At 73.3% G+C, this 55,617-nt stretch carries 53 protein-coding genes (2 of these 53 only partly in view); 25 read left to right on the forward strand and 28 right to left on the reverse strand.

Going from position 1 to position 55,617, the window contains the following annotated elements:
• On the forward strand, positions 1-1,874 hold the 3' portion of the coding sequence (gene yicI, locus RWE79_RS06770; protein ID WP_475939098.1) for an alpha-xylosidase. Its footprint begins 460 nt before the window's first position; 1,874 of the gene's 2,334 nt are visible here — the last part of the coding sequence; its start codon lies beyond the left edge, outside the window; its stop codon occupies positions 1,872-1,874.
• Positions 1,875-1,921: 47 nt separating this feature from the next.
• Here yicI and RWE79_RS06775 read toward each other — a convergent pair whose 3' ends face one another.
• Positions 1,922-2,449 (reverse strand): hypothetical protein, encoded by a 528-nt coding sequence (locus RWE79_RS06775; RefSeq protein ID WP_475939099.1) that lies wholly within the window; start codon positions 2,447-2,449, stop codon positions 1,922-1,924.
• Between the two features lie 38 nt (positions 2,450-2,487).
• Positions 2,488-3,267, reverse strand: coding sequence for a glutamate racemase (locus tag RWE79_RS06780; RefSeq protein WP_475939100.1), 780 nt, complete (start codon positions 3,265-3,267; stop codon positions 2,488-2,490).
• 61 nt (positions 3,268-3,328) lie between these two features.
• Between RWE79_RS06780 and RWE79_RS06785 the strand changes: the two genes are divergently transcribed.
• Positions 3,329-4,507 (forward strand): glycosyltransferase, encoded by a 1,179-nt coding sequence (locus RWE79_RS06785; protein WP_475939101.1) that lies wholly within the window; start codon positions 3,329-3,331, stop codon positions 4,505-4,507.
• On the opposite strand, the gene RWE79_RS06790 is transcribed toward RWE79_RS06785, so the two are convergent.
• Positions 4,474-5,400 carry a hypothetical protein gene (locus RWE79_RS06790; RefSeq protein ID WP_475939102.1) on the reverse strand — a complete coding sequence of 309 codons (927 nt, stop codon included), beginning with the start codon at positions 5,398-5,400 and terminating at the stop codon, positions 4,474-4,476. The two genes, RWE79_RS06785 and RWE79_RS06790, sit on opposite strands and share 34 nt — an antisense overlap.
• Positions 5,401-5,661: 261 nt before the next feature.
• On the opposite strand from RWE79_RS06790, the gene RWE79_RS06795 reads away from it, so the two are divergent.
• From RWE79_RS06795 to RWE79_RS06810, 4 genes are all read left to right on the forward strand, one after another.
• Positions 5,662-6,210, forward strand: coding sequence for a DUF6643 family protein (locus tag RWE79_RS06795; protein ID WP_475939103.1), 549 nt, complete (start codon positions 5,662-5,664; stop codon positions 6,208-6,210).
• Between the two features lie 25 nt (positions 6,211-6,235).
• Entirely contained in the window at positions 6,236-7,114 is an 879-nt protein-coding gene (locus tag RWE79_RS06800; protein WP_475939104.1) for an MOSC domain-containing protein, read from the forward strand.
• A gap of 194 nt (positions 7,115-7,308) precedes the next feature.
• Complete coding sequence (locus RWE79_RS06805; protein WP_475939105.1) at positions 7,309-7,917, forward strand: Rv1733c family protein; 609 nt, start codon at positions 7,309-7,311, stop codon at positions 7,915-7,917.
• A gap of 207 nt (positions 7,918-8,124) precedes the next feature.
• Positions 8,125-10,554 carry a right-handed parallel beta-helix repeat-containing protein gene (locus RWE79_RS06810; RefSeq protein ID WP_475939106.1) on the forward strand — a complete coding sequence of 810 codons (2,430 nt, stop codon included), beginning with the start codon at positions 8,125-8,127 and terminating at the stop codon, positions 10,552-10,554.
• On the opposite strand, the gene RWE79_RS06815 is transcribed toward RWE79_RS06810, so the two are convergent.
• Entirely contained in the window at positions 10,490-12,904 is a 2,415-nt protein-coding gene (locus RWE79_RS06815; protein WP_475939107.1) for an alpha/beta hydrolase family protein, read from the reverse strand. The two genes, RWE79_RS06810 and RWE79_RS06815, sit on opposite strands and share 65 nt — an antisense overlap.
• Positions 12,905-13,082: 178 nt before the next feature.
• Between RWE79_RS06815 and RWE79_RS06820 the strand changes: the two genes are divergently transcribed.
• Together RWE79_RS06820 and RWE79_RS06825 are read left to right on the forward strand one after the other, a co-directional pair.
• Positions 13,083-13,907: a DeoR/GlpR family DNA-binding transcription regulator gene (locus RWE79_RS06820; protein WP_475939108.1), complete on the forward strand. Its 825-nt coding sequence runs from the start codon at positions 13,083-13,085 to the stop codon at positions 13,905-13,907.
• A 168-nt stretch (positions 13,908-14,075) separates the two neighbouring features.
• Positions 14,076-14,564, forward strand: coding sequence for an SRPBCC family protein (locus RWE79_RS06825; protein ID WP_475939109.1), 489 nt, complete (start codon positions 14,076-14,078; stop codon positions 14,562-14,564).
• A 48-nt stretch (positions 14,565-14,612) separates the two neighbouring features.
• Here the strand turns inward: RWE79_RS06825 and RWE79_RS06830 are convergent, their stop codons facing one another.
• Entirely contained in the window at positions 14,613-16,001 is a 1,389-nt protein-coding gene (locus tag RWE79_RS06830) for a hypothetical protein (RefSeq protein ID WP_475939110.1), read from the reverse strand.
• Positions 16,002-16,102: 101 nt separating this feature from the next.
• Positions 16,103-17,221, reverse strand: a complete 1,119-nt coding sequence (locus RWE79_RS06835) for a PLP-dependent cysteine synthase family protein (RefSeq protein WP_475939111.1) — start codon at positions 17,219-17,221, stop codon at positions 16,103-16,105.
• A 75-nt stretch (positions 17,222-17,296) separates the two neighbouring features.
• Here RWE79_RS06835 and RWE79_RS06840 point away from each other — a divergent pair, with 75 nt between their 5' ends.
• Both RWE79_RS06840 and RWE79_RS06845 read left to right on the forward strand, forming a co-directional pair.
• Positions 17,297-17,611, forward strand: a complete 315-nt coding sequence (locus RWE79_RS06840; RefSeq protein WP_475939112.1) for a hypothetical protein — start codon at positions 17,297-17,299, stop codon at positions 17,609-17,611.
• Between the two features lie 179 nt (positions 17,612-17,790).
• A complete protein-coding gene (locus RWE79_RS06845; protein WP_475939113.1) occupies positions 17,791-18,333 on the forward strand; it encodes an ATP-binding protein in 543 nt (180 codons plus the stop codon).
• A gap of 145 nt (positions 18,334-18,478) precedes the next feature.
• Here the strand turns inward: RWE79_RS06845 and RWE79_RS06850 are convergent, their stop codons facing one another.
• Positions 18,479-18,784, reverse strand: a complete 306-nt coding sequence (locus tag RWE79_RS06850) for an SHOCT domain-containing protein (protein ID WP_475945644.1) — start codon at positions 18,782-18,784, stop codon at positions 18,479-18,481.
• Between the two features lie 172 nt (positions 18,785-18,956).
• Between RWE79_RS06850 and RWE79_RS06855 the strand changes: the two genes are divergently transcribed.
• Positions 18,957-19,844 (forward strand): DUF2797 domain-containing protein, encoded by an 888-nt coding sequence (locus RWE79_RS06855; RefSeq protein WP_475939114.1) that lies wholly within the window; start codon positions 18,957-18,959, stop codon positions 19,842-19,844.
• A gap of 47 nt (positions 19,845-19,891) precedes the next feature.
• On the opposite strand, the gene RWE79_RS06860 is transcribed toward RWE79_RS06855, so the two are convergent.
• On the reverse strand, positions 19,892-21,163 hold the full coding sequence (locus RWE79_RS06860; protein WP_475939115.1) for an ROK family protein: 1,272 nt from the start codon (positions 21,161-21,163) through the stop codon (positions 19,892-19,894).
• On the opposite strand from RWE79_RS06860, the gene RWE79_RS06865 reads away from it, so the two are divergent.
• The 3 genes from RWE79_RS06865 to RWE79_RS06875 are packed head-to-tail and all read left to right on the forward strand — an operon-like array spanning position 21,133 to position 23,635.
• Entirely contained in the window at positions 21,133-22,371 is a 1,239-nt protein-coding gene (locus RWE79_RS06865) for an MFS transporter (protein WP_475939116.1), read from the forward strand. The genes RWE79_RS06860 and RWE79_RS06865 overlap by 31 nt on opposite strands.
• Before the next feature lie 45 nt (positions 22,372-22,416).
• On the forward strand, positions 22,417-23,160 hold the full coding sequence (locus RWE79_RS06870) for a maleylpyruvate isomerase family mycothiol-dependent enzyme (protein WP_475939117.1): 744 nt from the start codon (positions 22,417-22,419) through the stop codon (positions 23,158-23,160).
• A gap of 10 nt (positions 23,161-23,170) precedes the next feature.
• Positions 23,171-23,635 carry a DUF4442 domain-containing protein gene (locus tag RWE79_RS06875; protein WP_475939118.1) on the forward strand — a complete coding sequence of 155 codons (465 nt, stop codon included), beginning with the start codon at positions 23,171-23,173 and terminating at the stop codon, positions 23,633-23,635.
• Between the two features lie 57 nt (positions 23,636-23,692).
• Here the strand turns inward: RWE79_RS06875 and RWE79_RS06880 are convergent, their stop codons facing one another.
• Entirely contained in the window at positions 23,693-24,088 is a 396-nt protein-coding gene (locus RWE79_RS06880) for a MarR family winged helix-turn-helix transcriptional regulator (protein ID WP_475939119.1), read from the reverse strand.
• 87 nt (positions 24,089-24,175) lie between these two features.
• Between RWE79_RS06880 and RWE79_RS06885 the strand changes: the two genes are divergently transcribed.
• Positions 24,176-25,714 (forward strand): MFS transporter, encoded by a 1,539-nt coding sequence (locus RWE79_RS06885; protein WP_475939120.1) that lies wholly within the window; start codon positions 24,176-24,178, stop codon positions 25,712-25,714.
• Between the two features lie 89 nt (positions 25,715-25,803).
• The gene (locus RWE79_RS06890; RefSeq protein ID WP_475939121.1) at positions 25,804-26,130 is read left to right on the forward strand and encodes a DUF6332 family protein; all 327 of its coding nucleotides are present in this window, start codon (positions 25,804-25,806) and stop codon (positions 26,128-26,130) included.
• On the opposite strand, the gene RWE79_RS06895 is transcribed toward RWE79_RS06890, so the two are convergent.
• The 3 genes from RWE79_RS06895 to RWE79_RS06905 all read right to left on the reverse strand — a co-directional run bounded on the left by RWE79_RS06895 (position 26,091) and on the right by RWE79_RS06905 (position 28,806).
• Positions 26,091-26,756 carry a response regulator transcription factor gene (locus tag RWE79_RS06895; RefSeq protein WP_475939122.1) on the reverse strand — a complete coding sequence of 222 codons (666 nt, stop codon included), beginning with the start codon at positions 26,754-26,756 and terminating at the stop codon, positions 26,091-26,093. The two genes, RWE79_RS06890 and RWE79_RS06895, sit on opposite strands and share 40 nt — an antisense overlap.
• On the reverse strand, positions 26,753-27,436 hold the full coding sequence (locus tag RWE79_RS06900) for a sensor histidine kinase (RefSeq protein WP_475939123.1): 684 nt from the start codon (positions 27,434-27,436) through the stop codon (positions 26,753-26,755). The genes RWE79_RS06895 and RWE79_RS06900 overlap by 4 nt, the downstream gene beginning before the upstream one ends.
• 644 nt (positions 27,437-28,080) lie before the next feature.
• Complete coding sequence (locus RWE79_RS06905; protein WP_475939124.1) at positions 28,081-28,806, reverse strand: TetR/AcrR family transcriptional regulator; 726 nt, start codon at positions 28,804-28,806, stop codon at positions 28,081-28,083.
• Positions 28,807-28,931: 125 nt separating this feature from the next.
• Here RWE79_RS06905 and RWE79_RS06910 point away from each other — a divergent pair, with 125 nt between their 5' ends.
• Positions 28,932-29,387 carry a nitroreductase family deazaflavin-dependent oxidoreductase gene (locus RWE79_RS06910; protein ID WP_475939125.1) on the forward strand — a complete coding sequence of 152 codons (456 nt, stop codon included), beginning with the start codon at positions 28,932-28,934 and terminating at the stop codon, positions 29,385-29,387.
• On the opposite strand, the gene RWE79_RS06915 is transcribed toward RWE79_RS06910, so the two are convergent.
• Both RWE79_RS06915 and RWE79_RS06920 read right to left on the reverse strand, forming a co-directional pair.
• Positions 29,380-30,033: a DUF4230 domain-containing protein gene (locus RWE79_RS06915; RefSeq protein WP_475939126.1), complete on the reverse strand. Its 654-nt coding sequence runs from the start codon at positions 30,031-30,033 to the stop codon at positions 29,380-29,382. The genes RWE79_RS06910 and RWE79_RS06915 overlap by 8 nt on opposite strands.
• Positions 30,034-30,159: 126 nt before the next feature.
• On the reverse strand, positions 30,160-31,317 hold the full coding sequence (locus tag RWE79_RS06920) for a geranylgeranyl reductase family protein (protein ID WP_475945646.1): 1,158 nt from the start codon (positions 31,315-31,317) through the stop codon (positions 30,160-30,162).
• A 238-nt stretch (positions 31,318-31,555) separates the two neighbouring features.
• On the opposite strand from RWE79_RS06920, the gene RWE79_RS06925 reads away from it, so the two are divergent.
• Positions 31,556-32,932, forward strand: coding sequence for a M20/M25/M40 family metallo-hydrolase (locus RWE79_RS06925; protein WP_475939127.1), 1,377 nt, complete (start codon positions 31,556-31,558; stop codon positions 32,930-32,932).
• 197 nt (positions 32,933-33,129) lie between these two features.
• Positions 33,130-34,308, forward strand: a complete 1,179-nt coding sequence (locus tag RWE79_RS06930) for an IS4 family transposase (RefSeq protein ID WP_475938055.1) — start codon at positions 33,130-33,132, stop codon at positions 34,306-34,308.
• Between the two features lie 224 nt (positions 34,309-34,532).
• Here RWE79_RS06930 and RWE79_RS06935 read toward each other — a convergent pair whose 3' ends face one another.
• Together RWE79_RS06935 and RWE79_RS06940 are read right to left on the reverse strand one after the other, a co-directional pair.
• On the reverse strand, positions 34,533-35,585 hold the full coding sequence (locus tag RWE79_RS06935; protein WP_475939128.1) for an NUDIX hydrolase: 1,053 nt from the start codon (positions 35,583-35,585) through the stop codon (positions 34,533-34,535).
• Between the two features lie 206 nt (positions 35,586-35,791).
• Positions 35,792-36,796, reverse strand: coding sequence for an ROK family protein (locus RWE79_RS06940; protein ID WP_475939129.1), 1,005 nt, complete (start codon positions 36,794-36,796; stop codon positions 35,792-35,794).
• 95 nt (positions 36,797-36,891) lie between these two features.
• Between RWE79_RS06940 and RWE79_RS06945 the strand changes: the two genes are divergently transcribed.
• On the forward strand, positions 36,892-37,878 hold the full coding sequence (locus RWE79_RS06945; RefSeq protein ID WP_475945648.1) for a LacI family DNA-binding transcriptional regulator: 987 nt from the start codon (positions 36,892-36,894) through the stop codon (positions 37,876-37,878).
• A 248-nt stretch (positions 37,879-38,126) separates the two neighbouring features.
• Here RWE79_RS06945 and RWE79_RS06950 read toward each other — a convergent pair whose 3' ends face one another.
• Complete coding sequence (locus RWE79_RS06950) at positions 38,127-39,134, reverse strand: LacI family DNA-binding transcriptional regulator (protein WP_475939130.1); 1,008 nt, start codon at positions 39,132-39,134, stop codon at positions 38,127-38,129.
• A 234-nt stretch (positions 39,135-39,368) separates the two neighbouring features.
• On the opposite strand from RWE79_RS06950, the gene RWE79_RS06955 reads away from it, so the two are divergent.
• Positions 39,369-40,346 carry an acetylxylan esterase gene (locus tag RWE79_RS06955; protein WP_475939131.1) on the forward strand — a complete coding sequence of 326 codons (978 nt, stop codon included), beginning with the start codon at positions 39,369-39,371 and terminating at the stop codon, positions 40,344-40,346.
• 54 nt (positions 40,347-40,400) lie between these two features.
• Here RWE79_RS06955 and RWE79_RS06960 read toward each other — a convergent pair whose 3' ends face one another.
• From RWE79_RS06960 to RWE79_RS06990, 7 genes are all read right to left on the reverse strand, one after another.
• Positions 40,401-42,038: a serine/threonine-protein kinase gene (locus RWE79_RS06960; RefSeq protein ID WP_475939132.1), complete on the reverse strand. Its 1,638-nt coding sequence runs from the start codon at positions 42,036-42,038 to the stop codon at positions 40,401-40,403.
• A 169-nt stretch (positions 42,039-42,207) separates the two neighbouring features.
• Complete coding sequence (locus RWE79_RS06965; protein WP_475939133.1) at positions 42,208-43,473, reverse strand: DUF6986 family protein; 1,266 nt, start codon at positions 43,471-43,473, stop codon at positions 42,208-42,210.
• A gap of 61 nt (positions 43,474-43,534) precedes the next feature.
• Positions 43,535-44,863 (reverse strand): hypothetical protein, encoded by a 1,329-nt coding sequence (locus RWE79_RS06970; RefSeq protein ID WP_475939134.1) that lies wholly within the window; start codon positions 44,861-44,863, stop codon positions 43,535-43,537.
• Positions 44,864-44,941: 78 nt separating this feature from the next.
• The gene (locus RWE79_RS06975) at positions 44,942-45,904 is read right to left on the reverse strand and encodes an electron transfer flavoprotein subunit alpha/FixB family protein (protein WP_475939135.1); all 963 of its coding nucleotides are present in this window, start codon (positions 45,902-45,904) and stop codon (positions 44,942-44,944) included.
• A 57-nt stretch (positions 45,905-45,961) separates the two neighbouring features.
• Positions 45,962-46,747: an electron transfer flavoprotein subunit beta/FixA family protein gene (locus RWE79_RS06980; protein ID WP_475939136.1), complete on the reverse strand. Its 786-nt coding sequence runs from the start codon at positions 46,745-46,747 to the stop codon at positions 45,962-45,964.
• Positions 46,748-46,941: 194 nt separating this feature from the next.
• Entirely contained in the window at positions 46,942-47,448 is a 507-nt protein-coding gene (locus RWE79_RS06985) for a flavin reductase family protein (RefSeq protein WP_475939137.1), read from the reverse strand.
• Between the two features lie 217 nt (positions 47,449-47,665).
• On the reverse strand, positions 47,666-48,079 hold the full coding sequence (locus RWE79_RS06990) for a TlpA family protein disulfide reductase (RefSeq protein ID WP_475939138.1): 414 nt from the start codon (positions 48,077-48,079) through the stop codon (positions 47,666-47,668).
• Positions 48,080-48,171: 92 nt separating this feature from the next.
• Here RWE79_RS06990 and RWE79_RS06995 point away from each other — a divergent pair, with 92 nt between their 5' ends.
• Together RWE79_RS06995 and RWE79_RS07000 are read left to right on the forward strand one after the other, a co-directional pair.
• On the forward strand, positions 48,172-48,597 hold the full coding sequence (locus tag RWE79_RS06995; RefSeq protein WP_475939139.1) for a DUF4395 domain-containing protein: 426 nt from the start codon (positions 48,172-48,174) through the stop codon (positions 48,595-48,597).
• Positions 48,598-48,740: 143 nt separating this feature from the next.
• Positions 48,741-49,481, forward strand: a complete 741-nt coding sequence (locus RWE79_RS07000; protein ID WP_475939140.1) for a lysophospholipid acyltransferase family protein — start codon at positions 48,741-48,743, stop codon at positions 49,479-49,481.
• Positions 49,482-49,541: 60 nt separating this feature from the next.
• Here RWE79_RS07000 and RWE79_RS07005 read toward each other — a convergent pair whose 3' ends face one another.
• From RWE79_RS07005 to RWE79_RS07015, 3 genes are all read right to left on the reverse strand, one after another.
• Positions 49,542-50,150, reverse strand: coding sequence for a transglutaminase-like domain-containing protein (locus RWE79_RS07005; RefSeq protein ID WP_475939141.1), 609 nt, complete (start codon positions 50,148-50,150; stop codon positions 49,542-49,544).
• 66 nt (positions 50,151-50,216) lie between these two features.
• Complete coding sequence (locus RWE79_RS07010; protein ID WP_475939142.1) at positions 50,217-50,615, reverse strand: STAS domain-containing protein; 399 nt, start codon at positions 50,613-50,615, stop codon at positions 50,217-50,219.
• A gap of 281 nt (positions 50,616-50,896) precedes the next feature.
• The gene (locus RWE79_RS07015; protein WP_475939143.1) at positions 50,897-52,042 is read right to left on the reverse strand and encodes a M24 family metallopeptidase; all 1,146 of its coding nucleotides are present in this window, start codon (positions 52,040-52,042) and stop codon (positions 50,897-50,899) included.
• A gap of 39 nt (positions 52,043-52,081) precedes the next feature.
• Between RWE79_RS07015 and RWE79_RS07020 the strand changes: the two genes are divergently transcribed.
• Together RWE79_RS07020 and RWE79_RS07025 are read left to right on the forward strand one after the other, a co-directional pair.
• Positions 52,082-52,654: a uridine kinase family protein gene (locus RWE79_RS07020; RefSeq protein WP_475945650.1), complete on the forward strand. Its 573-nt coding sequence runs from the start codon at positions 52,082-52,084 to the stop codon at positions 52,652-52,654.
• 435 nt (positions 52,655-53,089) lie between these two features.
• Positions 53,090-54,973 carry an AAA family ATPase gene (locus RWE79_RS07025; RefSeq protein WP_475939144.1) on the forward strand — a complete coding sequence of 628 codons (1,884 nt, stop codon included), beginning with the start codon at positions 53,090-53,092 and terminating at the stop codon, positions 54,971-54,973.
• A 93-nt stretch (positions 54,974-55,066) separates the two neighbouring features.
• On the opposite strand, the gene RWE79_RS07030 is transcribed toward RWE79_RS07025, so the two are convergent.
• Positions 55,067-55,617: the 3' portion of a hemolysin family protein gene (locus RWE79_RS07030; RefSeq protein WP_475939145.1), read on the reverse strand. It continues 535 nt past the right edge of the window; only the last 551 of its 1,086 coding nucleotides appear in the window; its start codon lies off the right edge, out of view — the gene reads right to left on this strand; its stop codon occupies positions 55,067-55,069.

Below are 55,617 nucleotides of genomic sequence, written 5' to 3' on the forward strand. Positions count from 1 at the left end.
CCGGGCAGCTCACCCTGGGCGTCGGCGAGCTGGTCTACGGTCTGGGCGAGAGATTCACGCCGTTCGTCAAGAACGGCCAGTCCGTGGACATCTGGCAGTCCGACGGCGGCACGAGCAGCGAACAGGCCTACAAGAACATCCCGTTCCACCTCACCAACCGCGGCTACGGCGTCTTCGTCAACCACCCCGGCAAGGTCAGCTACGAGATCGGCACCGAGGCCGTCGGCCAGGTGCAGTTCAGCGTCGAGGACCAGTCGCTGGAGTACTTCGTGATCTACGGCCCGACCCCGAAGGAGATCCTGGCCCGCTACACGGCCCTGACCGGCCGCCCGGCACTGCCGCCGGCCTGGTCCTTCGGCCTGTGGCTGTCCACCTCCTTCACCACCGAGTACGACGAGGCGACCGTCAACCGCTTCGTGCAGGGCATGACGGACCGTGAGATCCCGCTCAGCGTCTTCCACTTCGACTGCTTCTGGATGCGCGAGTACCAGTGGAGCGACTTCACCTGGGACCCGGAGGTCTTCCCCGACCCGGAGGGCATGCTGGCCCGGCTCAAGGAGCAGGGGCTGCGGATCTGCGCCTGGATCAATCCGTACATCGCCCAGAAGTCGCCGCTGTTCGCGGAGGGCATGCGCGAGGGCTATCTGGTGCGGCGGCCGAACGGCGACGTGTGGCAGTGGGACCTGTGGCAGCCCGGCATGGCCCTGGTGGACTTCACCAACCCGGCCGCCCGCAGCTGGTACACGGACAAGCTGCGGGTGCTGCTGCGGCAGGGCGTGGACTGCTTCAAGACGGACTTCGGGGAGCGGGTGCCCGTCGAGGTGGCGTGGCACGACGGCTCGGACCCGGAGCGGATGCACAACTACTACACGCAGGTCTACAACCAGGTCGTCTTCGACCTGCTCAAGGAGGAGCGCGGCGAGGGCGAGGCCGTGCTCTTCGCCCGGTCAGCGACCGCCGGCGGCCAGCAGTTCCCGGTGCACTGGGGCGGTGACTGCGAGTCGACGTTCGGCGCCATGGCCGAGTCGCTGCGCGGCGGCCTGTCGCTGGGTCTGTCCGGCTTCGGCTTCTGGAGCCACGACATCGGCGGCTTCGAGGGGACACCGACGCCGGCCGTCTTCAAGCGCTGGGTGCAGTTCGGGCTGCTGTCCTCGCACAGCCGGCTGCACGGCAGCACGTCGTACCGCGTGCCGTGGGACTACGGGGACGAGGCGGTCGCCGTCATCCGTGACTTCACCCGGCTCAAGCACCGTCTGCTGCCGTATCTGTACGCCGCCGCCCTGCAGGCGCGGGACCACGGCACACCGGTCATGCGGGCGATGGTGCTGGAGTTCCCCGGCGATCCGGCCTGCCACCAGCTCGACCGGCAGTACATGCTGGGCCGCGATCTGCTGGTGGCCCCGGTGTTCAGCGAGGACGGCACGGTCGACTACTACGTGCCCGAGGGCACCTGGACCCATGTGCTGACCGGCGAACGGGTGACCGGCCCCGGCTGGCGGCACGAGACGCACGGCTTCGACACGCTCCCGCTGCTGGCCCGGCCCGGCTCCGTCGTACCGTTCGGCGCGGTGGACGACCGCCCCGAGTACGACTGGGCGGACGGGGTCACCCTGCGGGTGCACGCCCCGCTGGACGGCGCCGAGACGGTGACGGCGGTCCCGGCGCCCGACGGCGGCCCGGCGGCGGTGTTCCGTACCCGCCGTACGGGTGACGTGGTGACGGTCGAGGCCGAGAACGCCACGTCCTGGAAGGTGCTGCTGGTCGGCGCGGACGACGTGGACGGTGTCGAGGGCGCGGCGGCTGCCGGGCGGACACCACTGGGCGTGCTGGTGGAGGCCGGGGCGTCGAACACGGTGACGGCGCGCTGGTCCTGACCCTGGCCCTGGACCTTGGCCCTGATCCCTGGCCCTGGCCCTGATCCTCAGGAACGCAGTTCGAGGGAGGCGCGGATCGCCTTGACCGCGCCTTCCGCGTCGTCCACCGTGACGGTGAAGTGGCGCCCGTTGCCCAGGTCCACCACCAGGCCCGGGCCGCGGCGCACCACGACCGCCGTCCCCTGCTCGGGCCGCCAGCGGTAACCCCAGCCGCCCCAGCCGCGCGGGCTCACCAGCGGCGCGAAGTGCGCGCCGCTCACCTGGTCCAGCGGGATACGGCGGCGCGGTACGCCCATGTGGCCGCACCGCACCTCCACGGCGTCGTGGTCCACCCGGACCCGTACATGCGTGAAGGCGATCGTCCCGAAGATCACGAGCAGGCCCACCGTGATGCAGCCCACCACCGACATCACCAGCGGCGCCAGCCCCGAGGTGTACGAGGTGTCCAGGGCCAGGACGATGCCGAGCGCGACGCACGCCGCTCCGCCCGTTGCCAGCAGCCACTGAAGGCGATTGCTGGCATGGCCTGTCCACACATGGGGTGTGCGCGCGTCGTCGCTGTGCGCGTCCGTCATGCCCGAAGCGTACCCATCGGGGACCGTATTGGCAGGGTTTACGGCACCGGGACGTCCGCGGCGCTCAGGACCCGGCCCTGGGTGTACCGGCCGGCCTGCGGCGGCAGTGCGGCGGGCCGGCCGCTGAGGATCACGGTCAGCGTGCCCTGGGGCGCGGCGTCCGGGGCCGGTTCGGCGCCGATCCGGCGCAGCGCCTGGGCGGCGACCGCTCCGGCCGAGCCGTGCAGTGTCACGCCGGGCGCCCGGACGGCGGCCCGGATGCGGTCGGCGACCAGTTCGTAGTGGGTGCAGCCGAGCACGACCGCCCGGACGTCCGGCGGGGTCAGCGCCGCCGCGGCGGCCACGGCGGCGTCGATCGCGGTGTCGTCGGCCCACTGGACGGCGTCGGCCAGGCCCGGGCAGGGCACCTCGGTCACCGGGACCCCGTGGCCGAACTCGGCGATGAGGTCGCGCTGGTAGGGGCTGCCGGTGGTGGCCGGGGTGGCCCAGATCGCCACCGGTCCGCCGCTCGCGGCGGCCGGTTTGATCGCGGGCACGGTGCCGATGACGGGGATCGCCGGTTCGAGTTCGGCGCGCAGGGTGGTGAGCGCGTGCACCGAGGCGGTGTTGCAGGCCACGATCAGCGCGTCCGGCCGGTGGGCGGCCGCCGCCCGCGCGCAGGCCAGCGCCCGGGCGGTCAGGTCGTCCGGGGTCCGCGGGCCCCAGGGCATCCCGTCGGGGTCGGAGGACAGGATGAGTTCGACGTCGGGCCGCAGGACGCGCAGCGCGGCGGCGGCCGCGAGGAGGCCGATTCCGGAGTCCAGCAGCGCGATCTTCACCGGGGCAACTTTACGCGACGGCTCCGCCGCCCGGACGGCCGGATGCGGCAGACTGCGCGACGTGACCGCATTGACCTGGATCGCCTGGATCTCGCTCGCCGTATGGCTGTGGCTGACGCTGGGCCAGGGTTTCTTCTGGCGTACGGACATCGGGCTGCCGCCCCGGGGGCGGCAGGTCACCGGCCGGCCGGCGGTGGCCGTGGTGATCCCGGCGCGGGACGAGGCGGACGTGCTGCCGCTGAGCCTGCCGTCGGTGCTGGGCCAGGCGTACGAGGGCCGGTTCGAGGTGATCCTCGTCGACGACGGGAGCACCGACGGGACGGCGGACGTGGCCCGGGCCCTGGCCGGCGAGCACGGCGGGGCGGAACTGACGGTGACGTCGCCGGGGCCGCCGCCACCGGGGTGGACGGGCAAGCTGTGGGCCGTACGTCACGGCATGGCGGTGGCGGCGGAGCGGACCGACGCGGAGTACCTGCTGCTGACGGACGCGGACATCGCCCACGCGCCGGACTCACTGGACGCGCTGGTGTCGGCCGCCGGGGCGGGCGGCCTGGACATGGTGTCGCTGATGGCCCGGCTGCGGGTGACGACGGCCTGGGAGCGGCTGATCGTCCCGGCGTTCGTCTACTTCTTCGCGCAGCTGTACCCGTTCCGCTGGGTGAACCGGCCCGGTGGCCGGACGGCCGCGGCGGCGGGCGGCTGCGTGCTGATCCGCCGGGACGCGGCCGAGCGGGCGGGGGTGCCGGAGACCATCCGGCACGCGGTGATCGACGATGTGGCGCTGGCCCGGGCGGTGAAGCGCGGCGGCGGGCGGATCTGGCTGGGGCTGGCGGACCGGGTGGACAGCGTCCGGCCGTATCCGGGGCTGACCGAGCTGTGGCGGATGGTGTCGCGGAGCGCGTACGCGCAGCTGCGGCACAGCCGGTGGCTGCTGGCCGGGACGGTGGCGGGGCTGGCGGTGGTCTACCTGGCGCCGCCGGTGGCGGGGGTGGCGGGGGCGCTGACCGGGTCGTGGTGGGCGTGCGCGGCGGGCGGGACGGCGTGGGCGCTCATGGCGGGGACGTATGTGCCGATGCTGCGGCACTACCGCCGGTCGGTGGGATGGGCGCCGCTGCTGCCGTTCACGGCGGGGCTGTATCTGCTGATGACGGTGGACTCCGCGGTACGGCACCACCAGGGGCGCGGCGCCGCGTGGAAGGGCCGTACCTACGCGCGGCCGGACGCGGACGCCTCGGCGTAGGCCTTGGCGTAGACCTCGGCGTAGACCTCGGCGAGGCGGGCGCCGGCCGCGGCGGTGCCGTAGTGGCGCCGGGCGTGGGCGGCGAGCACGGCCGGCCGGTGACCCGGAAGCGCGGCGGCGGCCCGCAGCAGGGCGAGCGGATCGGGGCCGACGACGGGGGTGCCGCAGCACAGGGCGGTGAGCGCGATCGGTCCGCGGACCTCGGTGGTGGCGAGGAGGTCGGCGTGGGCCAGGTCGTGGAGCAGGGTGCCGCCTCCCCCTCCGCCTTCGTCTTCGTCTCCCCTTCCGCCTCCGCCTCTGCCCGGCGGTCCGGCCGTGGTGGAGGCGGTGACGACCTGGGGCAGCAGCCGGGGGTCCCGCAGCCGGGCCCGGCCCAGGACCGGCGCCAGGGCCGGCCAGTCCTGGTCGGTCACCGCGACCCGTACCGGATCCTGGCTGATCCGGGTCCGGGCGGGCACCGGCGGCAGGGTGTCGGTGTCGACCGGGTGCGGCAGGGCCAGTACGGCCGCGGCCGCCGCCCCCAGGCGGCCGCCGGGTTCGCGGCCGTCGGTGGTCAGCACGTACGGGGTCCCGGCGGCGCGGGCCAGCCGGGGCAGCGCCGGATCTGCGCCGGGGGTGTGGGCGTGCAGCAGGTCGGGCCGGCCGCACTCGGCGGCCTCGAACCGCAGCAGCGCCCGGATGCGGCGGGCGGTGCGCAGGCGGCCGGCGACGAGCACCTCGTAGTGGTGCGGCTGCCGGGGGTCGCGGGCCGCGTACGCCAGGCCGGGCAGGGGCGGCAGGGAGAGCCCGGAGACCGAGGCGACGGCGACGACGTCCGCGACGGTGCCGGCGGCCTTGATCCAGTCCTGCGGGCGCTGCGGGCCGCTGCCGCCGGACAGCATGACTACGCGCATGGCCCACTGTGGCACGGGCGGTACACCCGGGGGGTCACATCGCGGATAAAGCGGATATTCGGGCGGGACCGCGAGGGTCGTCGCAGGGGGCGACCGCCGGTAAGCCGCCTCATGAACAGGCTTTTACACGACAGAAACCACTCCCGGCGACCGTTTTCCACTGATTCGCTCGGATTGGTGGTCCGTGGTCACTCACCGCACATGAAATGACCTACTTACCAGTCTCCCCAACCAGCACATCATGGGCTTAACTTATGGGCTATGACCTCCCCCCGCGGCTCTTACAGCGGTGGCTACTACACGTCACCGTTCTTCCCCGACACACCCATCTACGACAGCCTGGTGGCCGAGCGCGGCACTCCTCAGATCGCGCCGATCCGGGTGCCCTCCCCTTACGACACCGGAAGCAACAACCTGCCGGCCCTGCCGTCGGCGCTTCCCGCCCTGCCCGCGGGACCGTCCGCGTACCAGACGCCGGCGCAGAGCACCTACACCGGCAGCACCTACACCGGCAGCACCTACACCGGCAGCGGCGGCTACTCCGCGCCGAACTACCAGCAGCAGTCGCCCCCGCTGCAGCAGGCGCCCGCCCCGTACATCCCGCAGCAGGCGACCGCCCAGCGGGCTCCGTACAACGGCGGTTACCCCCAACAGCAGCCGCAAACCCCCTATCAGGGTCCGGCCGGCTACGAGGCCGCGCGTCCGCAGACGCCGCGCCCCCAGCAACCGCGTCCGGCGGCACCCGGCGGATACGAGGAGCAGCCGCCCTACCAGCGCCGCAACCTCGGTCAGGGGTATTACCAGGGCTGACACCAGGGCTGCGAAGATGGCGCCCATGACGTCGTCATCGTCCTCGTACCCGTCCCCGTCCCCGTATCTGAGCGCGCTGCACATCTATCCGGTGAAGTCACTTCGCGGCAGCGCTCCCGACCGGGCGGACGTCGAGCCGTGGGGGCTCCGCGGGGACCGGCGCTGGATGGTGGTGGACGACTCGGGCCGATTCGTCACGCAGCGGCAACGACCGGAACTGGCACTGCTGGACACCGGTCCGGCGCGGGACGGCGGAGGTTCCCCGGCGGGAGGCAGGGGAGGTCTGCGGCTCGGCGGGCCGGGGTTGGAGGCGCTCACCGTGCCGGTGCCGGCCGCCGGTCCGACGGTGCCGGTCACGGTGTGGCAGGACAAGGTGGAGGCCGTTCCCGCGGGGGACACGGCCGCCGCCTGGCTGAGCGGGTATCTCGGGACCCCGGTCTCCCTGGTGTATCTGGACGACCCGGCACGGCGCCGCCCGGTCGATCCCGAGTACGGCGGTCCGGACGCGACCGTGAGCTTCGCCGACGGCTTTCCGCTGCTGCTCACCACGACGGCCTCGCTGGACGCGCTCAACGCGCTGATCGCGGGCGGTGGCCGGCCGGACGAGGGCCCGCTGCCGATGGACCGGTTCCGCCCCAACGCCGTGATCGGGGGAACCCGGGCCTGGGCCGAGGACGGCTGGCGCCGGGTCCGGATCGGGGAGGTCGTCTTCCGGGTGGTCAAGCCCTGCGGGCGCTGTGTGATCACCACGACGGACCAGCGGACCGGGAAGCGCGGCAAGGAGCCGCTGCGCACGCTGGCCGCCCATCGCCGCTTCGGCGGGCAGCTGGTGTTCGGCCAGAACCTGATTCCGGAACACCCCGGAACACTTCGGGTGGGTGACGCGTTGTGCGTCATGGACTGATGGCGTGGACCGGTGGCGTGGACCGGTGGCGTGACCGATGGCATGGACCGATGGCTGATGCCGGGGAGTGACGGCGTCCCGAGCCCCGTCACGGCGGCCCTGGCCGAAGCGTGATCTCGCTCTCGCACAACCGGCCCGCGAGGCACAAGAGCCCTGCCGTATGCGGTACTTGGACGGTGAAGGGGGTGCGTTCCATGGCGGCGAGGGTGCCGGGAGTGCGGTGGTGGAGATGGCGGCACAACCCGCTGCGCCGACGCTCGGACGTACTGGAGAGCTGGGCCGGGCTGATCGCGGCGGCCGTGATCGCGCTCGGCGCCCCGGCGGCGGGCTGGGGCACGGGCGTGCTGGTGGACGGCGCACTGCAGCGGACCGTACGGGTGCAGCACAGCCAGCGTGCCCTGGTGCCGGCCCTGGTGCTCAGGGCCGGGCCCCGGGAGATCGCCGAAATGGATCCGGACTCCGGTCAGGTGCGGGAGGAACGGCGCACCGCCACCGCACGGTGGACCGCCCCGGACGGCACGACGATCACCGGCACGGTTCACATCCCGGTCGCCGACGGCAAGGGCGACACCGTGCGTATCTGGACCGGCCGGCACGGCGAGGTGGTGCCGGCGCCGCTGGACTTCATGACCGCACGGACGCATGCGCTGCTCGCCGGCACAGGGGCGTTCCTCGCGGCCGGTGTTCTGTTGTTGGTGGGGCGGCAGGTACTGATGTGGCAGTTGATGAGACGTCGACTGGTGGAGTGGGAGCGCGAGTGGGCCGCGGCCGGCCAGGACTGGGGCCGGGCGGACCGGGCCTGACCCGGTCACCCCGCGCCCGGCCCGGCCGCTGACCTGGGCTGCGACAGCGGCGCGAGGTCCGGCCGCGGTCCCGGTCGTCAGGTGATCCCTGGCCGGCTCGGTCCTGGCACACCCCCCGCGCACGCTACGGTGGTTGCCCCGGCACCCGGGTCCGCCCGGCCCGGCCGGGTCAGCGCACAACGCACGAGGATGGGGCAGAGCATCCCAATGGCACAGGGCGTGGTTCAGGTGACGCACACCAGCAGTTCGCGGTGGCGTCGCCGCACGGGAGAGTACGAGACCCTGGCCGCGGCCCTGGAGGCGGCGGCCGACGGCGACGTGCTCTCGATCAACCCGGGAACCTACCGGGAGAACCTGGTCGTGCAGCACGCCATAACACTGCGCGGGGCCGAGGGCCCCGGGTCGGTGCGGATCGCCCCGGCGGCCGGCGTCGCGCTGACCGTGCGGGCCGCGGCCACGGTGCAGGACCTGTCGATCGAGGGCCAGGACACCTCGGCCGCCGCCCTGCTGATCGAGGCCTCGGCACCCGAGCTGTCCGGCATCCGGGTCAGCACCCGCTCGGCGGTCGGCATAGAGGTCCGGGACGGCGCCCGGCCCACCGTGCGGCGCTGCACCGTGGACAATCCGGCGGGGCTGGGCATCAGCGTCCTGGAGGCCTCCGGCGGCCTGTTCGAGGAGGTCGAGGTGGTGTCGGCGGGCCAGACCGGCATCTCCGTACGCGGTGGCTCCTCCCCCCGCCTGGAGCGCTGCCGCGTCCACAACGCCAACGGCGCGGGCCTGTCGCTGACCGGCGAGGGCACCGCCACCGAGGCGGTCGGCTGCGAGGTGTACGAGATCAAGGGCACCGGTGTGCAGGTCGCCTCGCGCGCGGCCGGGCACCTCACCGACTGCCAGGTGCACCGCACGACCGGCGACGGGATCACCCTCGACACGGACGCCGTACTCACCCTCTCCGACTGCGACATCCACGACATCCCCGAGAACGCCATCGACCTGCGCTCCCGGTCGGTGCTCACCCTGACCCGGACCGCCGTCCGCCGCTTCGGCCGCAACGGCCTGTCGGTGTGGGACCCGGGCACCCGCGCCGACGCCAACCAGTGCGAGATCCACGACAGTCAGGGTGACTACCCGGCGGTCTGGGTCAGTGACGGCGCCGCCGCCGTACTGGACAGCTGCCGGGTGCGGGACGTGCCGGACGCGCTGTTCGTCCTGGACCGCGGCTCACGCGTGGACGTCGTCGACAGCGACATCTCGCAGGTGCGCAACACCGCCGTCTCGGTGAGCGACGGCGCCACCGTCCAGCTCGACGACTGCCGCATCCGCGAGGCCGCCACCGGCGCCTGGTTCCGCGACCACGGCAGCGGCGGCACGCTGGCCTCCTGCACCATCGACGACGTCCAGACCGGCGTCATCGTCACCAAGGGCGCCGATCCGACGGTCGAGCGGTGCACCGTCACCAACCCCGGCGAGGCCGGCTTCTACGTCTCCGCGGGCGGCCGCGGCACCTTCACCGGCTGCCGCGTCACCGGAAGCCGGAGCTACGGCTTCCACATCATCGACGGCTGCCGCTCCACCCTGACCCGCTGCCGTACCGAGCGCTGCGCACGCGGCGGTTACGAGTTCGCCGAGCCGGGCCCGGTGACGGAGGACTGCACCGGCGACCACAGCGGTGAGGACACCGTCTCGATCTCCCTGCCCCCGCTCCCGTCCGCGGCCCTGCAGCCCGGCCGCGCCGCGCAGTCCTACGGTCTGCTCGGCGGCGTCCCGGAGCAGCGGCCCGCGGGAGCGGCGGCGGCCCCGGTGGCCGAGCCCGAACCCGAACCGGCCCGGGAGTCCGACGACGTACTCGCCGAACTCGACGCCCTGGTAGGCCTGGACAGCGTCAAGCGCGAGGTGCGCACCCTGATCGACCTGATCGCGGTCGGCCGCCGCCGCCAGGAGGCCGGGCTCAAAGCTCCCTCGCTCCGCCGCCATCTGGTCTTCACCGGCTCCCCCGGCACCGGCAAGACCACCGTGGCCCGGCTGTACGGCGAGATCCTGGCCTCGCTCGGCGTGCTGGAGCGGGGACATCTGGTGGAGGTCGCCCGGGTCGACCTGGTCGGCGAGCACATCGGCTCGACCGCCATCCGTACGCAGGAGGCCTTCGACCGGGCGCGCGGCGGGGTGCTCTTCATCGACGAGGCGTACGCGCTGGCGCCCGAGGACTCGGGCCGTGACTTCGGGCGCGAGGCGATCGACACCCTGGTGAAGCTGATGGAGGACCACCGGGACGCCGTGGTGGTCATCGTGGCCGGGTACACCGCCGAGATGGCGCGGTTCCTCGAATCCAACCCCGGCGTGGCGTCACGTTTCTCACGCACCATCACCTTCGGCGACTACACCCCCGAGGAGCTGCTGCGGATCGTCCGCTCGCAGGCCGAGGAGCACGAGTACCAGCTCGCCGACGAGTGCGGCGAGGCGCTGCTGAAGTACTTCACGGCCATCCCCAAGGGTCCGGGCTTCGGCAACGGCCGTACCGCCCGGCAGACCTTCGAGGCGATGGTGGAACGCCATGCCGGCCGGCTCGCGCATGTCACGGAACCGAGCCACGAGGAGCTTCAGCTGCTCTACCCGGAGGATCTGCCACCGCTGCCCTGACCGGTTCGTGACCGGGTTCGTCGTGACCGGGTTCGTCGTGACGGGGTTCATGGGCGGGTTCATGGGCGGGTTCCGCAGCGCGTTCCCCACCTCGTTCCTGCGCGCGCAGCCTCCGTAGCAGCCCGGCGCGCACCACGGCGAACTCCGGGTCCTCGGGATAGTGGGAATGGCCCAGGACCGGGGCGATCAGCGGGTGCCGGCCGTCGCGGTGGTAGGCCAGGGGGTCCTTGAGCCGCCGGTCGACCTCGGGCAGGAGGCACGCGCCGCCGATGGGGTCCGTGCGCCGCCACAGGTTGGACCAGTCGTGGACGTCCTCGTGGAAGAGGGCCAGCCGGTCCGGCCCGAAGAACGCCGGGAACCAGCGCCCGTACAGCCGGGCCAGCGGCGAGCCGTAGGTGAGCAGCGCGACCCGGTCCCGGGTCGGCTCCGGGAGCTGCCAGGCAGCGGCGGCGGCCAGCACCGAGCCCTGCGAGTGGCCGGACAGGACGATGCGGTTGTCCGGGTGCGCCGTGGTCCAGGTGGTCATCCGCCAGGTCAGGTCCGGGACCGCGCGCTCGGCGTAGCAGGGCGGGGCGAAGGGGTGGGCGGCGCGCGGCCAGAAGGTGCCGATGTCCCAGAGGATGCCGACCGTGCGCCGGGCGGTGGTGTTGCGGTAGGCGCGGCGGCCCAGAGCGATCAGGGCGAGGGTCGCGGCGCCGAGCAGCCAGGTGCCCGTCGCCTGCGCGCCGCGGGCCACCGCCTGGATCCAGGGCGCGGCATGCCCGGCAGCGGCGCCCGGGGCCCGGCCGGTGAGCGCGGCGCCGGCCAGCGCGCCGCCGCCGAGGACGCACGCGGCGACGACGATCGTGGTGAGCAGTACCGGCCCCCGGTCGGTCAGCCCGGCCAGCGCCTGCGCCCTGGCGATGTGGCGGGTCCGGTTCCGCTCGTACGGCAGCGGGGGCTCGCCGTCCGGCCGGGGATAGTCGCTCTCCACCTGGCCGCGGAGCCGGCCGGCGCCGCGCCACACCAGCCACGCCCCGCCCGCCACCGTCACCGCGAGCACCAGCAGCCCGCCGGGCAGGACCGACGCCTGCCAGGTCAGCAGCACGGGCGGCCCGGCGATCAGGTCGCCCGCCGAGCCGGTGGCGCCGCCCCGGTCCAGCCAGTCCGCCATGCGCTGGACGGAGCCGCTGGTGAACAGCGCGCCCACGGAGCAGGCCAGCAGGGCGGTGGCCGGCCCGGCGAGTCCGTACATGGCCCCCTGCCGGGGCCGGACGCCCACCGTCAGCACCCCCAGTGCGCCGATCAGCACGGCCTGGGCCAGGGTCAGCACGCACAGGGTGGGGGTGGGCAGCAGCAGCCGGCCGCCGTGGCCGCCGCTGTCCCAGCCGCGCCGGTGCCAGGACGTGAAGACCAGGGCGGCGGCCAGTACGGTGAGCGCGCCGGCCTGGAGGGTCACGCACAGCCCCCGGTCCAGCCGGGCCCGGGCCGGCGCGATGGTGTTCTGGTCCTCGTCCCGCCAGGCGCAGACGGTCAGCGTCAGCACCGCCACCGCGAGTGCGCCCAGCGCCCCGGCCAGCGTCCAGCCGCAGGCGCGCAGCAGCGCGGACGTTCCCGTACCGCCGTGCAGGTCCTGCCGGAAGGCCGGCGTCCACAGCGCCGCCGCGACGACCGCGACCCCGGCCGCGGTGTGCGCCGCGCGCAGCCTGGCCACCTCGCAGCAGCCGTACCAGAAGCCCGCCCTGGCCAGCGGGCCGCCCCGGCCGCCGCCCTCCCCGGCCGGGCGGATCTGCTCGTAGGCCCACCAGGTGCGGCGGGACAGCCACCACAGCCCGGCCACGAGCACCAGCGGCACCCCCGCGCCCAGCACCAGCCGCCGTCCGGGCTCGCTCCACCAGCCGTGCTGGGCGCTGTTGACCAGAACGAGCCAGTGCTTGCCGGCCGCGCAGTACGCGCTGTCGGCGCACTGCCAGGCGACCAGATCCATGGTCATCTCGCAGGCGCCGGTCACCAGCAGCACGGTCAGGGTGAGCGCGAGCAGCCGCAGCACGGCGTCGTACCACCAGTTCCGCCGGTCGCCGCCGTGCCGGGGCCGCATCCAGTGGGCCAGGTTGACGATCATGAACGGGACCAGCAGCAGCCACAGCGCGCGACGCCCGTCCCCCGAGGTCAGGTTGGACCAGCAGTACGCCTCCCGTACCGGCCCCCTGGGCGAGCGGCCCGGATCGTCCTCCGCGGTGGCCTCGTCGGCCCGGCGGTAGACGGCCGCCGTGTCGTCGCCGGTCACCCGGACCACGCGCGGGTCGTTCAGCATGCCCTGCGGCGTGGCCCCACCGACGCCGTGGACCAGCAGTTCAAGATCGAGCGGCATGCCGATCGCCTCCCCCGAAGCCCGGTATAAGGGCAGAATCAGCCAGATTCGTTCCGACGGACAGTGCCCCGGCGTGAAGTCGTACCGAATCGTGATGCCAGGTTCGAGCGCCCGTCCGACCATGGAAGGATGGCGGTCAGTTCGATGCCGGCAGCTGATCACAGAGGGACGGACCCGGGTGAGCGACAACCAGAACCTGCTCGCGGAGCAGAGGCGAGCGCTGATCCTGGACGAGGTCCGGCGGCGCGGTGGGGTCCGGGTCAACGAACTGACCCGGCGGCTGAACGTCTCCGACATGACCGTACGGCGCGATCTGGACGCCCTCGCCCGGCAGGGCGTGGTCGAGAAGGTGCACGGCGGCGCCGTCCCGGTGGTCGAGGCCAGCAGCCACGAGCCGGGCTTCGAGGCCAAGTCCAGCCTCGAACTGGGCGCCAAGGAGGCCATCGCGCGCGCCGCCACACAACTGGTCACCCCCGGCAGCGCCATCGCCCTGTCCGGCGGCACCACCACCTACGCCCTGGCCCAACGGCTCCTCGACGTCCCCGACCTCACCGTCGTCACCAACTCGGTGCGCGTCGCCGATGTCTTCCACACCGCCTCCCGGCACGCCGGCGCACGCGAGGGCGCCGCCACGGTCGTCCTGACCGGGGGCGTCCGCACCCCCTCGGACTCGCTGGTCGGGCCGGTCGCCGACCGCGCCATCGACTCCCTCCACTTCGACCTGCTCTTCCTCGGCGTGCACGGCATCTCGGTGGAGGCCGGCCTGTCCACCCCCAACCTCGCCGAGGCCGAGACCAATCGCCGGTTCGTCCGCTCCGCCCGGCGCGTCGTGGTTCTCGCCGACCACACCAAGTGGGGGACGGTCGGCCTGAGTTCGTTCGCCGCGCTGGAGGACGTCGACACCCTGGTCACCGACGCCGGCATCCCGGAGGTACTGCGCGAGGAGATCGCCGAGCATCTGTCCGATCTCATCGTCGCGGGCGAGACCGGACTCTCCGACTGACGCCTGGCTACTGCCTACTGCCTACTGCCTACTGCCTACTGCCTACTGTCGGCTGTCGGCTGTCGGCTGTCGGCTGTCGGCTGTCGGCTGTCGGCTGTCGGCTGTCGGCTGCCTACTGTATACATTCGCCAGAAGCTTTCTGACCAACCGTTAACTATGGTCGGACGTATGCCCTCACGCCTGCGCCCCACCCGCCCGGCCGGCCTGGACTTCTGCCGCTCCGCCCCCATACGCCTGGTCTTCACCGCCGACCTGACCACCCCGCCGGAGGCCGTCCACGACGCCCTCGCACAGGACACCGCCGGCTGGACCGCCTGGTTCGACGCCGTGACCGCGGCCGTCCCGACCGCGTCGGGCCGTGACATCACCCTGCGCGGCGGCATCCGCTTCCAGGAGACCGTCCTCGCCTCCGACTCCCCCACCCGCTACGCCTACCGCGCCGACGCCACCAACGCCCCGGGCCTGCACGCCCTGGTCGAGGAGTGGGCCCTGTCCCCCACCCCGGACCACGGCACCCGTCTGCGCTGGACCTTCGCAGCCGACGGCTCCCCCGTCCTGCGCGCCGCCCTGCGCCTGGCCCGGCCGGGCGTCGGCCTCGCCTTCCGCCGGGCGGCCCGCGCCCTGGACCGGCGCACCATCGGCCGCGGGAGTCGGTGAGAGGGCGTCGGTGAGAGGGCGTCGGGGCTGAGCGCGGTCACCGGCCGCTCACCGGTACTCGGCGAAGCGCGGCCGGACGCCCACCGCCACCAGGACCACCGCCACGCCGAGAGCGCCGGCCGGGACGGCGGGCCAGGCGTCGAGTCCGGAACGGGCGGTTCCGATGTGCTGGAGGGCCACGGCCTCCCGCTCGGCGGCGAGACGGTCCAGGGAGGTCGCGAAGTCCCAGAAGTCGAAGGCGACGCTGCCCCGGGAGACATTGGTCAGCAACGCGGCGGCGGCGTCGAGACGGCCGGCGGACACCAGTCGGCCCAGTTCGCGGTCGTCGGCACGGAACTGCTCGTAGCGGGCCCGGACCTCGCCGTACGGGGCCGGGGCCAGCAGGGTGTCCAGGCGGGCGGTGAGGCTGGTGAAGCGGGCTCTCTGCCGGGTGCCGGAACCGGGGTCGTCCACCAGCCAACGGCTCTGGGTGGCGGCGGAGTCGGCGGCCAGGGTACGGGCTTCGGCGAGGCGGCCCCAGGGGACCAGCCCGTCGCGGGCCGCGCGGTCGAGCCCGGAGGCGGCCGAGGCGAGCGAGAGGACCCCGGCGACGGTTACGGCGAGCACGGCGCAACTGGCCGCCAGCAGTGCGGGGTTGAGGACGCGCCGGTAGCGGCGGGCGAGATCGCGCTGCCACCGCAGCAGCACCGCCAGGGCGAGGGCACCGAGCAGACCGACGGTGACCGCGGCCCGTACGGCGGCGGCGTGGGCGTCCCGTTCCAGCCGCAGTGCCCGGTCGTTGTAGGCGTGGGCCAGCGCGGTGGCGGCGGGCAGCAGATCGGTGCGCATGATGTCGCCGGCCTCGGTGGACAGGGCCACGGCGACGGCGGGCGGGTGGCCCGCGGCACGGTCGGGCTGCTGCTCGTCGGCGTAACCGGCCCGGCCCGAGGCGTCGTCGTAGCGGCCGAGGGCGTCCAGGAGCGACTGCACCCGCCCGGCCTGGAAGCTGTCGGAGCCGAGCCGGCGCAGCAGCACGCTGACCTCGTGACGGCGCTGCTGGGCGGTGATGAGGGCGAGCAGCCGGTTGCCGACGAGCACACCGGGGTCGTCGGCGGCGTGACCGGGGACGAGCTGGTCGGCGCGCTGCGCGTCGAGATCGGCGAGGGCGAAGCGCAGTTCGGCGGCGACGGCGGCCCGGTCGGCCACGGCGGACTGAAGCTGTGCGGTGCCGGAGCGCACCGACAGCGAGCCCAGGACCGCGCCCAGGCACAGGGCGGCCAGCGCCAGCAGCGCGACACCGGTCTGGACGGCCAGCCGTACCGGCGGCGTGAGCCGCTGCCGCCGCCCGGGCCGGAGCACCCCGCTACGCCGCCGCGCCGCCGGGACGGGCGGCGCGGGGGCCGGAGGCGCCGGGGAGGTCGCAGGAGCGCCGGGTCCGGCCACCAGGGACATCGTCATGTACGGACGCTAGGAGCCCCCGTCGACCGGAAGGTGGTGCTCCCGCGACCTGCGGGTGGCCACGCCGTAACAGAACGAAACGGAACGGGACGGGACGGCGGTCAGGCCCCGGTTGACAGGAAGCCGTCGATGGCGGCGGTGTAGGGGGCGATGTCCAGGCCCTGTCCGGCGAGCCAGGTGTCGGAGTAGTACTTGTCGAGGTAGCGCTCGCCGGGGTCGCAGATGAGGGTGACGACGCTGCCGTGCTCGCCCGCCGCCAGCATCTCCGCGATGATCTTGAATGAGCTCCAGAGCCCGGTGCCGGTGGAACCGCCCGCCTTGCGGCCCATGGCACGGTCGAGGGCGCGTACGGCGGCGACCGAGGCGGCGTCGGGGACCTTCATCATCCGGTCTATCGCGCCGGGCACGAAGCTGGGCTCGATCCGTGGCCGGCCGATGCCCTCGATGCGCGAACCGCGTTCGCAGGAGACGTCGTAGTCGCCGCTGACCCAGCCGTCGAAGAAGCAGGAGTTCTCGGGGTCGGGGACGCAGATGAGGGTGTCGTGCTGCATGTAGTGCACATAGCGCGCGATGGTGGCCGAGGTGCCGCCGGTACCGGCGGTGGCCACGATCCAGGCGGGGCTGGGATGACGCTCCATGCGCAGCTGCTGGTAGATCGACTCGGCGATGTTGTTGTTGCCGCGCCAGTCGGTGGCCCGCTCGGCGTAGGTGAACTGGTCCATGTAGTGGCCGCCGGTCTCCTCCGCGAGCCGGGCGGAGACCTCGTACACGCTGCGCGGGTCGTCGACGAGATGGCAGCGGCCACCCTGGAACTCGATGAGGCGCTGCTTCTCGGGGCTTGTCGTACGCGGCATGACGGCGATGAACGGGACACCGACGAGCTGCGCGAAGTACGCCTCGGAGACGGCCGTCGAGCCGCTGGAGGCCTCGATGACGGGCTTTCCGGGGCGGACCCAGCCGTTGCAGAGGCCGTAGAGGAAGAGCGAGCGGGCGAGCCGGTGCTTGAGGCTGCCGGTGGGGTGGGTGGACTCGTCCTTGAGGTAGAGGTCGATACCCCAGGCCTCGGGGAGCGGGAAGCGCAGCAGGTGGGTGTCGGCGGACCGGTTGGCGTCGGCCTGCACCTTGCGGACGGCCTCCTTGAGCCAGGCCCGGTATCCGGGGTCGGCGCGGTTCACGTCCACCGTGGACGTACAGGCGGCGCTGTCGGTCTGCTGCTGCATGGCCCGATCATAAGCACGCTGGTGGAAGGCGGCGCGGACAGGGCAGACTGGTCGCACGACGGAGGTGGGTGGACCATGGCGGATCCGGAGTTCAGCGCCAGCGGCGTACGGATCGGGCGGCGGCTGAGTTCGCTGACCCGCGCGGGGCAGGTACTGATCCGCGACGGCCGGCTGGTGCTGCTGACCAGTAGGGGACGTGAGATCGACAGCGCCCCGGTGGAGGACGTACACGCGATCCGCACCCCCTTCTCGCTGCGCGGCCGGGCCCTGGCGACCGTCAACGGCACGGGCTACCTGCTGACCCTGCGCCACCGGGGCACGGCGGCGTCGACGGTCTCCCGCTTCCTGGAGGCCCTGAACCTGGCCCGGGCGCGGGTCAGCCGGCACTGAGCGTCATTGGCTGGTTCCGGTGAGTTGCGCATCGCCGCCATCGGGGTGACCCTGAAGTGGCATCACGGAGTACTGCAGCAGTCGCTCTGAGCAATCCCGCAAAAGGTGTTCCCATTCCATGCGAGCGGGGACGCCCCCGATTCAGGGGAAGCGCCCTCACCGCGGAGGGAGTCGCAGCCGTGATCACCGAAGCCACCACCAGACAGTGCGCCCTGCAACTGGAGGCACTGCCGTCCCGGATCCAGCAGGTACGACGGATCGTCGCCGCGCAGTTGCGTTACTGGCGGCTCGATCCGCTCATGGACAACACCCTGCTGGGCATCACCGAACTGCTCGCCAACGTCCACCGGCATGCCCGGCCGGACAAGAAGTGCCAGGTCGAACTGACCTATCTCTCGGGGTGGCTGACGGTCGCCGTCACCGACAACGACCCGCGGCTGCCGCGGGTGCGCGAGTTCGAACCGCTCGCCACCTGCGGCCGGGGGCTCGCGATGGTGGTCTCGATGAGCGACAGCTGGGGCACCGAAGCGGTGCCCCACGGCGGCAAGGTGGTGTGGTTCACACTGCGCGCCGAGGCCCGCACCCCGCGCCGGCTGCTTGCCGAACCGCTGTCGGCCGCGGTGCGCAAGGCTGTTCTGCGCGCACCCAACGCCATGGACGACCCGCCTGTGCGCAAGCCGGTGCAAGCACCGGCGCGCGCGCCCGAGGTGGCTCTGGTGTGAACGCCTGAGCCATCCCGGGGGCGCCACCGGGCAAGCCGGGGCGCCACGGGGCAGCCCGCCTGACGGGCCATCGATCGCGGAGACACTCCGAGGCGATGGCCCGCAGCCCGTCCGGCGGCATGTGGCCGGCACCGGGCGGCGGCGGTCATCGGCCGGCGCCCCGGCCCACGGAACGCCCGAACTGCTCGTCCAGGACCGACAGGCGCCGCCAGTACTCGTCCTCGTCGATCTCCCCGGCGGCGAACCTGCGCCCGAGCACCGTGATGGGTGACTGCTCGCCGTAGGTGTGCCGGTACTGCCACGGGCCGCCGAGGCCGCGCCGGCCCGTGCGGCGCAGAAGGATTCCGGCGCCGATGACGATCCCGGCCCAGACCAACGGGAGGAACAGGATCCAGGGCCCCGGACCGCCGTTCCAGTGGTCGGCGAGTGAGGTTGCTGCGATGGCGTCCATGGGACTGATCTCCTTGGTGGCCCGGTGAGGTTCCGTCATCACCGAGGCTCGTCCCACGGCGGCCCGAAGTCGTCGTACGTGCGGCGGCATCGCGGGTACGGCGCGGGGAGTACGGCCGCCTGTGCGGCGGCCGGCACGGCCGCTGTCAGTGGCTGCGCCTAACCTCGGGATCATGTGGCGATGCACGGGACTGCGGTGGGTGGAGGGCGGTCCGGCGTGGGGCTGGTGGCATCCGCTGCACGGTGAGCGGCGCAGTGCGCTGCGGCTGGGCGGACCGGTGGCGGTGGCCGTGCCGGAGGGGGCGGTGCGCGGGTGCGTCGGGGTGTGGCGGGCGGGGCGGTGGACGCCGTGCCCTGGCGCGGCGGCGCTGCCGGGGGCCGTGCGGCGCGATCAGTGCGAGGCGTGTGCGGCGCTGGACAGGTTCCGGTCGGTGGCGGCCGACACCAGGATCGACGACCCGCGTCCGTACGCGGTCTATCTCGCCTGGTTCGGGCCGGGGCTGTGCAAGGTGGGCATCACCGCCGCCGCGCGCGGTGACGCCCGGCTCCTGGAACAGGCCGCGGTCTGCTTCACCTTTCTCGGCCGGGGCCCGCTGATGGCCGCCCGGCGCGCGGAGGCCGTGCTCGGCGCGGCGCTGGGTATCCCGGACCGGGTGCCGGCCGCGGCCAAGCGGGCGGCGCGGCTCGTCCTGCCGCCCGCCGGGGAGCGGGCGGCGGAGCTGAGGGCGGTGTACGAGGCGGCGGCCGGGGTGCCGCGGTGGCGGGACACGCTGGGCGCTGTCGCGTACGAAGCCGTCGACCACGCCGTGCCGTTCGGGCTGGATCCGGCCGCGCCGCGGCCCGCCTCCCTGGTCACGGAGCTGAGCCCGGGCACCGCGGTCACGGGTGTCCTGCGGGCGGTGGCGGGCAGCGACCTGTACGTGGAATGCGCGGACGGCGTCGCGCTGTTCGACGCCCGGCTGGCCTCGGGCTGGGCGCTCACGCGGTCCGGGCCGGACCGGCCGGCGGCGCCCACGCGGCCGGTGCCACCGCCGGCCGCCGGCGCCGATCCGCTGTTCTGAGGCGGGCGGCCCGCGGGTCCGTGCGGGCCCGCACGGAGGCGCGCGCCTCAGCCGGCAAAAACCCCGAGGGGATCGTCGAGGACCGGCTGCCAGGCCAACTCGGCCGCGCCGACGAGGCTGTTGTGGTTGAGGGCGCAGGCCAGTACCGGGACGCTGCCGCTGCGGCCCCACAGGCTTCGGTCGGCGATGACGGCCCGCAGGCGCTCGGGGTCGGCGTCGAGAAGGTCGCGGTGGAGCCCGCCGAGCAGGATGCGGTCCGGGTTGAGGACGTTGACCAGGCCGGCGAGGCCGAGGCCGAGGCGGTCGATGAGGGTGTCGGCGGCGGCGCGCACCGCCGGGTCGGCGTACTCCTCACGGAGCAGGACGGCGGCCTGTTCGAGGAGGGACACGGCGGGGCCGGGCGTGCGTCCGGCCTCTTCGAGGAGGGCGAGCGGGTCGACCTCGACGTCCAGGCAGCCCCGGCCGCCGCAGTGACAGGGCCGGCCCTGCGGGTTGACGGTGAAGTGGCCGACCTCCAGGGCGAGCCCGGCGCTGCCGGTGTGGAGTCTGCCGTTGACGACGAGGGCGCCGCCGACGCCGCGGTGGCCGGTCGCGACGACCAGGAGGTGCTGGGCTCCCCGGCCCGCGCCGTGCCGGTGCTCGGCGAGGGCGCCGAGGTTGATGTCGTTGCCGACGAAGCAGCTCACGGGGGCGCCGCCCGGCCCGGTGATGCCGGCCCGGGCGATCTGCTCGGTGAGGATGTCCAGGACCGGCGCCCCGGCGGGCCAGGCGAGGTGCAGGGGGTTGAGGGCGGTGCCCTCGGGCTGGGCGACGGCGGAGGGCACGGCGAGGCCCGCGCCGACGCAGACCCGCCCGGTGTCGCGCAGCAGCCCGGCCCCGGCCTCGACCACGGCGCCGAGGACGTGCGCGGGGTCGGCGGAGACGGTCACACAGCCGGGCGCGGTGGCCACGATGTGTCCCCCGAGCCCGACGAGCGCGGCGCGGAAACCGTCGGCGTGCACCTGGACGGCGAGCACGACGGGGCCCTCGGGGTTGACCGCCAGGCGGTGCGAGGGGCGGCCCTGGGCGCCGGCCGGGCCGCCGGGCCGGGTGTCGACCCTGATCAGCCGCAGCGCCTCCAGTTCGGCGGCGACGGCGCCGGCCGTCGCGCGGGTCACGCCGAGTTCGGCGGTGAGCACGGCGCGCGTGGGGGCGCGCCCGGTGTGCACGAGCGCGAGTGCGGGGCCGAGAACACCGCGGCCCCGCTCCAACCTTGTCCGAGTCTGGGTCACTCTCCTATTCTGACTTTGTGCCGAGCCTAAACAAAATACGGACGGCATTTGCCGGACCGCGTCGCCACCCGACCGCCCCGGTCAGCCTCCCGCTCAGGCGGCTCAGAGTCGCGCTGACGCTCTTCTTCGCCCTCGACGGCTTTGTCTTCGCGGGCTGGGTGGTCCGTATCCCGGCCATCAAGGAACAGGTCGGCGCCTCGGCGAGCGCCCTGGGCCTCGCCCTGCTCGGCGTGTCCGCGGGCGCGGTGGCCACGATGACCGTGACCGGACGGCTCTGCCGGATCTTCGGCGCCCGGGAGGTCACCGTCGGCACCGCCGTCCTGCTCTCGCTCAGCGTCGGCCTCCCGCCGCTGACCAGGTCCGCCCTCACGCTCGGCCTGGTGCTGATCGTCCTGGGTGTCGCCTACGGCGGCATGAACGTGGCGATGAACAGCGTCGCCGTGGACGTGGTCGCCGCGCTGCGCAGGCCGGTGATGTCCGGCTTCCACGCCGCGTACAGCCTCGGCGGGCTGGCCGGCGCCGCGCTCGGCGGTATCCTCGCGGACCGCCTGACGCCCACCCGGCATCTGCTGCTGCTCGTTCCGCTGGGATTGCTGGGCACGTTCCTCGCCGGGCGCGTCCTGCTGGCGTACGAAATGCCGCGCCCGGCCCGGCCGTTCCGCCCCGCCCCGCCGGTACGGACGGACGCCGCAGCTGCGCGCGGGACCGGCCGGCTGGTGGCCGTCCTCGGTCTGATCGGGCTGTGCACGGCCTACGGCGAGGGGGCGTTGGCCGAGTGGGGGCCGCTGCACATCAAGGAGGACCTCGGCGGCGGCCCCGCGACCGCGGCGGCCGGTTACGCGGCGGTGGCGCTGGCCATGACCGTGGGACGGCTGTCGGGCACCGCACTGCTGGAGCGGCTGGGCCAGACCCGGATGCTGATGGCGGGCGGGCTGACGGCGTGCGCGGGGATGCTGCTCGCGGCCTTCGCCCCGGAAGTCCCGCCGGCGCTGGCCGGCTTCGCGCTCACCGGGCTCGGCCTGGCCAACATCTTCCCGGTGGCCATCGCCCGGGCCGGCGCGCTCGGCGGGGCGAACGGCGTGGCCACGGCGTCCACCCTGGGCTACGCGGGCTTCCTGCTGGGGCCGCCCACCATCGGCTTCCTGGCCGACGCCGTCGGGCTGCCGACGGCCCTGACGACGGTCGCGCTGCTGTCGGCACTGGCGGCTGTCATCGCCTTCGCGGTGCGGAACACCTCCGTACGGGCGGAGGCCTGAGACGCTGTCGGACCCGCTGTCGGACCCTGGTGACAGAATCACCGTATGGGGACCGACGAGTTCATCGAGATCGTACGGCGCGAGGGCCTGCTCATGGCGGCCGCCGCCGAGAAGGCGGGGATCACCGCCGACGTACCGCCCTGCCCCGGCTGGCGGGTGGACGATCTCGTACGGCACCAGGGCGTCGTCCACCGCTGGGCGGCCGGTTTCGTGACGGAGCGGCGCAGGACGGCGGCGCCGATCACCGGGGACTCCCCGCAGGGCGAGGCGCTGCTGCCCTGGTTCCGGGCGGGCCATGAGCACCTGGTGGACGCGCTGACCGCGGCGCCGCGTGACCTCGACTGCTGGCACTTCCTCCCCGCGCCCTCGCCGCTCGCCTTCTGGGCCCGGCGCCAGGCGCACGAGACGACGGTGCACCGGGTGGACGCGGAGTCGGCACTCGGCGACGGGTTCTCGCCGATCGGCGCCCGCTTCGCCGCCGACGGGGTCGACGAGCTGCTGACCGGCTTCCATGCCAGGCCGAAGAGCCAGGTGCGCACGCCCTCGCCCCGGACGCTGCGGATCGAGGCGGTGGACGTACCGGCAGGGGAGGACACCTGGCTGGTCCGGCTGTCGCCGGAGCCACCGCGGACCGAGCGCGGCGGCGCGGGCGACGCGGACTGCACGGTGCGCGGCCCGGCGGAGTCGCTGTATCTGGCCCTGTGGAACCGGGCTCCCCGGGCGGAGCTGGAGATATCCGGCGACATCGCGATCATGGACCTCTGGCGGCGCACCGCGGCCGTCGTCTAGCGTCGGGTCCATGGCCCGCCGCCCCACCACCCCCAGGTCCACCCGCCGCATGGTCAACTGGTGGCCGCCGTACCTCTTCTCGGGGGTACGGCTGCTGGAGCTGGCCGACGACTGGAGTTCGGCGCGGGTCCGGCTGCGGCTGCGTTTCTTCAACCGCAACTACGTGGGGACGCATTTCGGCGGCTCGCTCTTCGCGATGAGCGACCCGTTCTGGATGCTGCTCGTCATGAACTCCCTCGGCCGGGAGTACGTGGTCTGGGACAAGGCGGCCGAGATCGACTTCGTGTCGCCGGGCAGGGGCGATGTCTTCGCCGAGTTCAAGCTGACCCAGGACCGGCTGGAGGAGATCCGGGAGCTGACCCGGGACGGGGACAAGGCGCTCGTCTGGTTCGAGAACGAGGTGGCGGCGGCCGACGGCACGATCGTGGCGCGGGTGCGCAAGCAGCTCTACGTACGGCGGAAGCCGGTCGGCTGAGCCACGGCCGCCGTTGCCGTCGGCACTTCCGCCTGTGCGGGCGTTCCGGTCACCACTTCAGGCTCGGCTGAGCATCCGTTCCAGGACGGCGCGCTGGACGGGCTTGGCCCGGGTGTGACGCTCGCGCCCGGCGTCGGTCAGCGTGACCCGTACTCCTCGCCGGTCCTCGGCGCAGATGCCCCGGCTGACCAGGCCTTCCTTCTCCAGCCTGCCGACCAGGCGGGACAGCGCGCTCTGGCTGAGGTGGACGCGGTCGGCGAGCTCCTGGACGCGAAAGGTGCAGCCGCCGTCCTGCGGCCTGCCATCGGCGAGGATGTCGAGCACCTCGAAGTCGCTGGCGCCGAGGCCGTGCTGGTGCAGTTCGCGGTCGAGCTCACAGGCCGTGCGCGCGTGCAGGGCGAGGACCTCCCGCCACTGCTCAACGAGTGCACGCTCACTCTTCACGCCGGTCATGGCTGCACCGTACCAGAAAAAAGGTTGTCGATGCACGGGAATTAAATGCGCTTGCATTGAATGCATACGCATGGAAGTCTGTCCGCCATGACCTCTCCGCACACCACCGTCCCCGGTGCCGGTACCGGCTCCGACGAAAGGTGGAGCCCCCGCCAGTGGGGCACTCTTCTGGTGCTCTGCGCCGCCCTCTTCCTCGACGCCCTGGATGTGTCGATGGTCGGCGTCGCCCTGCCGTCCATCGCCCATGACCTCGATCTGACCACCTCCTCGCTCCAGTGGATCGTGAGCGGCTACATCCTGGGATACGGCGGCCTGCTGCTGCTCGGCGGCCGTGCCGCCGACCTGCTCGGCCGACGCCGGGTCTTCCTCGTCGCCCTCGCCGTGTTCGCCGCCGCCTCCCTGCTGGGCGGACTGGTCGACTCCGGCGAACTGCTGATTGCCTCGCGCTTCGTCAAGGGGCTGAGCGCGGCCTTCACCGCGCCCGCCGGACTGTCCATCATCACCACCTCGTTCGCCGAGGGCCCGGTCCGCAACCGGGCCCTGAGTATCTACACCACCTGCGGCGCCACCGGCTTCTCCATGGGCCTGGTGCTCTCCGGCCTGCTCACCGAGGTGGGCTGGCGCTGGACGTTGCTGCTGCCCGCACCCATCGCGGTCGCCGCCCTCTTCGCGGGCCTGCGGCTCATCCCGAGGAGCCCCCGCGAACACGGCGAGGGCCGCGGCTACGACCTGCCCGGCGCCCTCACCGGCACCGCCTCGATGCTGCTGCTGGTCTTCACCGTCGTCCAGGCGCCCGAGGCCGGCTGGACCTCCGCCCGCACCCTGGTCTCCTTCGCCGTGGTCGCCGCGCTGCTGGCGGGGTTCGTCGCGGTCGAGCTGCGCAGCGCGCACCCGCTGATCCGGCTCGGCGTGCTGCGCTCGCCGCACCAGATCCGGGCCAACATCGGCGGCGCCGCGTTCTTCGGCTCGTACGTCGGCTTCCAGTTCCTGGTGACCCAGTACATGCAGTCGCTGCTGGGCTGGTCCGCGCTGCAGACGGCGCTGGCCTTCCTGCCCGCCGGGGCGCTGGTCGCCGTCGCCTCGACCCGGATCGGGCCGCTGGTCGACCGGTTCGGCACCCCACGGGTGATCGCGGCCGGCTTCACCGCGCTCGTCGCCGGCTATGTGCTCTTCCTGCGGATCAGTCTCACCCCGCAGTACGCGGCCGTGATCCTGCCGTCGATGCTGCTGATCGGCGCGGCCTGCGCGCTGGTCTTCCCCTCGCTCAACATCCAGGCCACCAACGGAGTGGACGACCACGAGCAGGGCATGGTTTCCGGTCTGCTCAACACCTCGTTCCAGGTCGGAGGGGCCATCTTCCTCGCCGTGGTGACCGCCGTGGTCACCGCCGGCGCGGGAAGCGGCCCGGCCGGCAGCCCGCAGGCCGTGCTCGACAGCTACCGGCCCGGACTGGTGGTCGTGAGCGTGGTGGCGTTCCTCGGTCTCCTGGTCACCCTGACCGGCGTGCGGACCCGCCGTGAACCGTACGGAATCGTGGTCGCGTCCTCGACCGAGGCCACCGCGGAGCCGGCTCCGGCGGCGGCTCCGGCGGCGGCCCGCGCCGAGGCGGCGCCGGTACGCGACTGACCCCGGACGGCGGCCGGTTACCCGGATGCGATGGCCGCACTCGCGTGCGAAACTGGCCGCCACGCCGTCCAGGGGGAGGGAGCGGTGCTGTGCGCAGGCCACGTACCGGGGCCGAACGGGACGCCGCCACCGTGGAGATCGTGTTCGCGGCCCTGTCCGGGGCGATCCTGGCGGCCGCCGCGCTGGCGGCGGTCGCCAGTCCCGTACTGGCCGGTCAGGCCCATGGGACGGCGCGCCAGGGATGGCTCACCGCCGGGGTGATCGTCGCGGCCGCCGTGTTCTGCGGCCGGGTCGCGCTGGTGCTGCGGCGCTTCGAGCGGAACGCCCGTCACAAACCGAGCGAGCCGGACGAGCAGAGGCAGCCGGGCCAGTCGGGTCAGCCCAGCCAGCCGGGCCGTACCAAGCCGGACTCGTAGGCGAGGACGACCAGTTGCGCCCGGTCGCGGGCGCCGAGCTTGACCATCGTGCGGCTCACATGGGTCTTGGCGGTGAGTGGGCTGACCACCAGTCTGCGGGCGATCTCCTCGTTGGACAGGCCGATTCCGACCAGGGCCATCACCTCGCGTTCGCGGTCCGTGAGGTGCTCCAGACCCGCGGCGGCGGCCGGCTCCTTCGAGCGGGCCGCGAACTCCTCGATGAGCCGGCGGGTCACCCCCGGGGAGAGAAGCGCGTCGCCGTCCACCACCGCCCGTACCGCGCGCACCAGTTCCTCGGGTTCGGTGTCCTTGACCAGGAAGCCCGAGGCGCCGTTGCGGATCGCCTCGAAGACGTACTCGTCCAGCTCGAAGGTGGTCAGGATGACGACCCTGACGCCGGACAGCCCGGGGTCGGCGGTGATCCGGCGGGTCGCCTGCAGACCGTCCATGACCGGCATCCGGATGTCCATCAGCACGACGTCGGGGGTGAGTTCGCGGACCAGGCGCAGCGCCTCGGCGCCGTCCGCCGCCTCCGCCACGACCTCGACACCGGGCTGGGCGTCGAGCAGCGCGGCGAATCCGGCGCGGACCAGCGCCTGGTCGTCGGCGAGCAGTACCCGGATCATCGGCTCTCCTTGTGGGCGAGCGGCAGGTGGGCGACGACCCGGAAGCCGCCGTCCCGGGCCGGGCCCGCCTCGACGGTCCCGCCCAGGGCGGCGGCCCGCTCGCGCATGCCGATCACCCCGGTCCCGCTGCCGCCGCCGCTGTCACCGGTGGCGGGGCCGTCGTCCTCGATACCGAGTTCCAGGCCCGTCGGCCGGTAGGTCAGCCGTACCCGGGCGGTCCTGGAGCCGGAGTGCCGGACGATGTTGGTCAGCGCCTCCTGCACGATACGGAAGGCGGCGAGTTCCACGCCGGGCGGCAGCGGCGCCCGGCGGCCGTCCACCTCGATGCCGACGGCGAGTCCGGCGGCGGCCGCCTGCCCGGTCAGCTCGGGCAGCCGGTCCAGGCCGGGGGCGGGCGAGCGGGGCGCGGCCCCGGGCGTGCGCAGGGCGCCGAGCACCTGGCGGACCTCGCCGAGCGCCTCCTTGCTCGCCGACTTGATCACTGCGAGCGCGGCACGGGCCTGTTCGGGGCGCTCGTCGATGAGGGCGAGCGCCACGCCCGCCTGGACGTTGATGACCGAGATGCTGTGGGCCAGTACGTCGTGCAGCTCCCGGGCGATGCGCAGCCGCTCCTCGTCCGCCCGGTGCCGCTCGGCCTCGGCCCGCTCCTGGCGCAGCCGGGCGAACTGCTCCCTGCGCACGCGGACCAGCTCGGCGGCGGCGAGCAGGGCGAGCAGCCAGGCCCCGGCGCCGGAGACCTCCGTCCAGGACTCGGCGCCGTCGCTGGCGGCGAGCAGGGCAGGCCCCGGCGCCGGAGACCTCCGTCCAGGACTCGGCGCCGTCGCTGTCGGGCGGGAGCCACCGGTAGAGCCACATGGCGGCGGCCAGATAGACCGCGTAGGCCACCGCCGCGACGATGACGACGGCGCGGCGGTGGCCGGCCGCGAGCGCGGCGAAGTAGGCGACGACCAGCCCCACGAAGACCGGGCCGTACGGATAGCCGAGTGCCACGTAGGCCAGGGTGACGGCCGAGACGCCCGCGGCCACGCCGACCGGGGCGCGGTGCCGCAGGACCAGCAGGGCGGGGCCCAGCAGGACCAGCAGATAGCCGAGGACGTCGACATGGACGCGGCCGGTGTGCCGGTGGTTCGCGGCGCTGGTGCCTGCCACTTGGAACGCGGCGATGGCCAGCGAGGAGCCCCAGGGGTGGCGTTGGCCCGCCTGTCGGGTCTGCCCCCACCACGGCGGGACCGCGCCCGGCCGCGGTGGCCGGCTGTCGTCCGTCATGCGGCCACGCTAGACCGGGGCCGCGGCCTTGGGCGTCCGCCGCCGGGGGTGACCGTGGCTACTCCGCCGGGAGTATCGGGTCCTGTCTGATCCCGGCCTGGTGGGCGAGGGCGGCGGCGTTGTGGTCGAAGAACTCGTCGCGGGCGTCGACCACGTTGTTGAACTGGCCGAAGACCTCGAAGCTGACCAGGCCGAAGAGCTGGGCCCAGACGGCGACGAGCCCCGGCACCGCAGCAGTCGGCAGGTCACGGTCGAGATTCTTCACCAGCCGCCACGCGTCGGCCCGTACCGCCTCGGGGAGCTGGCCGGCCGCGAGGTCCGGGACCGCCAGGGCGCCGGTGGCATGGGCGCCCTCGGCCACGGCGATCAGGGCGAGGCCCACCCGGGAGGCGGGGCCGATGGTGTCCAGCGGCGCGGTGTACCCGGGCACGGGCGAGCCGTAGATCAGCGCGTACTCATGCGGATGAGCCAGCGCCCAGACCCGTACGGCCCGGCAGACGGCGGTCCAGCGGCGGACCGGATCCTCCTGTTCCGCCTGGGCGAGGGCGCGCTCCGCGGCCTCGCCCAGCGCGTCGTACGCATCGACGATCAGGGCGGTCAGCAGATCGTCACGGCTCGCGAAATAGCGGTAGAGGGCGGAGGAGACCATGCCGAGCTCCCGGGCGACGGCCCGCAGCGACAGCCGCGCCGCCCCCTCGGCGATGAGCTGGCGGCGCGCCTCCTCCTTGATGGCGGTGGTCACTTCGATACGGGCACGTTCCCTGGCTCCACGGATCACACTCATGGGACCAGTGTGCCACCGATCGGAGCGACGACCAATAATCAGATCGGTGCTCTTGTTTTTGCCGACGAGGAGTGCAACACTGCTCTTACGCGAGAGCGCCGATCACAAATTCAGGGAGAGACGCCATGTCGTCCGAGCAGCATGTGATGAAGCCCGGCTGGTTCACCGTCAACGTCCTGAACCGCTGCGTGGCCTGGCTGACCCGCCGGGGGCTCAGCGTCTGGGGCTCCCGGGTGCTCGCCGTACGCGGCCGCAAGAGCGGCGAATGGCGCCGCACCCCGGTCAATGTGCTGACCTACGAAGGAGATCGGTATCTGGTCGCACCGCGCGGTCATGTGCAGTGGACGCACAACATGCAGGCCGCCGGCGGCGGTCAGCTCCTGCTCGGCAGGAAGGTCGAGGAGTTCACGGCGATCGAGGTCGCCGACGACGACAAGGTGGACCTGCTGCGGGCCTATCTCAAGCGCTGGAAGGCGGAGGTCGGCGTCTTCTTCGGCGGCGTCGGGCCGGACTCCTCGGACGAGGAGCTGAGGGCGATCGCCCCCAGACACCCCGTCTTCCGGATAACCGCCGTCAGCTGAAGGTCACGGAGACCTTGGTGAATCCCAGCGAGGTGAGCAGCTGCTGAAGCATCGAGCGGGTGTTGCCCTCGGCCCGTTTGCCGAGCCCGCTGTCCTTCGCGGCTGCCTGGATCTTGTCGGCGGCGAGCGACTGCACCTGCTTCTGCTGGTCGGGATTGGACGAGAAGAAGTCGGTGAGCCGGTCGAAGAAGCCCCGCTCCTGGGCCACGACGTAGGAGCGCTTGGGGTCCAGCGAGGTGCGCTCCAGGCTGGCGTGCGGCAGCCGGACGGTCGCCGAGGTGCGGTCGTCGGAGACCTTCACCGCGTTGTCACCCAGCTTTCCGAAGTCGACATAGGCGTCGACGCTTCCGGCACCGACATAGAGCGTGCGCCTCCCGCGCACCGCGTCGGGAAGGAACTTGGCGTCCTTTTCCAGGTCCACCACGATCTGGAAGTTGCCGCTGGCACCCTCGAAGCGGCTCATGTCCTTGATCGACTTGAGCAGCGCGGGGCCGCTCCGGTCCTTGGTCTCCTCCGCGAACGGGTTGGGCAGACCCGGAATCAGGTCCGCCTTGGCGACGATGACGAGCAGTCCGGCGAGTACGAGCAGTCCGGCGACGAGCCGGGCCCACCTGGGCATCCGGCCGGCATCGTTGCGTTGGGGCATGGTTTCGGCACCTCCTGGAGGGTGTGTGCCCCCGAACGTCCCTTCTAAGAGCGGTCAGTTCAACAGCTCTGTCACGGTTGGCCACCCAGCCGGTCACGGCCGGTTCGCATCCGGCTCATTTCGGACTCACGGCCGGTCCATGGCAGCCAGCGCACGGCGGGCCAGCGGATGGGTCCGCACCATCTCGGCGAGCGAACTCGACCCCCGCACAATCCTGGCGAAGGCGTTCCACGCGGGCGGAAAGGTGGTGAGCACGGCATGCAGCAGACCCGGGCGCTTCTCGAAGAGGGCCATCATCCGCCGCCCCACGCCCATTTCGACTCCCAGGCCGGCCTTGACCGCGAAGGCGTAGTTGAGCGCCTGGCGCCGGGCGTCGACCGCGTCATGGGCCTCGGCGATGCGCACCGCCCACTCCCCCGCCAGCCGGCCGGAGCGCAGCGCGTACGAGATGCCCTCCCGGGTCCAGGGCTCCAGCAGGCCCGCCGCGTCGCCGCAGACCAGCACCCGGCCCCGGGACAGGGGCGAGTCGTCCGAGCGGCAACGGGTCAGATGGCCCGAGGAGATGCTCGGCTCGAAGCCGGCCAGGCCCAGGCGGGCCACGAAGTCGTCGAGATACCGCTTGGTCGCTCCGCCCTCACCCCGGGCGGAGATCACACCGACGGTGAGCGAGTCGCCCTTGGGGAAGACCCAGCCGTAACTGCCGGGCAGCGGGCCCCAGTCGATGAGCACCCGGCCCGCCCAGTCCTCGGCCACCTCCGGCGGCACCGGAATCTCGGACTCCAGCCCCAGGTCGACCTGGTCCAGTTTCACCCCGACATGGGCGCCTATCCGGCTGGCGCTGCCGTCCGCCCCCACCACGGCACGGGCAAGCACGGTCTCGCCGTCGCCGAGGACCACCGCGACGGTGCGGCGGTCCGGGACGGCCGGCCCGTGCTGCTCCACCCGGGAGACCGCCGTGCCGGTGCGCAGCACGGCCCCGGCGCGCTGGGCGGCCTCGACGAGCCCGGCGTCGAACTCCGAACGGTTGATCAGCCCGAAGAGCATCTGCCGCGAGCGCTTGGTGCGCACCATCCTGCCGTTGAGACTGAAGGTCACCGCGTGCACCCGGTCGCGCAGCGGAAGCTCGAAACCGGGCGGGAGCGCGTCCCGGGACGGCCCGATGATGCCACCGCCACAGGTCTTGTAGCGGGGCAGTTCGGCCTTCTCCAGGAGCAGCACACGGCGCCCCGAGGTCGCCGCCGCATAAGCCGCCGAAGCCCCTCCGGGCCCGGCGCCGACCACCACGACATCCCAGACCTCGGTCTGCTCGGCGGCTTCCTCGTTCTCCGCCGAACCGCTGTCCTGGGCCCCTTGCTCGCTGCTCACGTGTGATTCCGCTCCCGATCGACCCGCCGGCTGCCGTCGCCCCTGCTCAGCCGCATCCTATTGCGCGTTACCCGGTGGTTTGCCTGTGGCACCATCGATCACGACCGACCTGGTCCACGAACACCGCGTTCGCAGGCCGCACCCACAAGGAGCGCTCATGACCGCCGCCCCGCCCGACAACCCCCTCGCGGAGACCGTCGCCGCCCTGATGCCCCGGGCCCGCACCGAGTTGGCCGAGCTGGTGTCGTACCGGTCGGTGGCGGACCCCCGGCAGTTCCCCAGGAGCGAGTGCGAGGACGCCGCGCGCTGGGTCGCCACCGCGCTGGAGGCCGAGGGCTTCCAGGATGTGGCCCTGCTCGACACCCCGGACGGCACGCAGTCGGTGTACGGATACCTGGCGGGGCCCGAGGGAGCACCGACGGTGCTGCTCTACGCGCACTACGACGTGCAGCCGCCGCTGGACGAGGCGGCATGGATCTCGCCGCCCTTCGAGCTGACCGAGCGCGACGGCCGCTGGTACGGGCGGGGCGCGGCCGACTGCAAGGGCGGCCTCATCATGCACCTGACCGCGCTGCGGGCGCTCCGCGAGCACGGCGGGGTGCCGGTGAACGTCAAGGTCATCGCGGAGGGTTCGGAGGAGCAGGGCACCGGCGGCCTCGAACGCTACGCCGAGGCCCACCCCGAGCTCCTCACGGCTGACACGATCGTCATCGGCGACACGGGCAACTTCCGGCTGGGCCTGCCGACGGTCACCGCGACGCTGCGCGGCATGGTGCTGGTGGAGGTCAGGGTCAGTACCCTGGAGGGCAATCTGCACTCGGGCCAGTTCGGCGGCGCGGCACCCGACGCGCTCGCCGCGCTGATCCGGATCCTGGGCTCCCTGCACGACGAGACCGGGACGGCGACCGTAAGCGGGCTCGGTGCCGACGGGACCTGGGAAGGTCTCCAGTACCCGGAGGAGGACTTCCGCGGCGATGCCAGGGTCCTGGACGGCGTCGGTCTGGTCGGCACCGGCACGGTGGCCGACCGGGTGTGGGCCCGCCCGTCCGTGACCGTCCTCGGTATCGACGCCCCGCCCCTGGTGGGTGCCACTCCGTCGGTGCAGGCCGTCGCCGGCGCTCTGGTGAGCCTGCGCGTCCCGCCGGGAACCGACTCCCAGCAGGCCGCGAAGGCGCTCACCACCCACCTGGAAGCGGCGGCCCCCTGGGGAGCCCGCGTCGAGGTCACCCAGCGCGGCAGCGGCGAGGCGTTCCGCGCCGACACCTCCAGCCCCGCCTACGCCGCCATGGCCCGGGCCATGCGCGCCGCGTACGGCAAGGAACTGGAGATCGCGGGCCAGGGCGGCTCGATCCCGCTCTGCAACACCCTGGCCACGCTCTACCCGGAGGCGGAGATCCTGCTGATCGGGCTCAGCGAGCCCGAGGCGCAGATCCACGCCGTCAACGAGAGCGTCTCCCCCGAGGAGCTGGAGAAGCTCTCCCTGGCGGAGGCGCTGTTCCTGCGGAACTACGCCGATGACGAACGGTCCGAGTAGCCGGCCACGGGGATACGGGGGCAGTTCTCCGCCTTGCGATGCACCGCCCCCGGCACACCTCCCGGCGGTAGCCGGGGCAGCCGCGGGACCCGCTCTCCGGGCGGCCGGCGCTGCTTCCACAACACCGTCTAGGGCCAATGCCGTTGCCTTTGCTGTAGGCGTACTGTGCTTGGCAGTTCGTCCCGGGGGTGGTTCGGATGGCTGCGAGTGTGTCTGACTTATCGGGTCTCGGCCTGTTGACCTGGGTGTATCCGCCAGGCTTGGTGGACCGGGTGGTGACGGCGTGCGGCCGTGCCGAGCGACGTCAGCGGCTGCTTCCCGCGCGGCTGGTGGTGTACTTCGTGCTGGCGTTGGCCCTGTTCTCACCTGCCCCGTATCTGGAAGTGATGCGCCATCTCGTCGAGGGCTTGCGGGGCTCGGGGCTGCTGGGCAACTGGCGTGTTCCGGCGAAGTCCTCGCTGTTCAGGGCCCGGCAGCGGCTGGGCTCCGAGCCGCTGCGGGTGCTGTTCGCCACGACCGCGAAGCCGATGGCGACCGAGGCGACGCCCGGCGCGTTCTGGCGGGGCTTGCGGCTGCTCGCCGTCGACGGCACGTGCTGGGACGTCGCGGACAGTGAAGCCAACGAGACTGCCTTCGGACGTCCGGGCAGTGGCCGCGGGTCGGGCAGGAGCGCGTTTCCGCAAGTGCGGATGGCAGCTCTGGTGGAGATCGGCAGCCATGCGGTGCTGGACGCGGAACTGGCCGGCTGCCGCACCGGGGAAGTCACTCTGGTAGGCCGCCTGCCGCGTTCGACCGGCCCAGGTCAGCTGGTCCTGGCCGACCGTGGGTTCCTTGGCGTCCCGTTGTGGCAGGCGTTCACCGCCACCGGCGCCGACCTGCTGTGGCGGGTGCCCGCCAACCGCGTCCTGCCCGTCACCAAACAGTTCCGCGACGGGTCATGGCTCTCACACATCAGAGCGAGCGGCGGCCCGGCCCGCAAGGAGCCGGTTGTGGTCCGTGTCCTGGCCTACCGGCTCAAGGACCGGGCCGGTGAGGGTGAGACCGACGACTATCGCCTGGTCACCAGCCTGCTGGACGCCCGACGGTATCCTGCCCGGCAGCTGGCCGCGCTCTACCGCGAACGCTGGGAGATCGAGTCCGTCTTCGCCGAGATCAAAACCCATCAGCGTGGCGCACGCGTCGTGCTCAGCAGTAAAACACCCGACGGTGTTCACCAGCAGATCTGGGCACACCTGCTGGTCCACCACGCTCTGCGGGAACTCATGCTGAGAACGGCTGCCACACGTGGCCTGGACCCTGACCGGGTCTCCTTCACCGAAACGCTGCGCTCTGCCCGGCGCAGCGTGACCGTCACGCCGGGCAGTTTTTCCCCCTGACCTCCTGGTCAGAGCACTGGTGATGCTCGAGCAGGACCTCCTGGAACGGCTCCTGCCCGTCAGACGCCTCCGCAGCCAGCCCCGCGTGGTGAAACGCAAGATGTCCAACTACCGCCTCAAGCGAACTGAACACCGTTCCTGGCCACAGCCGACCCGCACCGGACCTCAAGCGGTCCTCATCACAAGACCCCAGCCCGCAAGCCCGTAACGCAACGGCATTGCGGCTAGGGCCGGTCATGGTACCGGCCGACCGGGACGCCGGCTTCGAGGTTGAGGACGGTGGCGCGCTCACGGGCGCGCAGGGCCCACCGGAGCCGGGACAGCCGGACCGGGGGCAGCATGTCGGCGGCCTCGTCCTCGGTCGCGAAGCGCCAGCCGCGCAGTTCGGCGCCGGGCAGCAGCAGACGCCCGGCGTCGGCGGCGGTCAGCCGGCCGCCGTCGAACAGCAGCCGGAGACCGCCGTATCCGGGGGGACTCGGCGGTTCCCAGTCGACGACGAGCAGCCGGGGGACGGCGTCCAGTTCCAGCCCCAGTTCCTCGGCGACCTCGCGCATGCCCGCCCGGGCCGGGGGCTCGCCGCGCTCCACGACTCCGCCGGGGAACTCCCAGCCGGGCTTGTAGGTCGGGTCGACCAGCAGCACCCGGTCGTCCTCGTCGAAGAGCAGCACTCCGGCGGCCAGGGTCTCGGCGGTCGGCTCGGGGGTCTGCACGATGTCACAGGCCCCCGCTCCGGCCCGGACCGCCTCGGCGATCCGCTCGGCGGTCCGCCGTGGGGTGAGCGCGCCCGTGTCGATGGTGTGCGCGTCGGCGGTGAGCCAGGGCAGTGCCTGCTGGTAGGCCGAGAGATGGCCCAGACACCAGTTGCGTACCGAGGCGCTGGCCTCGGGGTCGCCGGGGAACTCCTCGCGCTGCTCGATCCGCTCGCGCAGGATCGTTTCCTCAGCATGCAGCAGCAGGTGTCTCACGGGGATCCGGCGAGACGCGAGGCCGCCGAAGATCTCATCGCGATGGCCCTGCCGCAGCAGGGCCATCGGTGCGATCAGCGGGCCGCCGACCTCGGTCAGCACGGCCGCCGCCGTGTCGACGACGAGCCGCCTCCAGGACGGCAGGTCCTGGTAGTCCGAGACCTCCCCGAGCCGTTTCTCCGGCAGCAGCAGCCGCAGCCCGCTGCCTATCAGTTCCGGGTCGTAGAGCACGCTGCCCGGTATCAGGTCGAGCAGTTCGCGTGCCGCGGTGGTCTTGCCCGCGCCAAAGGTGCCGTTGAGCCAGACGATCACGGTGCCCCCTCTTCCGTAGCCCCCTACGAATTGCCCGGATCATCGGCGTCGGCAAACGCGGGGCTCCGGCCGGGCACCCCACTGGGGGCACTCCACTGGGGGCACTCCCCCGGCTACCGCCGGCTGGGGGCACCCCCACCCGGCGGTAGCCGGGGGAGCCGCGGGACCCGCCCTCCGGGCGGCCGGCGCTACTTCTAAAACACGGCCTATGCCCTGAACGCCGCCAGGTCCAGCGACTGGGCGGCCGCTGCCGCGGCTCCCACCAGCCCCGCGTCCGTACCGAGCCCGGCGGGGACGACCTCGATTCCGGAGGCGAAGGACAGAGTGGCGTAGCGGGCGAGATGGGCTCGAAGGGGGTCGAAGAGCAACGGACCGGCGCCGGCGACGCCGCCGCCTATGACGACGATGCCGAGCTCGACCAGACTGGCTGTGGCGGCGATACCGGCGGCCAGGGCCTGGGCCGCGCGGTCGAAGGAGGCCAGGGCGAGCGGGTCACCGTCGCGGGCCGCGTCGGCGACCGCCGCGGCCGTGGCGGTCGCCCCGGGAGCGGGCCGCCAGCCGCTGTCGAGGGCACGGCGGGCGATGTTGGGACCGCTGGCCAGGCGCTCCACGCAACCGCGCGAGCCGCAGGGGCAGAGGTCGCCGTCGAGGTCGACGCTGATGTGGCCGATGTGCCCCGCGTTGCCCGTCGGCCCGGCATGCAGGACTCCGCCCAGCACCAGGCCGCCGCCGACCCCGGTCGAGACGACCATGCACAGGGCGTTGTCATAACCGCGCGCCGCGCCGAGCCAGTGCTCGGCGGCGGCGATGGCGACCCCGTCCCCGGTCAGGACGACGGGCAGCCCGCCCGCCGCCGCGGTCACCCCGGCCACCAGCGGGAAGTCCCGCCAGCCGGGGACGTTCACCGGGCTGACGGTGCCCACCGAGGCGTCGACCGGCCCCGCGCTGCCGATGCCCAGCGCGACGACGTCCGCCCAGCGGGGGTCGGCCCGCAGCTCCCCCACCACCTGCTCGACGGCCCGCATCACGGTGGCCCCGTCCTCCTGGGCCGGGGTCGGCCGCAGAGCCCGTACCAGGAGCCGCCCGCCCGGGTCCACGAGCGCACCGGCGATCTTCGTACCGCCGATGTCGAGGGCGGCGACCAACGGCGGCCCGGGCTCGGCTGGCGCCTGGGAGGAGGCGGTCGGATCGGCGGTCGATTCGGTACGCATGGCGGTAGTCTCACCCTTTGTTGACAACGTTGTCCAGCCCCTAGGATCCGCCCGTGACCGAGATCCCGAACAGCGTGCCCACCGTCCGCCCCACCATGAAGGACGTCGCGGCCCGGGCCGGCGTCGGCCTGAAGACCGTCTCCCGCGTCGTCAACGAGGAGGCCGGGGTCACCGAGGAGACCATCGCCCGCGTGCAGGCCGCGATCGACGCGCTCGGCTTCCGCCGCAACGACAGCGCGCGGCTGCTGCGCAAGGGCCGCACCGCGAGCATCGGACTGGTCCTCGAAGATCTCGCCGACCCGTTCTACTCCCCGCTCAGCCGCGCCGTCGAGGACCTCGCCAGGGGTCACGGGACGCTGCTGTTCACCGGCTCCAGCGCGGAGAACGCCGGACGCGAGCAGGAACTGGTCCTCGCCTTCTGCGCCCGCCGCGTCGACGGCCTCGTGATCGTCCCGGCCAGCGACGACCACCGCTACCTCGAACCCGAGATCGCGGCCGGCGTCGCCACGGTCTTCGTCGACCGGCCGGCCGGCCGGATCGACGCGGACGTGGTGCTCAGCGACAACGCCGGCGGTACGCGCGACGGCGTCGCGCATCTCGTCGCCCACGGCCACCGCCGCATCGGCTTCATCGGCGACCAGCCGCACATCCACACCGCCGCGGAGCGGCTGCGCGGCTACCGCGAGGCGATGGCCACCGCCGGGCTGCCCGTGCACGACGGCTGGGTGTCGCTCGGGCCGACCGGGCCGGACCGGGTACGGGCGGAACTGGACCGCATGCTGTCCGGGCCGGAGCCGGTGACGGCGCTGTTCGCGGGCAACAACCGCATCACGGTGACCGCGGTTCGCGTCCTCTACGACCTCCCGCGACAGGTCGCCCTCGTGGGCTTCGACGACTTCGAGCTCGCCGACCTGCTGCGCCCCGGCGTCACCGTCGTCGCCCAGGACCCCGGCGAGCTCGGCCGTACCGCCGCCCGTCTGCTCTTCCGCCGCCTCGACGGCGCCGCGGGCCCCCCGACCCGCGTCGAACTCCCCTGCCGGCTCATCCCCCGAGGCTCCGCCGAGCTCGCGCCCCCGGCGTGAGCGGGTACGCGTTCCATGTGCCCCGGGAGCCGGCGCCGGGGCCCCTCCCGGGTCGGACGGCGACGGGCCCCCGGTGGTCGTAACAGGACCTCCACCGAGCGCCGGCCGCGAGGAGACCTGGGAGGGGGCGTGCCGGGGTGCTCCCCGCAAGCGACGAGCGAGCATCCCGGGTCCGACCTGAAAGTGCCCGCGTCGCGAGCGCTGAGGAGAGCGGCCCGGTGCGACACCGACCCCCGCCCAGGCGTGAGCTACGCGGGGGCCGTGCTGGCGCGCGGGACGAGTTCGGGGACCTCGATGCGGACGTCCTGCGGGGTCGCGCCGGCGATCACGTCCAGGAGGCTCCGGACGGCCTGCCTGCCGTGCTCGGGCACCCGGCGGCTGACGGCGGTCAGGGCCGGGCGGACCAGCCGGCACAGGGCGTTGTCGTCCCAGGCGACGATGGAGAGGTCGGCCGGGACGTCGAGGCCCATTTCCTGGGCGACGCCGAGGCCGGCGACGGCCATCACGTCGTTGTCGTAGACGATGGCCGTGGGCCGGTCGCCGCTGGACAGCAGGCGCCGGGTGGACTGGGCGCCGCCCTCCGCGGAGTAGTCCGCGCCGAGCGTCACCGGGTCCAGGCCCAGGCCGGCGGCGGCCTGGTCGAAGGCGTCGGAGCGTTCGCGGGTGTGGACGAAGCGGGCGGGTCCGGCGACCCGGGCGACGCGCCGGTGGCCGAGGGCGTTCAGATAGCCGAGGACGTCCCGCATCGCGGCGGCGTCGTCGATCCAGACGGAGGGCAGCCCCGCGGTGCCGCCGGCGTGGCCGACGACGACGGCGGGGAGTCCGAGTTCCCTGACGACGCCGGGGCGGGGGTCGTCCTCGCGCAGGTCGACCAGGATCACGCCGTCGACGCGGCGTTCGCCCCACCAGCGGCGGTAGGCGGCCAGCTCGGCCTCGGCGTCCTCGGTGGCCTGGAGCAGCAACGCGGTTCCGGTGCGGCTCAGTTCGGCTTCGATGCCGGCGATGAGCTGCATGAAGAAGGGCTCGATGCCGAGCACCCAGGCGGGCCGGTCGATGACCAGGCCGACCGCTCCGCTGCGCCCTTCGGTGAGGGCGCGGGCCGCGCTGGAGGGGTGCCAGCCGAGCCGGTCGGCGATCTCCATGATCCGCCGCCGGGTCTGTTCCGAGACCCCGGGTTTGCCGTTCAGCGCGTACGAGACGGCACCCTTGGAGACACCTGCCGCGCGTGCGATGTCGGCGATGGTGGGTGGCTTCACCTGGGCCTCTCGTCCGTGAGTGGTGTGAACCGGTTCATGAATCCGCCCGGAGACTGCATTGTGTACCAGCCCAGACGTCGGTCATGTCAACTTAACCGGTTCATTTTCCTACCGACCGAGCCGTTGACGTCCGGCAGCGGCCGTTTTGCCGGTGCCTCGCCGCGGACCCGTTGACATGACGCTGGTGAAACGATTCGATTCCTCTGACCACGAGGATCAGGAAGGGGACCATTCATGCCGCTGACCGACATGCCGCTGGAGGAACTGCGTGCGTACCGGCCCGCGATAGCCGAGCCGGACGACTTCGACGACTTCTGGTCGAAGACTCTCGCCGGTGCCCGCGACGCCGCGGCCGGGCCGGCCGAGTACCGGCGCGTCGAGGACTCCGCGCTCGCCACGGTCGAGGTGTTCGACGTGCGCTTCCCGGGCTGGGGCGGCCAGCCCGTCGCCGCCTGGCTGCTGCTGCCGCGCGGTGCGACCGGCCCGCTGCCCGGCGTCGTCACCTACATCGGCTACAGCGGGGGCCGTGGCCTCCACCACGAGCACCTTCTCTTCAGCGCCGCCGGCTACGCCCACCTCGTGGTCGACAGCCGTGGCCAGGGCCACGACACCCCCGACCCGGACCCGGTGCCGGGCACGCAGTTCGTCGGCGGCTACATGACCCGCGGCGTCGAGGACCCGGAGCACTACTACTACCGGCGTCTGATGACGGACTGCGTGCGTGCCGTGGACATCCTGCGCGAGCATCCCCTGGTGGACCCGGCCCGCGTCGTCGTCTCCGGCGGCAGCCAGGGCGGCGGTCTGGCCCTGTCCGTCGCCGGGCTCGCCGGTGACACGGTCGCCGCCGCGCTCGTCGACGTGCCCTTCCTGTGTCACTACCGGCGCGGGGCGGACACCGCCGGCGACGGGCCCTACTCCGAACTCGTCCACTATCTGAGCGTGCACAAGCGGATCGACCCCGATCTGGTCTTCTCCACGCTCAACTACTTCGACGGCGTCCACTTCGCGCCGCGCGCCACCGCCCCGGCCCTGTTCAGCGTGGGGCTGATGGATCCGATCTGCCCGCCGTCCACCGTCTACGCGGCGTACAACCGCTATGCCGGCGAGAAGGACATGCGCGTCTGGCAGTTCGGCGACCACGGCGGCGGCCGCGGCTCCCAGCCGTACGAGCAGTTGCTGTGGCTGCGCGAACACGGTCTGGGACCCGCCTGAACGCCCGCCTGAACGCCTGCCTGATCGCCTGCCTGACGCCCGCCTGAACGCGGGTCAGCAGGTGGGCAGGCCGGTCAGCGGCTGGTCGCTGGCGCTTCCCTGGATGAACACCACGCTGATCCAGACGCCGCTGTTGCCCTTGTCGTCGTCGGTCCTGGCCCACCACAGGCTGGTCACCGCGCCACGGGTCACCCGGCGGCCCTGGTCGGACTGGCAGAAGAAGGGGTGGGCGCCCTTGCCGACCCTGCCGACCTTGGTGCCCGCGTCGTCGTAGGACTTGGCGCCGTGCACCAACGTGCAGGTGTACGTGCCGTCCCCGGCGGCCGTACAGGCCGGGGCGGGGGCCGTGCTCGCCGGGCGCGTCGTGGTAGGCGAGGCCCCGGCTCCGGCCCCGGCTCCGGTGACGGGCGCGCTGTCGGGGCTCGCGCCGGGCTGGGCCCCGGCGGTGCCGCCCTCTCGGGCGGCGCCGGTCGGCGTGGCCCCGGGCTCGGCGGCGCCGCCCGCGCCGGCCGGCGCGACCTGTCCCGCGGTCTTCCGGGCGGACGCAGCCGGGCCGGCGGTTCCCGCGCCGACCGGTACGGACCGGGCGGCCGGAACGGCCGGCTTCCGCCCGTGGGCGGCTGTCGGGGCCTGTCCGGTGCCTCCGCCGACGAGGGCGAGCACGGTTGCGGCGACGGCCAGCACCACGCCGACGGCGGTCACGGCGACAACGACGCGGCGGCGGCGCGCGGCGCGGGCCTGTCCGGGCGGATGCCGCGGCGCGGCCGCGGGCGGCGGCGCGGAGGGGCCGGGCAGCGGGTCCGGTACCGGCGGGCCGGGCCGGGGTTCCGGACCGTCACCCGCGGGGGCGGCCACGGCCCCGGACGCGGGCCGCACGGCGGCGGGCGGGGTGACGAGTGCCACGGGGCCGCCGGGCGTCTCCTCCCGGGCCGACGCGACCGCCCGCAGCAGATCGCGGGCCTGCTCGGCGTCCGGGCGGGCCTCGGGGTCCTTGTCCATCAGCTGCCGCAGCACCGCGGTCAGCGGTCCGGCGTGGCGCGGATCCGGCATCGGCTCGCTGATGATCGCGGTCAGCGTCGGCCAGGTCGCGCTGCGCTGGAAGGGCGAGGTGCCCTCCACCGCCGCGTACAGGGTCGCGCCGAGCGACCAGACGTCGGACGGCGGGCCGGGCCGGTGGCCCTGGGCCCGCTCGGGCGCCATGTACTCCAGGGAGCCGAGCAGCACGCCGCTCTGGGTCATCCGGGCGGCGGACGCGTCGCCGCCCTCGTCGACGGTGGCGATGCCGAAGTCGCTGAGCACCACCCTGCCGTTCCGGTCGAGCAGGATGTTGCCGGGTTTGACGTCCCGGTGGAGTACGCCGGCGCGGTGGGCGGCTGCGAGCGCGTCGGCCACCTCGGCGCCGACGGCGGCCGCCCGGTACGGGTCCAGGTTCCCCTCGGTGCGGAGCAGGTCGGCCAGGGAGGGGCCGTCGACCAGTTCCATCACGATGATCGGGCGGCCCTCGTGCTCGGTGACATCGTGCACGGCGACCACGCCGGTGTGCCGGATCCGGGCGGCCGCGCGTGCCTCCCGCTGCATCCGGCCGCAGAGTAAGCGGAGTTCGGGACCGCCGGTGTCGGTGAAGGTGCGCGGTTCCTTGACGGCGACCTCGCGGCCGAGCACCTCGTCGAGGGCCTGGCACACCGTTCCCATGCCGCCTCTGCCGAGCTCCCGGATCACCCGGTAACGGCCTGCCAGCAGTCGGCCCGCGTTCCGCCCGTCGCCACCAGGTACCACTGTTCCCCGCCCACCTGTTGCACGTTCAATTGTCCGTGGAACAGACAGACTAGGGCCTGTCCGGGCTGCCCGGACAGGGCAAAGGTCAGTTCGCCGCGGGCCGGCCGGCCAGGGCGTCGAGTTCGGCGCGCGCCAGCCCCGCCGCGGCCGTGACCTCGGCCGCGTCGAGCGCGCCGGAGTCCAGGCCGCGCAGCAGATAGCCGCTCAGCGCCCGGGCGGTGGCGGGCTCGTCCATGATGTCGCCGCCCGCCTTGGCGACGTAGGCCGCCAGCCGGGCGGCGGCGAGGGCGAAGCCCTCCCGGTAGAAGGCGTAGACGGCGGCGTAGCGGGTGGGCAGGTGAGCGGGGTGCATGTCCCAGCCCTGGTAGTAGGCCCGGGCGAGGGAGCGGCGCACCAGGCCGTAGTGGAGCCGCCAGGCGTCGTGGACCCGGTCGGCGGGTCCGACGGGCAGGACGTTGGTGGAGCCGTCGGACAGGCGCACCCCGGTGCCGGCGGCGGCCACCTGCATGACGGCCTTGGCGTGGTCGGCGGCGGGGTGGTCCATGGACTGGTGGGCGGGGCTGACTCCGCAGGCGGCGCTGTAGTCGAAGGTGCCGTAGTGCAGGCCGGTGGCGCGGCCTTCGGCGGCGTCGATGAGGCGGGCCACGGTGGCGGTGCCGTCGGGGCCGAGGATGGCCTGGGTGGTCTCGATCTGGATCTCGAAACCGATCCGGCCGGCGGTGAGGCCGCGTGCCTTCTCGAACTCCTCGCAGAGCCGCGCCATCGCGGTGACCTGCTGCGGGAAGGTGACCTTGGGGAGGGTGAGGACGAGTCCGTCCGGCAGGCCACCGGTGTCCGTCAGGGCGGTGAGGAAGAGGTCGAGGGTACGGATGCCGCGGTCCCGGACCGCGGCCTCCATGCACTTCATGCGGATGCCGACGTACGGGGGCGCGGAGCCCCGCGCGACGGCCGCCGCGACGGTCCGGGCGGCCGCGACGGCGGCGGCGTCCTCCTCGGCGTCCGGGCGTGGTCCGTAGCCGTCCTCGAAGTCGATACGGAGGTCCTCGACGGGTTCGCGCTCCAGCTTGGCGCGCACCCGGTCGTGGACGGGGCCGGCCAGGTCCTCGGGGAGCCCGAGGATCCGGGCCAGCGCCCCGGCGTCGGGGGCGTGTTCGTCCAGCGCGGCCAGGGCGCGGTCGCCCCAGGCGCGTACGGTGCCGGCGGCGAAGGCGTCGGCGGGTACGTAGACGGTGTGCACGGGCTGGCGGGTGCCGGGGTCGCCGGGGTAGCGGCGGGCGAGTTCGGCGTCGACCCCGGCGAGGGAGGCACCGATCCGCGTGCGGACCGAGTCCGCGAGCGATGTCCCGGCCATGCCACCCTCCAAGGCTTCAACAAAACGTTGATCGAAAGCTAGTGCCCGCTCCGGGCGGGCGTCAACGAACCGTCCCGGCCCACAGGTGGGTGAAGGGCACCACGTAGACCGTGATCGCGAGCAGCAGCCGGTCTCCGACCAGGGCGCCCCTGGAGTGCCGGGGCCACGGGATCCGCCGGGCCGCCGGGGCGGCGGTCAGACCGAAGGGGCCGGCGGCGCGGCTGCGCAGCGCGGGGTCGGCGGTGGCTGCGAGCAGCAGCGCGGCGCGGGCGGTGGGGGTGAGGGCGCGGGGCCCGCCGGATGGCAGGTCGAAGGGGGCGGGGGCGCCGGGCGGCCGGGCCGCGTAGCGCTCCAGGTACAGGTGCCAGCGGGACTCCCAGGCGTCGGTGACCGGCGGGCCCACGGCCTCGTCACGCTCCTCGCGGGCCCGGTCGGCGGCGGCCTGGGCGGCGAGGTCCTCGGTGAGGACGGCCAGGATCCGTTCCGGGTCGGCGGCCCCCAGGGTCCGTACGGGCAGGGTGTCGAGGCGGGACGGCCAGGCGCGGGTCCGGCCCAGTTCCAGGGCGATGTCGGAGGGGCCGTCGACGGCGGAGGCGGCGAACCCGCGTTCCAGGCGCTGCGCGGAGGCCACTCCGGCGTCGGCGAGGGCCCGCAGGTCGTCGGCGGTGATCTCCAGCTCCTCCGGGACGCCGCCGAAGTGTCCGTGGACGGCGGGCGGCCGCACGCCGAGCGTGCCGGCGACGCGGCCGAGCAGGGCGCGCTGCCGTTCGCGGTCCTCGTCGTCGTCCGGCGGCCCGGCGCCGTCGTTCTGCTCGTCGTCGGGGTCGCCGAAGCCGTCGAGTTCGAGGACGAACGCGGTGCCGGAGTCGTGCACCACGACGCAGGAGCCGCCCGGCTCCCACGCGTCGTCGGCCTCGGGCACGGCGGCGCCCGCCGCCGTCAGCAGTTGGGGGTCGGAGCCGGCCGCCGTCAGCAGCCGGGCCGCCGCGCGCACCGCGGCCGCCGAGCGGACCGGGTCGAGCACCGCGCAGTCCTGCGCCGTGACCTCCAGCGCCAGTGCCGGACCGTCCGGGTCCCGGCCGGGGCGTATGAGGCGTACGGCGGCCTTGGCGCGTTCGACCCAGGCGCCGTCGGTGCCGGGCCGGGCGCTGCGGCGGCGCAAGGGCCAGGCTGCGAGGGCGAACAGGCCCGCCGCGACGGCCGCGCCGACGCCCCAGGCGACCGAGGCGGAGGTGAAGGCGACCTGACCGCCGATCAGGAGGAACGCCACCAGGGCCCTGGGCGCGGTCGCGGGGCCGCCGGTGGCGGGGTCGGACCAGAGTTCGGCCGCGCGCGGCAGCCAGGTGTATGCGGGCAGCCGGCTCCCGGCCTGCGCGGGCTCGTTCGTCACGCGCGCATCCTCACATGTGATCCTGTACGCGCAAAGGCCCCCTCCTTCGCAGGCGGGGGCCTTGGGCGCCGGACCGGGTCAGCCCTTGCGGGCCTTGATCTCCTCGGTCAGCTGGGGGACGACCTGGAAGAGGTCGCCGACGACGCCGTAGTCGACGAGGTCGAAGATCGGGGCCTCGGCGTCCTTGTTGACCGCGACGATGGTCTTCGAGGTCTGCATGCCGGCGCGGTGCTGGATGGCGCCGGAGATGCCGTTGGCGATGTAGAGCTGCGGCGAGACCGACTTGCCGGTCTGGCCGACCTGGTTGGTGTGCGGGTACCAGCCGGCGTCCACGGCGGCGCGGGAGGCGCCGACGGCCGCGCCGAGGGAGTCGGCCAGCGACTCGATGACGTGGAAGTTGTCGGCGCCGTTGACGCCACGGCCGCCGGAGACCACGATCGCGGCCTCGGTCAGCTCCGGACGCCCGGTGGACTCGCGGGGGGTGCGGGCGGTGATCCTGGTGCCGGTGGCCAGCGCACCGAACTCCACGTTCAGCGGCTCCACGGTACCGGCGGCGGCAGCGGGCTCGACCGGGGCGGAGTTGGGCTTGACGGTGATGACCGGCACGCCCTTGCTGATCCGGGACCTGGTGGTGAACGCCGCAGCGAACGCGGACTGCGTGGCCACCGGGCCCTGCTCGCCGGCCTCGACGTCGACGGCGTCGGTGATGACGCCGGAGCCCAGGCGCAGCGCCAGGCGGGCGGCGATCTCCTTGCCCTCACCCGAGGACGGGATCAGCACGGCGACCGGTGAGACGGCGGCGACCGCGGCCTGGAGGGCGTCGACCTTGGGCACGACCAAATAGTCGGTGAACTCGGCGGCGTCGGCGGTCAGGACCTTGACCGCGCCGTGCTCGGCCAGCACGGGGGCGGCGGTGTCGGCGCCGGCGCCCAGGTGGACGGCGACGGGCTCGCCGAGGCGGCGGGCGATGGTGAGCAGTTCGAGGGTCGGCTTGCGGACGGCACCGTCCACGTGGTCGACATAGACGAGGACTTCACCCATGGGAATCGTTCTCCTGCGAAAAGTGTGAGGGGGCGGCGGCGGGCAACGGCCCAGGGGCTAGATGAACTTCTGCGAAGCAAGGAACTCCGCGAGCTGCTTGCCGCCCTCGCCCTCGTCCTTGACGATCGTTCCGGCGGTGCGCGCCGGGCGGGCCGTGGCGTCCTCGACCGCGGTCCAGGCACCTTCGAGGCCGACCTCGGCCGCGTCGATGTCCAGGTCGGACAGGTCCAGGGCCTCCACCGGCTTCTTCTTGGCCGCCATGATGCCCTTGAAGGAGGGGTAACGCGCCTCGCCGGACTGGTCGGTCACCGACACCAGCGCGGGCAGCGAGGCCTGCAGGGTCTCGCTGGCGGCGTCGCCGTCGCGGCGGCCGGTCACCACGCCGTCCTGCACCGCGACCTCGGAGAGCAGGGTGACCTGCGGGACGCCCAGGCGCTCGGCCAGGATCGCCGGGAGGACACCCATGGTGCCGTCGGTGGAGGCCATGCCGGTGACGACCAGGTCGAAGCCGGCCCGCTCGATGGCCTTGGCCAGCACCAGAGAGGTGCCGAAGACGTCGCTGCCGTGCAGCGCGTCGTCCTCGACGTGGATGGCCTTGTGGGCGCCCATCGACAGCGCCTTGCGCAGCGCGTCCTTGGCGTCCTCCGGGCCCACCGTCAGCACGGTGATCTCGGCGTCGTCGGCGGCCTCGGCGATCTGCAGGGCCTGCTCGACGGCGTACTCGTCGAGTTCGGACAGCAGGCCGTCGACCGCGTCCCGGTCGGTGGTCAGGTCCTCGGCGAAGTGGCGGTCGCCCGTGGCATCGGGCACGTACTTCACTGCGACTACGATCCTCAAGCTCACGCCTGCACTCCTACTGCATCGGCTTCGTCGGCGACTGCCCTGTAAGGGCAGCATAGGCGCCTGTGACGGCGGCTCCCGGCGGGGACGCCTCAGCGGGCCCCGACGGTTATATTACTCGCCAGTACACCCAGCTCCTTCCCCGTACGCAAGCACGGTGAACTGTGATGTACCCGACGCCGGGAGCCGGCGACGCCTCAGTGACGCAGTGCGTTGAAGCCACCCTGGTGGTACAGGAGGGGACGGCCGGGCCCCTCGGGGTCGCCGGCGATCGCCTGGGCGACGACGATGCGATGGTCGCCGGCGGGTATCCGGGCCACGACGCGGGCGACCAGCCAGGCCGAGACGTCGTCGAGCAGCGGCACCCCGTGCGGGCCGCCGTGCCAGGCGGTGGACGGCCCGAAGCGGTCGGCGCCGCTGCGGGCGAAGGTGGCGGCCACGTCCTGCTGATGCTCGCCGAGTATGTGGATGCCCACGAAGGGCGCCTCGGCGAGCGTGGGCCACGCCGAGGCGCCGGTGCTGATCCCGAAGGACAGCAGCGGCGGCTCCGCCGACACCGAGGTGAGGGAGGTCGCGGTGAACCCGACGGGGCGGGCGCCGGGCGCCGTGATGACGGCGACACCGGCGGCATGGCGCCGGAAGACCGAGCGGAAGGTGGCTGAGTCGAAGACAGTGGTGGAACCGACGTCGGTCGAGGCAGTCATGGAATTGTCCTTCTGGAGCGGTGGTGCCGGAGGCGGCGAGCTGTCGTCTGGGGCGCTCACTGGCCCGGACAGCGCGCGCTCGCATGCCGACCGAGGTCAACGTCCGCTCGTGCGTACAGAAGGGGGTCACGCGACATAACGTCAGAGTGACGATCCGCCATGTACTCCGTCAAGACCGGCCCGCGATGTGGGACCGCCGTCACGGCCCGCGCCGGGTTCATACCGCGGCGCCCAGCGCCGCGATGACGTCCGCCTTCCGCGGCTGCCCGACCGCCCGGCGCACGATCGTCCCGTCGGCGTCCAGCACCAGCACGGTCGGCGTTTTGAGGACGGCCAGACGGCGTACGAGATCCAGACGCGCCTCGGCGTCGATCTCCACATGGACCACCCCGCCGACCATGGCGGCCACCTCGCCGAGGGTGCGCCGGGTGGCCCGGCACGGCGAGCAGAAGGCGCTGGAGAACTGCACCAGCGTCGCCCGCTCGCCCAGCGGGCCGCCGATCTCGTCCGCCGTCAGCCGCTGTGCGCCGTCCTTGGCCCGCACCCGGATCCTCCCCTGACGCCGCTGGTGCAGCAGGCCGTAGATCCCGGCCGCCGCCAGTACCGCGACGCACACCACCAGTCCTGTCATACCGTCCCGTCCTCCTGCCCCCGTCCAGCGTTCATACGACCGCAATGATTCCCGGGGGTACTGACTCCGGCCGATCCGCAATCATTGCGGGCATGAGCATCGATGCCCGCGGCCCGCGTTTCGCCGCGACCCTGACCGCCGTCGTCCTGGCCGCCGTACTGATCACCGGCAGCGGCCTGCTGCTGGCGGTGCAGGCACTGGTCTTCGCCGTCGGCGCCGCGGCCGGTGTCCAGAAGTCACCGTACGGCCTGCTCTACCGCACCGTCGTGCGCCCCCGGCTGGGCCCGGTGACCGAGACCGAGGACCCGGCGCCGCCGCGCTTCGCGCAGGCCGTGGGCCTGTTCTTCGCCCTGATCGGGCTGGCCGGCTACTTCGCGGGGCCGCAGTGGCTGAGCCTGGCGGCGACCGGCGCCGCGCTCGCCGCCGCCTTCCTCAACGCGGCGTTCGGCTACTGCCTGGGATGCGAGGGGTATCTGCTGCTGCGCCGCGCCACGGCACGGCGCGGCAGCACCGCATGACGTGATGAGAATCTCCCTCGATGTCGGGCACGCGAGGTGACACGGCAGCCGTTTACGGGGCACGATCAGCCCGCGACCTGAAACCTACGGCCGCGTAACTTCCGCCGGGGCACCATCCCCAGAAGAGAAGCAGGGACCCCGACATGGCCGAACTGGTCTACCCACCTGTCATCGGACTTGCCCGCACCATGTTCAAGGTGCAGGGACTGCGCTTCGACATCGGCGGTACCGAGAACGTCCCCCGCAAGGGCGGGGCGCTGCTGGTGAGCAACCACATCGGTTACCTCGACTTCGTCTTCGCCGGGCTCGCGGCGCTGCCGGCCAAGCGGCTGGTGCGCTTCATGGCCAAGGAGTCGGTGTTCCGGCACAAGGTGTCGGGTCCCCTCATGCGCGCCATGAAGCACATCCCGGTGGACCGCTCCGAGGGTATGCACGCCTATGCGCACGCGCTGGACGCCCTGCGTTCGGGTGAGATCATCGGCGTCTTCCCCGAGGCCACGATCTCCCAGTCCTTCACCCTCAAGTCCTTCAAGTCCGGTGCTGCCCGGCTCGCCATGGAGGCCGGCGTACCCATGCTGCCCGTGGCCCTGTGGGGCACCCAGCGGCTGTGGACGAAGGGGCACGCGCGCAACCTGGGCCGCAGCGGCTTCCCCGTCACCATCCGGGTCGGCGAGCCGATGAGCCCCCTGGAGAGCGAGAAGCCGGGCGCCCTCACCCGCCGTCTGCGGCTGCGCGTCCAGGAGCTGCTGGAGGACGCGCAGCGCGCCTACACCGGCCGCCCGAACACCCCCGAGGACACCTGGTGGCTGCCCACCCACCTCGGCGGCACCGCGCCCACCCCCGAAGAGGCCGCCGCCATGGACCGCGAGGCCGCGGCCCGCTGACCGGCTGATCCGCTGATCCGCTGACCGGCTACGAACGGGCCGGGCCCAGCGGCCCGGTGCTCAGGCCGTCACCCCTGCGCCGGGGCCCGGCGGCAAGGTGGCGGGCAGCATCTCCCACAGGTGCTGCCGGTCGGTGGCACGCCGCAGGCATTCGAGCACGGCGGGCGGTGGCGCCGCGTACAGAGTCGGGAAGTCGAACTCGCCCTTCCCGGGGTCGGGCACCCAGGCCAGCCGTTCCTCGCCGAGCGAGAACCGCGCGTCCACACCGGGCTTGTTGCCGCGCGGGTCCTGCCGGGCCCAGCGGTCGTGCCCGGGGAGCCTGACTGCCACCAGCCCGTGGACGACGCCCAGGAACTGGTAGCACAGGCCCGTCGGGATCCCCTCGGCGCGCAGCAGGGCGGTCAGGGCGTGGGCCTTGGCGTAGCAGATCCCGGTGCGCTGCTCCAGCACGTCGGAGGCGCGCCAGGTGACGCGGGGGTCCCCGGCGTCCTGGGAGTGCGGGATGGTGTCGCGTACGAACTCGAAGGCCACCTTGGCATAGTCATGCGGTGTGGTGGTGGCAGCCCGGAGCTCGGCGGCGGTGGCGCGGACCCGTGGATGGTGATGGTCGATCGCTTCGTCGGCCGCCAGATAGGCGGTCAGGTCGGTGGTGTGCGGAATCGGCTCCATGGGAGGGATCCTAGGAACACTGAGAGCCGGTGCGCAATATATTTCCGACCATCGTATATTTATGCGTCAGGCGATGGCGTCGCTCGCCGCACCCGGATGGTTCCGCCCGGCGCGCGGGGCCGCGAGGGCGGAGGCCAGATCGTCGTGCAGGGCGAAGACCCGCGTCAGACGGGTCAGCCGCAGCAGGCGCAGTACCTGGGGGCTGCCGGTGACGATGCCGAGCCGGCCCTCACGGGCGAGGGTCCGGGCGCGCAGCCGTACGAGCACCGACAGCCCGCTGCAGTCGATGAAGGTGACGCCCCGCAGGTCCAGCACGACGTCGGGGCGCCCGACGGCCGTCAGCTCGTCGAGCCGGACGGATAACGCCGCCGCCGCGAGGATGTCCAGCTCCCCCGCCACCTCGACGACGGTCGCGCCGCCGACCGACCGTTCACACACTCCGAAAACGCGCTCTTCCTCGAACATGGAAAGCCCCCCGACTCCCGCCGCCTGCTGGGGCGCTCACCGCATGGGCGGTAGGTCACCGCTTACGGGATACCTCCTCCCGTACCACGCGTCAACAGATCGGACTAGGGCGTGTTGCGAAAGTCCCGCCTGCTCCACGACGCCTGGCACGCACGCTCGCCGCGTTGTCGGGATCATCCAAGTACGTCCAGTACGAGGACGACCCTCCGCCTTGCGATCGCACGCACCAGACGCCGCGGAGCCCGCCCTGCGGGCGGACGGCGCTACTTTCGCAACACGCCCTAACCCGGCAGTACCACCAGATCCCGCGCCGTGAGGTTGAGCCGCTCGCCGCCGTCGGCCGTGCACACCGCGATGTCCTCGATGCGCGCGCCGAAGCGGCCCGGCAGATAGATGCCGGGCTCGACGGAGAAGGCCATGCCGGGTTCCAGCGGCCGGGCGCTGCCGGAGACGATGTAGGGCTCCTCGTGGGTCTCCAGGCCGATCCCGTGCCCGGTGCGGTGGATGAAGTGGTCGCCGTATCCGGCGGCGGTGATGATGTCGCGGCCCACCGCGTCGAGCCGCTCGGCGGTGATACCCGGCCGGACGGCCTCGATCTGGGCGTTCTGGGCGCGGCGCAGCACCTCGTACAGCTCGCGGAAGTCGGCCGGGGGCTCGCCGACGGCGTAGGTGCGGGTGGAGTCCGAGCAGTAGCCGTCGTCGGTCGTGCCGCCGATGTCGACGACGACCGGGTCGCCGGGGCGGATGACGCGGTCGGAGACCTCGTGGTGCGGGCTGGCGCCGTTGGGGCCGGAGGCGACGATGACGAAGTCGACGGTGGTGTGGCCGGCCTGGATGATGGCGTCGGCGATGTCGCGGGCGGCCTCGCGTTCGGTGCGGCCGGCCCGGACCCACTCGCCGATCCGGCGGTGGACGCGGTCGATGGCGGCCGCCGCGCGGCGCAGGGCCTCGATCTCGGCGGGCGTCTTGCGCATGCGCAGTTCCAGCAGCACCCGCCCGGCCAGGCTCTGTTCGGCCCGGGGCAGGGCGGCGCGGAAGGCGAGGACCTTCTCGGCCCACATGTGGTTGTCGACGGCGATCCGGCGCGCGTCCGCCGGGAGGCGGCCGGCGACCAGCGCGTACGGGTCGTCGGTCTCGCCCCAGCCGATGATCTCGACCCCGAGCCCACCCAGCGGTGAGGCCTGCGCACCGGGCTTCTCCAGTTCGGGCACCACGAGGAACGGCGAGCCCGGCCGGCCCGCGGCGGGTACGACGAGGCAGACCAGACGCTCGGTGAGATGCGCGTGGTATCCGGTGAGGTAGCGCAGATCGGCGCCGGGGGCGATGAGCAGGGCGTCCAGTCCGGCTTCGGCGGCGGCCCCGCGGGCGAGTTCGAGCCGTTCGGCGGGGTAGAGCGGGGCCGGGGGAAGGGTGGCACTGTCGGTCATACGGCTCACCGTACGCGTCGTACGCTGACCTGGATGGATATGGACCGACTCGCCGCGGAACTGGCCGCCCTGCCACCGTCCTGCGGTCCGGTGCGGCTGGTCGCGGTGGACGGTCACGCGGGCTCCGGCAAGACCACCTTCGCCACGGCGCTGTCCCGGGCGCTGGGCGGCGCGCCCGTGGTGCATCTGGACGACCTGGCCACGCACGACGAGCTGTTCGGCTGGACCGGGCGGCTGCGCGAACAGGTCCTCGAACCGCTGCGGCGGGGCAGGACGGCCCGGCACCGCGTCTACGACTGGAACACCCGCCGCTTCGGCGGTGCCGTGGCCGTCCCTCCTGCGCCGGTGGTCCTGCTGGAGGGCGTCGGCGCGGGTCGGCGCGCGCTGCGCCCGCGGCTGGCCCGGCTGCTGTGGATGGAGGTGCCCCGTGACATCGCGCGGTCGCGCGGCGAACTGCGCGACGGCCCGGAGCTGGCCGGCTTCTGGTCCGGCTGGATGCGGGCGCAGGACGCGCACTTCGCGGAGGATCCGTCACGCCCCTTCGCCGACGCGCTGGTGAGGCTGGGAATGCCCGGATACGAGGTACTGGTGGTGCGGGAGGGACCACCCTGAAGCAACCCTGAAGCAACTCTGAAGTACCCCTCCCGTCACCGAACGTGACCGTCCGCAGTCGGTGCGCCGCACCCTCGAAAAGGCGCCCCGAGAGTGTCCCGAGGCGGCTTGACCCGGGAGCCTTACAGGACTTACGTTCTGAATGCGCGGTCGGAAACGACCGGCACCCAGACGCGAAGCCCCCGGTTGTTCCCCCGTGACCGGGGGCTTCGTTCTGCCCCGGGACGGACAAATGGGCCACCGGCGGACCGCCTTCGTCACCCACTGTCACCACGGCCAACGCTCTTCGACGCGCCCGTTCGCACGGGTACCATGCGGACAGGGCGCGGTCGCAGGTATATGTGTACGACACACCCTGAGCCAACTGCCGCCCTCGGCAGGCTGGTTGGGGCGGCTCACGGCGACGGCCACGGGGGAACGGTTGGTGGGGACCTGATGGACTACGGTACGGAACGCTCGGGCTCCCCCGCCGATCTCGCCTGGTCCCGGGCCGTGGACGCCTACACCGTGGGTGCCTACCCCCACGCCGAGGAGGAGTTCCGCGCCGCCGTCCGCCTCGACCCCGGTATGGCGGACGCCTGGCTGGGCCTGCACGCGCTGCGCGCCGACACCTCCACCGCGCTGCTCCAGATGTACCGGCACCGGGACCGCTTCGGGGAGCAGCGCAATCTGCACCGCCGGTCCATGAACTCGTGGTACTGGCTGGGCTGGTGGGTCCAGCCCGTGCTGGAGACCGGCCGTGACCTGCTGCTCGCGCACGCGTCCCACTGGCTCGACGGCCGGCATGTCGCCGAGCTCGACCGCGCGCTCGCGGAGTGCCCGCCCATCGACACCGATCCGCAGGTCCGCTTCCTGCACGCCTGCCGGGCGTATCTGGTCAAGGACTGGGAACAGCTGGTCCGGCACACCGAGCCACTGCTGGGCGACCCGGTCCTCGGCATCGAGGCCGGGCTCTTCGGCGGCATGGCCCGGGTCCGGCTCGAACTGTGCGGCCAGGCCGAGCCGTTGCTCGCGGCCGCGCTGATGCGGTGCCGCAGCGAGCAGCCGCAGCGCAAGGAGCTGCGCTACTGGCTGGCCCGCGCCTACGAGGGCACCGGGCGCACCGCCGCCGCGCTGCCGCTGTACCGGGCCGTGCACCGCGTCGACCCGGCCTTCATGGACACCGCCGCCCGGCTCACCATGATCGCCGACACCGACGGGCTGGGCGACGAGGCCGCCGATCTCGCCTCCGTCGCCACTTCGGGTCTGGGCCAGCTGGTCCCCGACACCCTCACCGACCCCGATCCGCTGCCGCCGCCCGGCGCGCCCGCTCCCGGCCAGTTCCTCGACGACCCGCTGACCGGGCCCGGGCTCCTCGACGACAATGTGCGCGACCGGGCGGTGCTGCCCGTCACGCCCATCCCGCCCTCGGAGATCCCCGCGACCGCCCCCGACCCGGTGCTGCTGGCCGAGGCCCTGGCCGAACTCGACCGGATGGTGGGCCTGGAGCCGGTCAAGCGCCAGGTCCGCGCGCTGTCCGCGCAGCTGCGGATGGCCCGCCTCCGGGCCCACCAGGGCCTGCCCGTCCAGCCGCCGAAGCGGCACTTCGTCTTCTCCGGCCCCTCCGGCACCGGCAAGACCACGGTGGCCCGCATCCTGGGCAGGGTCTTCTACGCCCTCGGACTGCTCGGCGGCGACCATCTGGTGGAGGCGCAGCGGGCCGACCTGGTCGGCGAGTTCCTGGGCCAGACCGCGGTCAAGGCGAACGAGCTGATCGACTCCGCGCTCGGCGGGGTGCTGTTCGTCGACGAGGCGTACGCGCTGTCCAACTCCGGCTACAGCAAGGGCGACGCGTACGGCGACGAGGCACTGCAGGTGCTGCTGAAACGCGCCGAGGACAACCGGGACCGCCTGGTGGTCATACTCGCCGGCTACTCCGAGGGGATGGACCGGCTGCTGGCCGCCAACCCCGGCCTCGGCTCGCGCTTCACCACCCGCGTGGACTTCCCCAGCTACCGGCCCCTGGAACTCGCCCGCATCGGCGAGGTCCTCGCCACCGACAACGGCGACCGGTGGGACGAGGAGGCCCTGGAGGAGCTGATCGCCATCGCCGGCCATGTCGTGGACCAGGGCTGGATCGACGAACTGGGCAACGGCCGCTTCCTGCGCACCCTGTACGAGAAGAGCTGCGCCTACCGCGATCTGCGGCTGTCCGGGTACGCCGGGCCGCCGAGCCGTGACGACCTGTCCACGCTGCGGCTGCCCGACCTGATGCAGGCGTACGGCGAGGTCCTGTCGGGGCGTGGCCCCGGGCTCCCGCCGCCGGATCCGTCGGAGTGACGGCGGACCGGCGGCGGGCCCGGCGGCGGGCCCGGCGGCGGACCCGGCGGCGGGCCCGGCGGCGGGCCTCGAACAGGGCCGGGGAGCGGCCGGCTATCCCACCATGGCCCGGGGCGTGGACGGCGCCGGGGACGGCGAAGGCCGCAGCCGGGCCGCCCGGTGCGAGGGGTCGCGTACCTCGCCGACTAGCATCTCCAGGACGTCCTCCAGGGCGACCAGCCCCAGCACCCGGCCGCCGGAGTCGGCGACCGCCGCCAGGTGCGAGGCGGCCCGCCGCATCCGCGTCAGGGCGTCGTCGAGCGGCAGCTCGGCCCGCAGCGTGGCCATGGGGCGCCACAGCCGCGCCGGGACCGGCCGGTCCGGCTCCTCCAGGTCGAGAACGTCCTTGACGTGGAGGTATCCCAGGTAGGCGCCGTCGGAGCCGGCTACGGGGAAGCGGGAGTAGCCGGTGCTGACGGTCAGCTCCTCGACCTGCCGGGGTGTGACGGAGGCATCCACGGTGACCAGCTCGGCCGGCCGCAGCAGGACGTCCGTCACGGGGCGGCTGCCCAGCTCCAGCGCGTCCTCCAGTCGCTCCTGCTCGCCGTGGTCCAGCAGACCCGCCTGCCGGGCGTCCTCCACGAGCAGCGTCAGCTCCTCGCTGG

The organism is Streptomyces sp. RLA131 (assembly GCF_056270125.1).

Excerpts from the sequence above, each read along its gene's own strand:
- RWE79_RS06775 (WP_475939099.1), bottom strand. The coding sequence starts at position 2,449 with ATGACGGACGCGCACAGCGACGACGCGCGCACACCCCATGTGTGGACA.
- RWE79_RS06790 (WP_475939102.1), bottom strand. The coding sequence starts at position 5,400 with ATGCGCGTAGTCATGCTGTCCGGCGGCAGCGGCCCGCAGCGCCCGCAG.
- RWE79_RS06795 (WP_475939103.1), top strand. The coding sequence starts at position 5,662 with ATGACCTCCCCCCGCGGCTCTTACAGCGGTGGCTACTACACGTCACCG.
- RWE79_RS06800 (WP_475939104.1), top strand. The coding sequence starts at position 6,236 with ATGACGTCGTCATCGTCCTCGTACCCGTCCCCGTCCCCGTATCTGAGC.
- RWE79_RS06805 (WP_475939105.1), top strand. The coding sequence starts at position 7,309 with ATGGCGGCGAGGGTGCCGGGAGTGCGGTGGTGGAGATGGCGGCACAAC.
- RWE79_RS06810 (WP_475939106.1), top strand. The coding sequence starts at position 8,125 with ATGGCACAGGGCGTGGTTCAGGTGACGCACACCAGCAGTTCGCGGTGG.
- RWE79_RS06815 (WP_475939107.1), bottom strand. The coding sequence starts at position 12,904 with ATGCCGCTCGATCTTGAACTGCTGGTCCACGGCGTCGGTGGGGCCACG.
- RWE79_RS06825 (WP_475939109.1), top strand. The coding sequence starts at position 14,076 with ATGCCCTCACGCCTGCGCCCCACCCGCCCGGCCGGCCTGGACTTCTGC.
- RWE79_RS06830 (WP_475939110.1), bottom strand. The coding sequence starts at position 16,001 with ATGACGATGTCCCTGGTGGCCGGACCCGGCGCTCCTGCGACCTCCCCG.
- RWE79_RS06835 (WP_475939111.1), bottom strand. The coding sequence starts at position 17,221 with ATGCAGCAGCAGACCGACAGCGCCGCCTGTACGTCCACGGTGGACGTG.
- RWE79_RS06840 (WP_475939112.1), top strand. The coding sequence starts at position 17,297 with ATGGCGGATCCGGAGTTCAGCGCCAGCGGCGTACGGATCGGGCGGCGG.
- RWE79_RS06850 (WP_475945644.1), bottom strand. The coding sequence starts at position 18,784 with ATGGACGCCATCGCAGCAACCTCACTCGCCGACCACTGGAACGGCGGT.
- RWE79_RS06855 (WP_475939114.1), top strand. The coding sequence starts at position 18,957 with ATGTGGCGATGCACGGGACTGCGGTGGGTGGAGGGCGGTCCGGCGTGG.
- RWE79_RS06860 (WP_475939115.1), bottom strand. The coding sequence starts at position 21,163 with ATGCCGTCCGTATTTTGTTTAGGCTCGGCACAAAGTCAGAATAGGAGA.
- RWE79_RS06870 (WP_475939117.1), top strand. The coding sequence starts at position 22,417 with ATGGGGACCGACGAGTTCATCGAGATCGTACGGCGCGAGGGCCTGCTC.
- RWE79_RS06875 (WP_475939118.1), top strand. The coding sequence starts at position 23,171 with ATGGCCCGCCGCCCCACCACCCCCAGGTCCACCCGCCGCATGGTCAAC.
- RWE79_RS06880 (WP_475939119.1), bottom strand. The coding sequence starts at position 24,088 with ATGACCGGCGTGAAGAGTGAGCGTGCACTCGTTGAGCAGTGGCGGGAG.
- RWE79_RS06885 (WP_475939120.1), top strand. The coding sequence starts at position 24,176 with ATGACCTCTCCGCACACCACCGTCCCCGGTGCCGGTACCGGCTCCGAC.
- RWE79_RS06895 (WP_475939122.1), bottom strand. The coding sequence starts at position 26,756 with ATGATCCGGGTACTGCTCGCCGACGACCAGGCGCTGGTCCGCGCCGGA.
- RWE79_RS06905 (WP_475939124.1), bottom strand. The coding sequence starts at position 28,806 with ATGAGTGTGATCCGTGGAGCCAGGGAACGTGCCCGTATCGAAGTGACC.
- RWE79_RS06910 (WP_475939125.1), top strand. The coding sequence starts at position 28,932 with ATGTCGTCCGAGCAGCATGTGATGAAGCCCGGCTGGTTCACCGTCAAC.
- RWE79_RS06915 (WP_475939126.1), bottom strand. The coding sequence starts at position 30,033 with ATGCCCCAACGCAACGATGCCGGCCGGATGCCCAGGTGGGCCCGGCTC.
- RWE79_RS06925 (WP_475939127.1), top strand. The coding sequence starts at position 31,556 with ATGACCGCCGCCCCGCCCGACAACCCCCTCGCGGAGACCGTCGCCGCC.
- RWE79_RS06930 (WP_475938055.1), top strand. The coding sequence starts at position 33,130 with ATGGCTGCGAGTGTGTCTGACTTATCGGGTCTCGGCCTGTTGACCTGG.
- RWE79_RS06940 (WP_475939129.1), bottom strand. The coding sequence starts at position 36,796 with ATGCGTACCGAATCGACCGCCGATCCGACCGCCTCCTCCCAGGCGCCA.
- RWE79_RS06945 (WP_475945648.1), top strand. The coding sequence starts at position 36,892 with ATGAAGGACGTCGCGGCCCGGGCCGGCGTCGGCCTGAAGACCGTCTCC.
- RWE79_RS06955 (WP_475939131.1), top strand. The coding sequence starts at position 39,369 with ATGCCGCTGACCGACATGCCGCTGGAGGAACTGCGTGCGTACCGGCCC.
- RWE79_RS06960 (WP_475939132.1), bottom strand. The coding sequence starts at position 42,038 with ATGGGAACGGTGTGCCAGGCCCTCGACGAGGTGCTCGGCCGCGAGGTC.
- RWE79_RS06965 (WP_475939133.1), bottom strand. The coding sequence starts at position 43,473 with ATGGCCGGGACATCGCTCGCGGACTCGGTCCGCACGCGGATCGGTGCC.
- RWE79_RS06975 (WP_475939135.1), bottom strand. The coding sequence starts at position 45,904 with ATGGGTGAAGTCCTCGTCTATGTCGACCACGTGGACGGTGCCGTCCGC.
- RWE79_RS06985 (WP_475939137.1), bottom strand. The coding sequence starts at position 47,448 with ATGACTGCCTCGACCGACGTCGGTTCCACCACTGTCTTCGACTCAGCC.
- RWE79_RS06990 (WP_475939138.1), bottom strand. The coding sequence starts at position 48,079 with ATGACAGGACTGGTGGTGTGCGTCGCGGTACTGGCGGCGGCCGGGATC.
- RWE79_RS06995 (WP_475939139.1), top strand. The coding sequence starts at position 48,172 with ATGAGCATCGATGCCCGCGGCCCGCGTTTCGCCGCGACCCTGACCGCC.
- RWE79_RS07000 (WP_475939140.1), top strand. The coding sequence starts at position 48,741 with ATGGCCGAACTGGTCTACCCACCTGTCATCGGACTTGCCCGCACCATG.
- RWE79_RS07005 (WP_475939141.1), bottom strand. The coding sequence starts at position 50,150 with ATGGAGCCGATTCCGCACACCACCGACCTGACCGCCTATCTGGCGGCC.
- RWE79_RS07010 (WP_475939142.1), bottom strand. The coding sequence starts at position 50,615 with ATGTTCGAGGAAGAGCGCGTTTTCGGAGTGTGTGAACGGTCGGTCGGC.
- RWE79_RS07015 (WP_475939143.1), bottom strand. The coding sequence starts at position 52,042 with ATGACCGACAGTGCCACCCTTCCCCCGGCCCCGCTCTACCCCGCCGAA.
- RWE79_RS07020 (WP_475945650.1), top strand. The coding sequence starts at position 52,082 with ATGGACCGACTCGCCGCGGAACTGGCCGCCCTGCCACCGTCCTGCGGT.
- RWE79_RS07025 (WP_475939144.1), top strand. The coding sequence starts at position 53,090 with ATGGACTACGGTACGGAACGCTCGGGCTCCCCCGCCGATCTCGCCTGG.